The organism is Rodentibacter sp. Ppn85, assembly GCF_001999335.1.
In the GTDB taxonomy this organism is placed as follows: domain Bacteria; phylum Pseudomonadota; class Gammaproteobacteria; order Enterobacterales; family Pasteurellaceae; genus Rodentibacter.
In genome coordinates this window covers 1-57,671 of record NZ_MLHS01000023.1, presented here as the reverse complement: position 1 = coordinate 57,671, position 57,671 = coordinate 1, and the positions used below count along the sequence as shown (strand labels likewise).

Here is a 57,671-nt window from a genome sequence, read left to right as displayed (position 1 = left end):
TGGGATACGTCATCATAAACACTGTCGGGAAAAAAGACTATATCTTCCCTATCCATGTAGTAATAATGGAACTTGGTAAGCCTATATCTCCGCCTGAAAAATGGCAGGCAACGCGTAAGCAATGCTGTTGGTGGTGTAGGTAAAAGAAGTTAGAGAAAGCGAAGGTTGTACTGTAATGGTGCAAATAGGGTATGAAATATGACCTAACCCGAAAGGGTGCAGACTTCTAACCGGTCTTTCATCGCAAGATGTCTGACAAATTCCTTTAAAGTTTGACGGGATAAAAGCGAGCGTTGGTTTGCAGATTGAAAACCAATCAAATAAAACCAACGCACGCACTCTTTATCCTTAGTGATTCAAGAGTGTAAGTTTATTGGTAATCATAGCAACTCTTGAAGTGTCCAAACAGAAAGAGGAACTATTAATTTACCAAGAAAACTTATCTCTCAACGGAGGTAAGTATGAAAGAGCAAACTCATCATACTAAGAAATTAGTAAGCAGTCTAGCTCCAGCGACCTCACATATATCGCAATGGCATTATATCAATTGGTATAAAGCAAACCGATATGTGAAAGGAATGCAGGTGCGGATTGCGAAGGCAACACAGGAAAGCAATTGGCGTAAGGTTAAAAACTTACAACGAATGCTTACCCACTCGTTTTAAGCAAAAGCATTAGCAGTACGACGGGTGACGGAAAATACAGGCAAACGAACCGCTGGTATTGATAAACGGATTTGGGATACACCTGAATCCAAATGGATTGCTATACAAGATCTATCAAGTAAAGGGTATCAACCTAAACCATTAAGACGAGTTTTCATTCCAAAGTCAAATGGGAAGAAACGTCCATTAGGCATACCCACGATGAAAGATAGAGCAATGCAAATGTTGTATTTACTAGCATTGCAACCCATAGCAGAGACAACAGCAGACAATAATTCGTATGGATTTAGATTAAACCGTTCAACGGCAGATGCTATATCACATATACATAGTATATTTTCAACAAAAGGAAACCAATCTCGTCAAATGGCAGAATGGGTACTGGATGCAGATATACATGGTTGTTTTGATTTTATTAACCACGACTGGCTACTCAAGCATATTCCAATGAATAAGCGAATACTCAAGAAATGGTTAAAATCAGGTGTTGTTGAGTTCGGTCAACTAAAACCAACAACGGAGGGGACAACGCAAGGTGGTATTATCTCTCCAACGTTGGCAAATATGGCGTTAGATGGGTTAGAAAAAGAGCTAATCAAGCACTTTGGTGCAAAGAATAGTCTTAAAATAGCAAAACATCGGACATACCTCGTTAGGTATGCAGATGACTTTATTATTTCAGGTATATCAAAAGAATTACTGGAAGAACAAGTTATCCCTATGGTGAAAAACTTTCTTGCAGAAAGAGGACTTTCCTTATCGGAAAGTAAAACCAAGGTAGTGCATATCGAACACGGATTTGACTTTTTAGGCTGGACTGTTAAACGTTTTGATAAAAAATTGATTATTAAACCAAGTAAGAAAAATGCAAAAGCATTTTATGACAAGGTAAAACAATCAATTTCAAAAATGAAAATGGCGAAACAAGATGACCTAATAAAAGTATTAAATCCAATGATAAGAGGTTGGACAAACTATCATAAACACGTTGTGGCTAAAGTGATATTTAACCGAATGGATAGTTTAATTTGGAAAGCCTTATGGCGTTGGTGCAGACGAAGACATCCAAACAAAGGAAAAATTTGGATTAAAGAGAAATACTTTTATTCAAATGCAACTCGGAATTGGATTTTCGGCACAGTCACCAACAGCAATAAAGGAGAACAAATCCCAATAGATTTACTCTACTGTGGATATGTGAAAATTAAGCGACACAGAAAGATAAAATCACAATACAAACCATTTTTACCTGAATGGGAAATGTATGGAGAAAACCTTGCTCAAGCCAGAATGTATGATGAACAATCACACAGACAGCAATGGCAAGCTCTTTACAAAAAGCAGAAAGGAAAATGTGCATTGTGTAATACGTCAATAACGAAAGAAAGCGGCTGGCACGATCATCATATAATTTACAAAATGTATGGTGGAACAGATTCACTAAATAACAGATGTTTAGTACATCCTGAGTGTCACCAACAAATTCATCGCCTGAATTTGAACGTTGTGAAACCGACTGCATAGCAGTTAATAGAAAGGCTTGAGCTGTATGCAGAGAAATTTGCTTGTACAGTTCTTAGGGGGCTGAGTGGTAGTAATACAACTTGGCTACCCGATTCAAAATAGCTCACAGATTAACCGCTCTTCGGAGCGGTTTTTTTATCTTCAATTATATTGTGAATCTCCTCACAAATTGCACAAAAGTTCACTCAAAATCATCAAAAATATTAAAGATTTATCTGGCTTTTATTTTCATTTCCCCTTATATTAGCGCACAGCTGTTAGCTCAATTAGCATTAAACTAAATAAGGTTAATATGAATCTCGATCTTCATTTTATTCATCGCATTGAACAACAAGTAAAAAAACTGGGAAATACAACCGCCCTTCGTCATAAAGAAAATGGTATTTGGAAAGACATTACTTGGGTCGCACTCCAAAATCAGCTAAATCAACTTTCTCTCGCATTACTTGCTTGCGGTATCCAAATACAAGATAAAATTGCAATTTTTGCCCATAATATGCCACGTTGGACGATTGCCGACATTGCCGCATTACAAATTCGTGCTGTTACAGTACCTATTTATGCAACCAATACTGCCCAACAGGCAGAATTTGTACTAAACCACGGTGATGTCAAAATTTTATTCGTAGGCGATCAAGAACAATATGATCACGCCTTAGAAATTGCCCCGCACTGTCCCCAATTACAAAAAATTGTGGCGATGAAACCTACCATCAAACTCCAATCCGACACTCTCTCTTGTTTATGGGAACAATTTATTGAGCTTGGAACAACGGATCACCAAGTCGAATTAAATCAACGTTTGCATAATAAGCGGATGGACGACTTATTCACCATTATCTATACCTCAGGGACAACAGGCGAACCAAAGGGCGTTATGTTGGATTACTCAAATCTTGCCCATCAATTGGAAACGCATGATCTTACGCTTAATGTTACACAGCAAGATATTTCCCTCTCGTTCTTGCCTTTCTCTCATATTTTCGAGCGGGCATGGGCGGCTTATATTCTTCATCGCGGCGCAATACTTTGTTATTTGGAAGACACAAATCAAGTGCGGTCGGTTTTAGCCGAGATTCGTCCGACGCTAATGTGTGCAGTACCGCGTTTTTACGAAAAAATTTACGCTGCCGTATTGGATAAAGTACAAAAAGCACCTAAATTTCGTCAGCTTCTTTTTCACTGGGCAATCGCTATCGGACAAAAACATTTTACATTGATGACAGAAAAAAAACCGATTCCTTTTCTGCTAAAAAAACAATATGCACTCGCAGATAAACTTGTCTTATCCAAACTTCGCCGTCTATTAGGCGGAAGAATTAAAATGATGCCTTGCGGCGGTGCCAAATTAGAACCGGCTATCGGGCTGTTTTTTCATAGTATTGGTATTAACGTTAAGCTTGGTTACGGTATGACAGAAACCACTGCAACGGTTTCATGTTGGCAGGATAATCAATTCAATCCTAATTCTATCGGTACTTTAATGCCTAAAGCAGAAGTCAAAATCGGTGCAGATAACGAAATTCTGGTACGTGGCGGCATGGTAATGAAGGGTTACTACAAAAAACCGGAAGAAACCGCTCAAGCTTTCACAGAAGAAGGCTTTCTAAAAACCGGCGATGCAGGCAAATTTGATACGGAGGGCAACCTTTTTATTACCGATCGTATTAAAGAATTAATGAAAACCTCTAACGGTAAATACATCGCACCACAATATATTGAAAGTAAAATCGGCAAAGATAAATTCATCGAACAAATTGCTATCATTGCAGATGCCAAAAAATATGTTTCCGCCCTCATTGTGCCGTGTTTTGATAGTTTGGAGGAATACGCAAAACAACTGAATATCAAATATCATGATCGGATGGAATTGATTAAAAATTCTGAAATTTTGAAGATGTTTGAACAACGTATTAATGCGGTACAAAAAGAGTTGGCTCATTTTGAACAGGTCAAAAAATTCACCTTACTTTCTCAAGCCTTCAGTATCAAATTGGGGGAAATTACACCAACTTTGAAATTAAAACGTAAGGTCATTATGGAGCGTTATAGCAACCAAATTGAGGCGATGTATAAGCAAAATAATGAGACATAAACAAGAAAAGTGCGGTCAATTTTAACCGCACTTTTATGTAACTAAAAAAATCCCCTTGTGGGGATTTTTTATCTAGTCGGTTTTTAGCGGTTCAATTTTCCAGATATTTTTTGCATATTCCAAAATAGTCCGATCTGATGAGAAAAATCCCATATTAATGATATTTTGGATAGTACTGTCAATCCATTGGTCGCGATATTTGTATTTTTCATCCACCACTTTTTGTGCCTCCACATAACTGCGAAAATCGGCAAAAACTTGGTAGTAATCATAATATTGCAATCCCTGTAATAGGGGTAAATAGCGTTGCGGCTCCTCCGGTGAAAATACCCCTGCAATAATCTGATCAACCACCGTGCGTAATTCCACATCATTTTGATAATAGTCAAACGGATGATAACCATCACGACGGAGCTGCTCTACTTGTGCTACCTTATTACCAAAAATAAAAATATGATCTTCGCCGACATTATCCAAAATTTCCACATTGGCACCATCTAAGGTTCCGAGTGTTAATGCACCGTTGAGAGCGAATTTCATATTACTGGTTCCCGAAGCCTCCGTACCGGCAAGGGAAATCTGTTCGGAAATATCCGCTGCAGGAATAATAAGTTGTGCCAAACTCACGCTATAATTCGGAATAAACACCACTTTTAAACGCCCTTGTAAGCGCTCATCATTATTGATGATTTTTGCTACATCATTAATAAGATGAATCGTCTGTTTTGCCGCGTAGTAAGCCGAGGCTGCTTTACCCGCTAAGATAAATACGCGCGGTTGCCAATTTTTTTCAGGGTTAGCGATCATCGTATTGTAACGGGCGATGATATGTAACACATTCAATATTTGGCGTTTGTATTCGTGAATACGTTTTACTTGTACATCAAATAGAGCTTTAGGGTTCAATTCAATACCGAGTTCCCGTTTCACATAATCGGCAAGTTTAACTTTATTGGCATATTTAATATCTGCAATCGTTTCTTTAAAAGCCTTTTCATGCGCCACGGTTTCTAATTTTTTGATTTGGCTTAAATCACAACGCCATTCCTGACCGATATATTGATCAAATAATGCGGCTAATTGAGGGTTTGCCACAGCCAACCAACGGCGAGGCGTGATACCGTTCGTCACATTGGTAAAACGTTCCGGATAAATACGTGCAAAATCAGCAAAAGTAGATTTCACCATCAAATCGGAATGGATTGCCGCCACACCGTTAACTTTGTGTGAACCGACTACTGATAACCATCCCATGCGTACTTTTCGTTGATAACCTTCTTCAATAAGTGACACGCGACGAATAAACTCATTATCCGTTGTGATGTAAGTCCGCACGTACTCTAAGAAATGATCATTAATGTCAAAAATCATTTGTAAATGACGCGGCAAGACTTTTGCCATCATCTCAACAGGCCAAGTTTCTAGCGCTTCCGACATTAGTGTATGACAAGTATAAGAGAAAATACGGCGTGTCATATCCCATGCTTTTTCCCACTCAAAGCCTTCCTCATCTACTAACATCCGCATTAATTCCGGAATCGCTAAGGCAGGATGAGTATCGTTCAAGTGAATCGCTACTTTATCAGCTAAATTTTCAAGGCTATTGTGAACACGCTTATGACGTCGAATAATGTCTTGTAAGGATGCCGACACCAAAAAATATTCCTGACGTAAACGCAATTCCCGTCCGTTCCATGTGGAATCATCAGGATAAAGAACCCGTGATAAATTTCGGCTGGAAGCTCGGGCCTCTACCGCTGCCAAGTGTTCCCCACGATTAAATTCCGCAAGATTAAACATTTCACCGCCATGAGCCGACCACAAACGTAAAGTTGCCGCCGAGTCATTTTTATAACCTGGGATCATTTGATCATAAGCAAGTGCGGTTACTTTTTCCTGCGGATTCCATATACATTTTCCACCTTCAAAATAGATGTTACCGCCAAAAGCAACATGAAAACGCTTGGACAAACGTACAAACTCCCACGGAGCCCCTTTTTCCAACCAAGCGTCAGGACGCTCTACTTGCTGACCGTTTTCGATTTTTTGACGGAACATACCGTATTCATAACGAATCCCATATCCCATTCCCGGCAAACCAAGCGTAGCGATAGAATCCATAAAGCACGCAGCCAAACGCCCTAAGCCGCCATTTCCCAAACCCGGATCAACCTCTTTTGCAATAATTTCTTCTAAATCAACATTTAGCTCACTTAACGCTTCTTTCGTTAAATCATAGACTTCTTCTGCAATCAGTGCATTAGAGAGTGTTCGTCCGATTAAAAACTCCATTGAAAGATAATGAACACGCCGCGCACCTTCAGTACGAGCTTGACGCGCAGCAGTAATCCAACCTTCAGTAACAAGATCCCGTACCGCATATAAGGTTGCATTTAACCAATCCCGTTTACTTGCTTCCCGCGGCGACCGGCCGATAGAAAAAATTAATTTATAAACGATGGATTTTTTTAGTTCCGGAACATCCAATTTAGGACGATCATAAAGAAATGGAGAATCAAAATTATCCATTATCATGGTAATAAACCTCTATTAAAAAATGAGAAACAGGAGAGATAGCTAAACAATATAAAATTCCATCGTGAATCAAGTAGGCATTTTAACAAAACGCTAAATTCAAAAATAATACAGCCTATTCCAAACATCCCTTTGGATTAACTATCAAGTATCTAACCACAAAAAAACGTGTAAATTTTAGCCTTTATTAGTTAAAAAACAACCAAATTTTATATTTATTTGGATGTTTTTTAATCACCATTATAAGCGCTGATATAAGCCAACATATTCTTTGGCAACTTTACGCCAACTAAAATCTTGTTCCATTGCATTGTGTTGAATCATTGCCCATATACGAGGTTCTTGCCAGAGAGCAAAAGCTTCTTGTAAGCAACAACGAAGTTCCTCCGGATTCGCATGGTCGAAAACAAAGCCTGTTGCTGTATGCTTTTTGATGTTTTCCGATGTGCTGTTTACAACGGTATCGGCTAGTCCTCCTGTTTTTCTTACCAGCGGTAACGTCCCATATTGCAAGCCGTAAAGTTGGGTTAAGCCGCAAGGCTCAAAACGGCTTGGCACTAAAATCACATCTCCGCCAGCGATCATCAAATGGGAAAGCGCTTCGTCATATCCGATTTTTACTGCAATATTTTGAGGGTAAGCGGCAGAAAGCTGGCGAATAGCCTCTTCCAAATGGGCGGAACCTGAGCCGAGAATGGCGAGTTGCCCGCCTTGCTTAACAATGTCGTCCGCACTCTCAACTAACAAATCAACGCCTTTTTGCTCTGTTAAACGGGTAACCATAACAAAAAGTAACGCATCGCTTACCGGTAAATTGAAGTAAGACTGAAGCGCCGATTTATTTTTCTTTTTCCCCGCCATAGATTTTTGTTTGTAGTGATACCGGATATACTCATCACAGCTCGGATGCCAAATTTTTTCATCCACGCCATTTAAAATACCGACCAATCGACCCTGATCATGTAATCCGCTTAACAAACCTTGCAAACCATAAGCAAATTCTTCCGTAGTAATTTCTTGAGCATAAGTCGGACTAACGGCGGTCACCACATCAGAGTAATATAAACCGGCTTTTAGATAAGATATTTGACCAAATAATTCCAGACCATTTATGTGGAACATTCCTTCCGGCAGCCCAATTTCGTATAAGTGGCGGTAATGAAATAGTCCTTGATAAGCCAAATTATGAATAGTAAATACCGATTTTGCCGGTTTTCCTTTATTAAACAAATATGCTGCTGTAAGTCCGGCATGCCAGTCATGCGCATGTACAATTTCCGCACGCCACCATGAATCAAGCCCGGTGGACAATTCTGCCCCCACCCAACCTAATAAAGCAAAACGTTTATAGTTATCCGCATAGTCATTGTAATTTATATCGTGATAAGGATTGCCCTCACGATCATATAAATGTGGCGCATCAATTAAATAAATCCCTACCCCCTTGTGTTCGCCATAGCGTAATATCACATGCCCCGCGAAATTATCAAACTCGGCAACAATATGAGTTTCTCCAATCCCCCGATAAATGGCCGGATAGGCCGGCAATAAAATCCTTGTATCTATCCCTATTTGTTGTTGAGCAAAAGGCAACGCTCCGATAACATCGGCAAGTCCCCCTGTCTTTAATAGGGGATAGAGTTCCGAGCAAACATGTAATACTTTCATTAGATATCCTATTTTTCACTATAAACAACTCTCCCAACTTCTATTACTTAAACGAAATCAGGAGAAATTTAATTAACAAAGTGCGGTCGATTTCAACCGCACTTTTCAGTTTATTTTATTAGTCTAAATGCTCTTCCGAAGCAACTTCTTCTCCTTTCAATCTTTGTAGCATACTATGAGTAACTAAAATGACTTTGCCTGTAGAGCTTACTCGGAAATGTTTTCTATCTTCTTCGATATCAAAACCGATTCGCATACCGTCAGGAATTTTACAATGACGATCAACAATACAATTTTTCAAAGAACAATTTTTACCGATTTCCACTTCCGGTAAGATAACACAATGATCAATGCGGGAACCTTCTTCAATTTTGATACGATCAAAAAGCACGGAATAATTAATAGAAGCATCCGTAATCACACAACCGCCGCCAATTAAAGAATTATCAACCGGACGAATATTCGCATTTTTATAGAAAAATTTTGAAGGATATGCTTGTACCGGATTACCACGAATCGGCCAACTTTGATCATAAATATCCAATTGTGGGTTTTCCGATACTAAATCGATATTAGATTGCCAAAAACTATCCAATGTTCCTACATCGCGCCAATAGATTTCCCCTTCCGTATTACGTCCCATACAGGAACGGCTGAACGGGTGAGCATAAAGCGTTTCTTCCGTTAAACATCTCGGTAATATATCTTTGCCGAAATCATGGCTGGTTTGCGGCTTATGTACCTCACACTCAAGCATTTTATAAAGATAATCCGCATCAAAGACATAAATTCCCATTGAAGCAAGAGATATATCGGGCTTGCCAACCATCGCAGGCGGATCTTTCGGTTTTTCAACAAACGCCTTCACTTTTAAGTTTTCGTTTACCGCCATCACACCAAATTCATGAGCTTCCGAACGCGGGACTTCAATACAACCTACAGTACATTTTGCACCACTGGTTACATGGTCCATCAACATCACACTATAATCTTGCTTATAGATATGATCACCCGCCAAAATTAAAATATATTTCGGACAATAGTGATCACGAATAATCGCCATATTTTGATAAACCGCATCTGCCGTACCGCGATACCAAGTGGTATCATCAATTTGTTGACGGGCGGGAAGCATATCTACAAATTCGCCGCGTTCCTGTGGTAAAAACGACCAACCGGTTTGTAAATGGCGTAATAAGGAATGTGCCGCATATTGTGTCACAACACCAATACGATTTAAGCCGGAATTAATACAGTTTGACAGGGCAAAATCAATAATACGACGATTACCTCCAAAATAGAGTGCAGGCTTAGCTCGTTTATCGGTTAGTTCATGAAGACGTGACCCACGTCCACCGGCTAAAATAAGAACCAAAGTGTCTTTTACAAGGGCGTTTTTGTCAGGGCTTTTCATTATAAACTCCGTTTGTTTTTAGTTATCCACTCTATACAACAAACAAAATGCCATACTGCTTACCGTTACTTCCTGTGACTGGATAAATGTTAAGTTTGTTGTTTCCACAAAGGCTTTCCATTGGCTTACAGCACTATTAGGCAATATGAAAGTCTGAGATTCTGCTTTCGCATTAATTAAAAAGAGCCATTTTTCGTCCAATAAAATTTGTAACGCTTTAACTCCAAAGTTATGCCAATCCTCTTGCTGCATAGGTGTTCCCCATACATTCAACCAGCTGACATTATCATTTGACCACCAAACATCTTTTTGCAAACTCCGAATTTGTTTACGAAGTGCAATCGTTTGCTTCACAACTTCAAATAAATTCTTATTAAAGTTTTCCCATTTCAACCAAGCAATTTCGTTGTCTTGGCAGTAAGCATTATTATTACCGTACTGCGTATTACCAAACTCATCGCCTGCCAACAACATTGGCGTTCCGTTAGCGAGCAATAAAGTCATCAACAATGCCGTTTGAGCGCAAGTGCGGTCGTTTTCTATCGCATTTTTTTGTGATTCGCAAAGAGTAACGGTTTGCCCTTCTACGCCATGGTTATAACTGTAATTTTCGGTACGCCCGTCCCGATTTTCTTCGCCGTTCGCTTCATTGTGTTTTTCGTTATAACTGACTAAATCCCGCAACGTGAAACCGTCATGGGCAGTGATAAAATTAACTGAACAATGCGGTAAACGACCTTCTTTCTTAAACAAATCGCTCGATCCTGCAAAGCGCTCAGCAAATCCCCCGATTTCGCCGCTTTTCCACAACCAAAAACGACAAATATCATCACGGAAACGATCATTCCATTCGGCAAAATAATCGGGGAAATGACCCGCCTGATAACCGTAATGCCCGATGTCCCAAGGCTCTGCGATCAATTTAATATTGTGTAGGCTCGGTTCGTTGGCTATGTCGACAAAAAGTTGGGCCGAGAAATTAAAATCAGGTTTATCCCGCCCAAGCACAGTCGCCAAATCAAACCGAAAGCCGTCAATATGACATTCTTCCGCCCAATAACGTAGGCAATCCACCACCCATTTTCGCCCGACCTCAGAGGATAAATTAAGCATATTGCCGCATCCCGTCCAGTTAATGTAATGCCCGTTATCGTTGCGCCAATAGTAAGTTTGATCATCAATTCCACGCTGACAAAATGTGGGAAAATGTTGTTCCGATTCTGCGGAGTGATTGAATACAACGTCTAAAACCACTTCGATGCCTGCTTGATGAAAAGCTTTCACCATTGACTTAAATTCAGTCAGCGGCTGATCCGTTGCCGCATATTTAGGCTCAACAGCAAATATAGCAAGGGGATTATATCCCCAATAATTTTGCAAACCTCGGGCCTGTAAGTGCGGTTCATTTAGGTGAAAATTAACAGGTAATAATTCTATTGTCGTCACACCTAATTCTTTTAAATACGCAAGGTTAATCGGATGTGCCAAACCGGCGTAAGTCCCCCGTAACATTGTAGGGAGCTTCTCGTTTAATCGGCTAAAACCCTTAACATGCAATTCATATACGATGGCCTCCCCCCAAGGAATATGAGGTTTTCGGTCACCGTTCCAGTCAAAATCTTCTTCAAAAATGACCGCTCTTGGGGCAATATGGGCGTTGTCGCGATGATCACTGAGCAAAAACCATTGCCGTTTTTCCGAGCAACTTAAATCAGGCTTATGACTTACCGCTTTAGCGTAAGGATCGAGCATTAATTTTTGCGGGTTGGCATACGGACCGTGAATACGAAAACCGTATTGCGTGCCGTTTCGTACACCGCTAACCGCCAAATGCCAAACATTATCGGTACAAGCCATAGTGAAACGGGTTTCAATTTCACCATCAAATAAACAGAGTTCCACTTTACTCGCCACAGCCGAAAACAGGCTAAAATTAGTTAATTTCACGCCATTTTCGACTTTTCTCGAACAGCCAAACGGAGTGGGTTCACCTAAATCAAAAACCTCGAACATCGCCTTACCATCAATTCCTAAATAAGTTTTCGCCCAGCTAATCGGCGAAGATAAAAAATAAACTATCCCAAATATTTCAAATAAATCGTTGCTAACGGAGGAATGGAAACAGAGAACGAATTTTCCCTTCCGTGGCTTTCGATCGGTTCACTTTGAACACTGCCAAAATTACCCAAATTAGCCCCCTGATAATACATTGAATCGGTATTCAAAATTTCTTCATATTTACCTGCCATATTCACGCCTATACGATAATTATGGCGAGGAACGGGGGTAAAATTACTGATGACAATAATCCGCTCGCCATTACTGCTTCGGCGTTCAAAAGCGAAAACGGAATTTTCCGCGTCGTTCACCACCAACCAATCAAATCCTTCCGGAGAATTATCAAGTTCAAACAGCGGTGAGTTTTTTTGGTAAATATGATTCAGATCTTTGACTAATTTCAACACACCTTTATGCCAACCACCGCCAATATTTTCATTAAGTAAGAACCAATCCAGACTTTCTTCGTAATTCCATTCTCTCCCCTGTGCAAATTCATTTCCCATGAAGAGCAATTTTTTACCCGGATAGCCCCACATATACCCATAATAAGCACGTAAATTGGCAAATTTTTGCCATGTATCACCCGGCATTTTGTCAAGTAAAGAGCATTTTCCATGCACCACTTCATCATGCGAAAGCGGCAACACAAAATTTTCACTATATTGATACACCATCCCAAAGGTCATTTTATCGTGATGATATTGGCGATAAACCGGATCAAGTTTCATATAAGAAAGCGTGTCATTCATCCAGCCCATATTCCATTTGAAATTAAAGCCTAAACCGCCGTTTTCACTGGGGTGAGTTACACCTGTAAATGAAGTGGATTCTTCCGCAATAGAAATTGCTCCCTTCATTTCATTGTGAATTTTCCAGTTAGTATGTTTTAAAAATTCAATCGCCTCGAGGTTTTCACGCCTGCCGTATTGGTTGGGAATCCATTCTCCCTCGGTACGGCTATAATCTCGATAAATCATTGAGGCGACCGCATCAACACGAATACCATCCACCCCAAAACGCTCCAACCAATAAAGTGCATTACTTGAAAGGAAATTACGAACTTCATTACGACCGTAGTTATAAATCAGAGTATTCCAATCTTGATGGTAACCTTCGCGCGGATCTGCGTATTCATACAACGCCGTGCCGTCAAAAGCCACCAGTCCGTGAGTATCACTTGGGAAATGCCCCGGTACCCAATCTAAAATCACATTAATACCGGCTTCATGAGCCTGTTTCACCAAGCGGCGAAAACCTTCCGCCGTACCGAAACGGCTGGTTGGCGAATAAAGTCCGAGAGGTTGATAGCCCCAAGAACCGTCATAAGGAAATTCAGAAAGCGGTAAAAATTCAATATGGGTAAAGCCCATATCTTTCACATAGGGAATGAGTTCGTCAGCAATTTGGTCATAGTCCAACCAAAAATTATTTTCAATATTACGCCGCCATGATCCTAAATGTACTTCATAAATAGAAATCGGTTGATTTGCTTGATTTGCCTTAGCACGGGTATCCGTCATGTCGATCACATTCGGTAAAACACCGATTTGAGAAGCCGTATCAGGGCGGAGCTGTGAACTAAAAGCATAAGGATCGGCTTTCAAACGAAGATTGCCATAACAATCAATTAATTCAAATTTGTAAAGCTGCCCAAGACTGGCTTTTGGCAAAAACAGTTCCCATATACCGCTCCCTGGATGAAACCGCATCGGATGTCGGCGACCGTCCCAGTAGTTGAAATCGCCGACTAAGGAAACCCGTCTTGCATTCGGTGCCCATAATCGGAAATTCACCCCGCTCACCCCATCGCACGCTATAAAATGCGCCCCCAAAACTTCATAAGGTCGTAACATAGAACCTTCTGACAGTAACCATTGCTCTAAGTCATCAGTTATTGGAGGAAACCGATACGGATCTTCAATAATCTGAGCTTCATTTCCCCAAAAAACTTGTAATTGATAGGCAAAAAATTGCTCACGATTCAAAATCACGGCGGCAAAAAAACCGCGATCGTCTAGTTGTTCCAATTCAGCAACCGATTCACCGGAGTCACGATCTATCACTAGCACGCGATTGGCATCCGGTAACAAAGCTCGAACTTCAATACCGTTTTCCGTTTTATGCATTCCCAGTGTCGCAAAGGGATCGCCGTTGGTTGCCTCAAAGAAGCTATTAATTATGGTATGGGTAATCGCAGTTGTCATAGCTGCCTCCTTACACTTTGCGTGCTTCATTAAGCATCGCAAAGTAAGTTTTTAATGATTCATTGTTAAAAATAAATTCTAAGGATTGGGCGAATTTTTTACGCCAATTCGGATATTCATACAAAATGCCAGGTAAACTTGGAATGTATAAACAGAGGAACTTCAACCAACGGCAAGAAAAAGGCCCATAAGTACTTACCCGTTTCGGTAAGGCGGAAGCATTCTTTGGTGAAATCGGCAGCCGAATTAAATAGTGTTGGGATTTTGTTGAAGCGAGTAATTGATAATAACCAAAAGAAAGTGAAGGCAAAGAAAGCGCGGTAGAATTTTGAGTAATTTTTTGTGCTATTGAAACACCATTTTGATCAAGCCACTCAAAGGATATTATCGGTTCGGTAAGGGCGAGCTGTTCAACACTATAATTGATGGGTTCATTTTCAAAGCAAACCAAAACATCATCAAATTCAGCTATTCGGCATTCACTTTCAATCGGCTTAAGCAATTCAATAAAATGCGATAACCTTTCCGGTTTTGCATGAACGAGTCGCCCAGTAATATCATAATGTACGGGAGCAATCCCCAACTTTTGGGCGGGTTGTTGAAACAGTTCCAATTCCATACGACTAAACACACAACAAATAACAACTTAATTTCATTCTAGTCTTGCTTAAAATAAATACAACGACTTTTATTTAAATTAGTGATCTCTGTCAAAATTTACTTTTCTATCTCCTCGTTTTTCTTGAAAATTTTTCCCAAAATCACGTTTTAAACTACAGAAACATAAACTCTATATAGGATTTTTTATAAAAAAACTGCTAGAGTTTTTCTCCTTTCTGATTTAGAATCGTGCAATTTAATTTTTTATCACTCACATTAATCCATTCATTTGCAGCTAAGGGGTAAAATAATGAAACTTGTCGAAGTTAAACATCCGCTGGTAAAACACAAATTGGGTGTTATGCGCGAAGCAGAAATTGATACGAAAAAATTCCGTGAACTTGCAACAGAAATCGGCAGTTTATTAACCTATGAGGCCACGGCGGATTTAGAAACGGAAAAAGTCATTATCGATGGTTGGAACGGCCCCGTTGAAATTGATCGCATTAAAGGAAAAAAAGTAACCGTCGTACCGATTTTGCGTGCCGGTCTCGGAATGATGGACGGCGTATTGGAACACATTCCAAGCGCACGTATCAGCGTTGTGGGGATTTACCGTAATGAAGAAACCCTTGAGCCCGTACCTTATTTTCAAAAATTAGCGAGCGATTTGGAAGAACGCCTTGCTATTGTGGTCGATCCGATGTTGGCGACCGGCGGTTCAATGATTGCAACCCTTGATTTATTAAAAGCAAAAGGTTGTAAACACATTAAAGTATTGGTGCTTGTGGCAGCCCCTGAAGGAATTAAAGCATTAGAAACGGCACATCCCGATATTGAGCTCTATTGCGCTTCTGTCGATGATCACCTAAATGAACACGGCTATATTATCCCGGGATTAGGAGATGCGGGTGATAAAATTTTTGGAACGAAATAACACAATGTTCTAAAACATCAAGACGGCTTTCAAGCCGTCTTTTTTCGGGCGGCAAACAGCTATCAAAACTGACCACACTTTCCAGTTAATTCAAACAGAGAGTTGAAACTAAAATGACTAATCAAAATCAAACGCCTTCTGCTCCAGCAGAAGAAGTACAGAGCATAGCAAAGCAATCTTTTGTCGGCTTACAAATGCTCTTCGTTGCCTTTGGCGCACTTGTGCTTGTACCTCTCATCACCGGTTTAGATTCTAATACAGCCTTACTTACCGCCGGCATAGGTACACTATTATTTCAGCTTTGCACCGGCAAACGAGTCCCCATTTTTCTTGCCTCCTCTTTTGCTTTTATCGCCCCCATTCAATATGGCGTACAAACTTGGGGAATTCCAACCACGATGGGAGGCTTGGCTTGTGCCGGCTTGGTCTATTTTGCCCTTTCTTCACTGGTTAAAATTCGTGGCAGCCAAGCCTTGGAACGAATCTTCCCGCCGGTTGTAGTCGGGCCTGTAATCATCATTATTGGGATGGGGCTTGCCCCTGTTGCCGTCAATATGGCATTAGGCAAAGATAGTGCCTATGCTTATAACGATGCCGTGCTCGTTTCTATGCTCACCTTAATCGTTACTCTTTCTGTTGCGGTATTTGCAAAAGGATTAATGAAGTTAATCCCGATTATGTTTGGTATCACGGCAGGTTATATTCTTTGTCTTTTCCTCGGTTTAATCAATTTTCAACCGGTAATAGACGCACCTTGGTTTGAATTGCCTAAATTGACAAAACCGGAATTCAACCTTGAAGCCATTCTCTATATGCTGCCTATTGCTATTGCACCTGCGGTGGAACATGTGGGCGGCATTATGGCAATTAGCTCCGTAACGGGGAAAGATTTCCTAAAAAAACCGGGATTACACCGCACTTTATTAGGTGATGGCGTAGCAACCACCGCAGCGTCGTTGATTGGCGGTCCGCCAAATACAACTTATGCGGAAGTCACCGGTGCGGTCATGCTCACCCGTAACTTTAACCCTAATATTATGACTTGGGCGGCCGTGTGGGCAATTGCGATCTCTTTCTGCGGAAAAGTGGGCGCCTTCCTTTCCACTATTCCAACTATTGTTATGGGCGGCATTATGATGCTGATCTTTGGCTCTATCGCCGTAGTAGGGATGAGCACCTTAATCAAAGGTAAAGTCGATGTGACCGAACCTCGCAACCTTTGTATTATCTCCGTAGTAATGACCTTTGGTATCGGCAATATGTTTGTCAATGTCGGCGATATTGTTGCGTTGAAAGGCATTAGTTTATGTGCGATCGTTGCAATTGTGTTGAACTTGATTTTGCCAAAAGCAAAAAATAACGTAGAATAAAGCCCAAAAGAAAGGGCTAAAAAAATAGCCCTTTCTTTCCCCTTAAATCAGCAGCATTATATCATTTTGAATCAGCAATTACCTTTGCCCATTCATCAAATTGATGATTGTACATTTGAGAATTTTTATGCAGACAATAATTTGTTACTGCTTGATTCTCTGCGCAAAAATTCACAGCAGATTCAACAGCAATTTTTCTATATTTGGGGAGCAACGGGCTGTGGTAAAAGCCATTTACTTCGCGCCCTCAACAATCAATATTTAAATGAACAACGTATGGCAATTTATGTGCCGCTAAGCAAATCCCGTTATTTCTCGCCGGCAGTACTGGAAAATTTAGAACAACAAGAGTTAGTCTGTTTGGATGATCTTGATTCCGTTATGGGTGAGCCGGAGTGGGAAATCGCAATTTTTGATTTATTTAATCGAATCAAAGCAAGCGGTCAAACGCTTTTGCTCGTGAGTGCCGCACTCTCTCCTTCCGCATTAAACGTACAATTACCCGATTTAGCGTCACGTTTAAAATGGGGCGAAATTTATCATCTTTCAGCGCTAACGGATGAACAAAAACTTGAGGTGTTACAAAAAAACGCCCGTCAACGCGGTATTGAGTTACCTGCAGAAACAGCACAGTTTTTACTCAAACGTCTAGATCGCGACACACACACATTATTACAAGCCTTAGAAAGGCTCGACAAAGCCTCATTACAGGCTCAACGTAACCTTACTATTCCCTTTGTGAAGGAAACGTTGGGACTATAAAAACAAAAAGTGCGGTCAATTTAGCCGCACTTTTCTCTATCATTTTTTCGATTTCTTAATAAATTTCATCAAGCGCTTGCGTTTGCGTAATTGATTCGGCGTGAGTTTATTTTTACGTCCGGCAAACGGATTGTCTCCTTCTTGGAAAATCAAACGAATCGGCGATCCGATAATCTTCAAACTTTTACGATAATAGTTTGATAAATAACGTTTGTAGGAATCCGGCAATTTTTCCATTTGATTACCATGTACTACGATAATCGGCGGGTTATAACCACCCGGATGAGCATATTTTAATTTAATACGACGCCCCCCGATCATTGGCGGTTGATGTTCATCTGTCGCCATTTGCAAAATGCGGGTCAGCATTGAGGTCGTCATTTTTTGTGTAGCGCAAGCGTAGGCTTCTTTAATAGAATCAAACAAATTACCTACACCGCTGCCGTGTAAAGCGGAAATAAAATGCACACGGGCAAAATCAATAAAATCTAAACGACGGTCAAGTTCCGATTTCACACGATCTTTGATTTCTTGATCCAGTCCGTCCCATTTATTCACTACAATGACAAGAGAACGACCCGCATTCAAAATGAAACCAAGCAAAGACAAATCTTGGTCTGAAATGTTTTCACGCGCATCAATGGTAAGCAATACTACATTCGCATCTTGAATGGCTTGCAGAGTTTTTATAACAGAGAACTTTTCTACCGCAAGATGTACTTTTCCCCGTTTACGCACCCCTGCCGTATCAATCAACGTATAGTGCTGTCCGTCACGTTCCATTGGAATATAAATGCTATCCCGTGTAGTTCCCGGCATATCGTAAACTACCACCCGATCTTCACCTAAAATACGGTTGGTTAAAGTTGATTTGCCGACATTAGGACGACCGACAATGGCAATTTTGATATGTTTATCTTGCTCATCTTCGTTTTCTTCTTCCAACGCCTCATCAAGGAGAGAGGAGTCTTCTTCCGAATCAAAATCAAACTCTTGTTCCCACTCGTCTTGTTCTTCATCAGAAGTGCGGTCGGTTTCTTCTACGTTTTCCATTTGTTCGGCAAAAGGAGCGAGCACTTGTTCCATTAATTGAGTCACGCCACGCCCTTGCGATGCAGCAATTTGCTCGATATTCCCTAAGCCTAATTGGTAAAATTCCGCACAGTGAGAATCAGCATCAATGCCATCGGTTTTATTTGCGACCACAACCGTAATTTTATTCACCCGTTGGCGTAAATAATTTGCAATGCCAATATCTGCGGCGGTCAGCCCTGCACGGGCATCGACAAGAAAAAGCACAATATCCGCTTCTTCAATAGCAAGCAACGATTGCTCCGCCATTTTTTCTTCCACGCCTTCTTCCGTACCATCAATACCGCCGGTATCAATCACAATAAATTCATGTCCGGCAATATGTGCATGACCGTATTTACGATCACGGGTTAAACCGGGAAAATCCGCCACCAAGGCGTCACGAGTACGTGTTAGGCGGTTAAACAGCGTTGATTTTCCTACATTTGGACGCCCAACAAGGGCTACAACAGGAGTTGCCATAAAAAATCTCTTATCTTGTCAAAAATGGGGGCATTATAACGGAAGTTAGGGTGTTGGTAAAAAATCATTTGAAAACAAATAAAAAAAGCACCCATAGGTGCTATTTATTGTCAAAAAAATTGGCGGAATGGACGGGACTCGAACCCGCGACCCCCTGCGTGACAGGCAGGTATTCTAACCAGCTGAACTACCACTCCGCAACTTAATCTTTTTATTGTTCACTTTTGTAAACACATCAATAAGGAGTAAACGAAAATTGGCGGAATGGACGGGACTCGAACCCGCGACCCCCTGCGTGACAGGCAGGTATTCTAACCAGCTGAACTACCACTCCGCTAAGTGGAGCGTATAATAATGATCCGCCCTTATCTCGTCAATCTTTTTTTTCTAATTTCACACCTATTCGTTCATTTAATGCACGGATTCATCACTTTCACGTAAATCCCACAAGCATTTTCCATTACTCTTCTTATTGATCACTTTCAATAATTCTAAATGGGCTTGCAATTCTTCTTCGTTCGGTTGTAAGCATTTTAAATTATTAGAAAAAGTAACCGCACTTTCCATCAATTCGACAGTATTGTTTTCTATTGTAGCCGCCATAGGGATTTCCTCTTCCCTCTCCTCAAACAAGCTGGTTTGTCCGCCTGTCATAGAAAGATAAACGTCAGCTAAAATTTCTGCATCCAGTAATGCTCCGTGCAACGTTCGTTTACTATTATCAATACCTAATCGATCACACAACGTATCCAAACTATTACGCTTACCCGGATACATTTGACGTGCCATTTGCAAAGTATCCGTTACCACGCAAATATCCGTTGTTTTGACATCCAATCCTAATTTACGGAATTCATAATCCATAAACCCCACATCAAAGGGCGCATTGTGAATTAAAAGCTCCGCTCCCTTAATATAATCTAAAAAGTCTTGGGCGACAGCCTTAAATTCCGGTTTATCGGCAAGCATCTCATCGGTAATACCGTGAACTTTAATTGCCTCCGGATCGACTGGTCGATTCGGATTAATATAAATATGGAAATTATTTCCCGTATAACGACGATTCACCAATTCAACCGCACCAATTTCAATAATACCGTGTCCTTCATAGTGCGCCCCTAGCTGGTTCATCCCCGTTGTTTCCGTATCCAACACAATTTGGCGATTTGGATTAATCATTTGTTCAACCTATTTCTTTCCTTTAGAATGACCGGTATTTTACACAACAACGATTTTATTATGCAAAAACAGATTGAAATTTTTACTGACGGCTCGTGCCTCGGCAATCCGGGTACGGGGGGAATTGGCATTCTATTACGCTATAAAGAGCATGAAAAACAACTTTCCAAAGGTTATTTCAACACCACAAATAATCGCATGGAATTACGTGCGGTGATCGAAGCGCTCAATACATTAAAAGAACCTTGCCAAGTTACTCTTTACAGTGATAGCCAATATATGAAAAACGGTATCACTAAGTGGATAACCAATTGGAAGAAAAATAATTGGAAAACCAGCAACGGTAAGCCGGTAAAAAACCAAGATTTATGGTTGGCGCTTGATGATGCTATTCAACCTCACAAAATTGAATGGCAATGGGTAAAAGGCCATGTAGGCCACCGTGAAAATGAAATTTGTGATATGTTGGCAAAAAAAGGGGCAGAAAACCCTACTTTTGAAGATGGAGGCTACTCTCTAGAACAAAATGATGATTAAGTTTTTCTGTTTTACAATCAAAAATTGTTTAAATTTTATACTTATCTCATTTAAAAATGTGATCTTGATCTGATATTTAAAATTTTACAGCCGTTTTCCATTGACAGAAAAATTGCTTTTTGTAAAGATCCAAGCCGCCTATTTAGGCGATTGACATTTTAAATAATGAAAAGTTCAGTCTTGGTCATTAACATACCAATAAGGAATAACAATTATGAAAAAAACACTAGCAGCATTAATCCTCGGTGCATTTGCAGCTTCAGCAGCGAATGCCGCAGTAATTTATAATAACGAAGGTACTAAATTTGAAGTAGACGGTTCACTTCGTCTTATGTTAGAGAAGTCTAACCAAGGCGGTCATTGGAAAAAGAAAGATTCCAATGGAAATGTTACTTCTGAAGGTAAAAAATATTCTCATACCGGCTTAAGAAATGCGGGATCTCGCGTTGAATTTAAAGTGAAACATGATTTAAGTGATGGTTTCTATGCTTTGGGTCGTGCAGAGCTACGTTTTGATGGAAAAGATGAGCAAGGCGGGAAATCTGCTAAAGAGGATGGATTTGGTTCAGTTAGAGCTCACCGTGCCTATGTTGGTCTTGGTAAAAAAGAATTAGGTCAAGTAACCTTTGGTCGCCAAGTAACTATCGGCGATGATGTCGGTATTGCAGAAGACTACGACTATGGTATTTTACCAGATTATGTTCCAACATCTGGTCGCTCTGTAATCCGTTATGACTACAAAGGTATTGAGGGTTTACAACTAGGTGTAAGCTATCAATTTGCTGAAGACCGTACGAACAATGAAGTTAATAATGGCTCATTATCAAATGGTGTTCAAGCAGGTTTCTTATATGAGAACAATGGGTTAATCCTTGAAGGGGTTTATGGTCGCACTAACTATAAATCAGAGCTTAATTCAAATGCTAAACGCAACGTTGATGGTTTGATGTTAAGCGCTGGCTATGATTTCAAAAGTTTCTTAATATCAGTTGATGCAGGTTACCAAAAAGATAAAACTGATGGTAGTGAATCTACTAAATCTTTCTTCGTTTCTCCAGGTTTCCAAATTCCTGTAGTTGCTGATGTCAGTAAGGTATATGGTAACTACTTATACGAGCGCTCTAAGTCTGGTGATGATAAAACCAAAACTCATGGTTTCTTGTTAGGTGTTGATTATAAACTTCATAAACAAGTTATCACTTATATAGAAGGTAAGTATGTTCAATCTAAAGACTATACTAACGGCAATTATGACGAAGGCTCAAAAGTCAAAGACAAAGCTATCGGTGTAGGTCTGCGTGTTTTCTTCTAATAACTAAATTAGAAAATCTACCAGAAAAGGCGAATTGAAGATTCGCCTTTTTTGCTTTTAACCAACAAGTGCGGTCATTTTTTCAATTATTTTCGATACTATACAGCAGTAGCAAAAAACTAATATTTTAACGTGAGAGCAAAGACACACCGCCTGTGTCCAATATCAATAATTTTAACAAGTTATCGAACAGGGCATACGCAGTCACGCCTTTATATTTTATATAAATTTTTTATTTTGTGCTCTCGCTATATAATACCCACTATTTTTGGCTACACACCGCAATAAAATGCAATTTATGATCCGGATCATTGAAGGTTTTAAACATACGTTTAAATTGCTCACGGTTTTCTGTTTTCATCGCATTTTTAACGATCTTTAACGTGCCTAAAACACCCTCGTCATAAATCATTCCCTTTGGTGAAAGTAATGTCATTTTGCCTGAAAATGTATCCACATTACGGAATCCGATTTCTTGGAAAAGCCTTTTCCAACCTTCTTTAGTTAAAGGGGTTACCGTTACATTAATCGCCTTACGCATATTATCAAGAATAGTTTGATGATCTTCTTCCATCAACATCACATCATGAGTAAGCAAAAAACCACCGGGTTTTAACACTCGAAAATATTCTGTAATAGCTTTTTTCTTCGCCTCTATCGGTAACATCGTCAACATCGCCTCATTGATCACAATATCAAAAGTCTCATCTTCAAAAGGTAATTTCATTGCATTGGCACGTTGAACGTGAATTTTATCTTGTAAGTTATTGGCGGCGATATTGGCTTTTGCCTTTTCTAACGCCTCCTCATCCAGATCAACTCCCTCAATCTGACAACCGTATTGTTTCGCCAAACCAATAGCTGTTGTCCCCATATTACACGCCACTTCCAATACTCGTTTATCCTGCCTAAAATCGCCGTTACCAATCAACCAATCCGTTGCTTTTTTACCACCGGGACGTAAACGTGTTTTTCCTAAACGGGCCAAAAAATTATGTCCGACTTCTTCTTTCGCCATTTTAATCTCCTACTTTTAAACTAAGTTTTACATTATAGATAAAAATTGTTCTTATTAAAGCAATAAAGAAAAAAATCCATACCGCATTGCTACGATATGGATTTTTCTTATTTTTTTATTCAATCTATTTTTTATGATGACAAGTTAGGTTTCCATTCCCCATTCACCACCGTGCCAATCACCTCATAATTTGGTGTAAACACGGCAAGATTTGCCACTTTGCCTTTTTCTACCGAACCTAAACGATCATCCACGCCAATGGCTCGTGCCGGGTAGAGGTTACTCATCCGAATCGCCTCTGCAAGAGGAATTTCTACATATTCCACGGCATTTTTGATGGATTCCATCATCGTGATCGAAGCACCGGCAATAGTGCCGCTAACATCATAGCAACGACCTTCTTTTACATAAATGGTTTTACCTTCAAAGGTGAAACTTTCCAATTCAGGCCCTGCACCTGCCGCCGCAATAGAATCTGTCACAATGCACAATTTATCACCTTTGATTTTCTTGTCGATTCTGACGTTACCATAGTCAATATGCACACCATCTATAATAATACCGGTGTAAATATCGGAATCTAACACTGCACCGACAACCCCCATAGCCCGACCGGAACTGATTGGCGACATGGCATTATGCAGATGTGTTGCAAAAGTTGCCCCTTTACGGAATGCCGCTTTAGCAGTTTCATAAGTCGCATTAGAATGTCCAATAGAAACAACGATACCGTTTTTTACAAAATCGGGGATATATTGCGAGGTTGGATTTTCCGCCGCAATCGTGATCTTAGTAATTACATCGCCGTTCTCACACAGAAAATCTTTCATTTCAGGTGAGATTTCACGGATATATTCCGGACGGTGCACACCTTTTTTCTCCACGCTAATATAAGGCCCTTCAATGTGTAAACCGAGTGCTTGGTTTTTATGCTTGGTTAAATATTCCCGCATAATTTTAACCGCACTTCTAATGCCTTCGTCCGGTGCGGTAATAAAAGTTGGTAAGAAACTGGTACAGCCGGATTTTAAATTGGTGGCTTGCATAATCTCCAAAGTTTCCACCGTGGTTTGATCGTTAAACATCACTCCGCCACAGCCGTTGAGTTGCAGATCAATAAAACCGGCGGTTAAATTATTACCTTGTAAATCAATGGTTTTAATGCCTGCCTCAAGTTCATTTTGCGGAATAACGGCTTCAATCATGTCCCCGTTAATCACCACCACAAAATCGCGTAACACATCGTATTTTGTGTAAATCACAGCATTAATTAATGCATATCTCATTTCATCTTCCTAAAAAATAATAAAAAACGACCGCACTTTTATACGGCATTATAAGGTTATGATAACACGCTATGGATAGCTCGTTGTTCTAACTCATTGAAATATTTTACCGTTTTTACTTTTAATTCTTGCTGTGCCGATTCATCACATACCAAGATAAAATGACGGTGTAACTGCAACGCCGTCACTGTCCATAGATGGTTAACGCCCCCCTCCACTGCAGCTTGTACGGCAAGGGCTTTTTGATGTCCGGTAGCAAGAATCATCACTTCTTCCGCATCTAATAACGTGGCAACCCCAATAGTTAAGGCATATTTCGGCACTTTATTCACATCATTATCAAAGAAACGGGAATTAGCAATTAAGGTATCTTGCGTCAATGTCTTTATACGAGTACGGGAACTTAAGGATGATGCCGGTTCATTAAAGGCAATATGCCCGTCATTCCCTACTCCGCCCATAAATAAATTAATTTTTCCGTAAGATTTAATTTTCTCTTCATAACGGCGACATTCTTCATCATGATCTTCCGTGTTACCGTTCAAAATATTAATATTTTGCGGTTGAATATCTATATGATTAAAGAAGTTTTTATACATAAAGCTATGGTAACTTTCAGGATGATCTTGCGGCAAATCCACATATTCATCCATATTAAAGGTAACAACATACTTGAAACTCACTTCACCGGCTTGATAAAGTTTGATCAATTCCTGATAGGTTTTAAGCGGTGTACTACCGGTAGGTAAACCAAGTATAAACGGGCGTTCCGCTGTCGGTTTGAAATGGTTAATTCTATCCGCAATATGACGAGCAGCCCAACGACTCACCTGATCATTTGTTTGTAAAGGGATAAGACGCATAATAAAACTTCCTTTAGTTTGACCGCACTTATTCCATCATATCTCACGAAAAACTTTAGTATGAATATCTAGTTTCCCCTTTCATTTCTACAAATAGAAAGAAAGGCTCATTTAACAAGTGCGATCAATTTTTATGAATTTATAAATATTTCTGTTTTAATTCTTTTGCTTTTGCAAGCTGTTCCGGTGTGGCTTTTGCCGTCATCGGTTCACGACAATACCCCGCTTCGACCCCTTCTAACTTGAGCAATTCTTTGATGGTTAAATATAAACCGTTGGCTAAAATACCTTCAATCAAATCATTCGTTACATGCTGAACAGCTAGGGCTTCTTGAACTTTACCCGCTTTGGTTAATTCAAAAATTTGGCGGGCACGTACGCCATTCACATTGAATGTCGAACCAATTGCACCGTCTACGCCTAGGGAGGCTGCCGGCAACATCATTTCATCAAATCCCGCCCAAATTAGGTGATTTGGATACGCTTTTTTCAAACGTTCTAAAAGATAGAAATCGCCTGCGGTAAATTTTACACCAAGCACTTTCGGATTTTTATAGAGTTCGCCGAATTGCTCTATTCCCATATTTACACCGGTTAAAAACGGAATGGAATAGACGATCATATTATTGCCGGTTTTCTCAATGATGGTATCGTAATAATGTTTGATTTCAGGAAAACTGAATTTATAGTAGAAAGGCGTAACTGCCGATAAACAGTCATAGCCTAATTCGGTTGCGTATTGACCTAATTCAACGGCTTCCTGTAAATTGACACTACCTACTTGGGCGATAAGCGCTACTTGATCTTTTACTTCATCTTTTGCGATACGGAAAATTTCTTTTTTCTCTGCGGTAGAAAGCATAAAGTTTTCACCGGTAGAACCGCCCACATATAAACCGTCCACTTTCATTTTATCAATGTTATAACGAATAATTTGGCGCAATCCTTTTTCATTGATTGAACCGTCTTCGTTGAATGACACTAATAACGCACTGAAAATACCCTTTAAATCACGCATAATTTTCTCCTATTTTATACGTTGCTCGAGAATCACATCGAGTGTTTTTTGCTTTATCTCTATCGCTCTATCTTGCTCACTTTGCACTAATAAAGCGTAAACCAAATCTAATACAAAAAGCTGGGCGATTTTGGTACCAATGGAATCCCCCTGCAATTTACCCTGTTTATTACCGTTTACTAAAACAAAATCCGCATAGTTTGTAACCGGTGAACGTAAACTATGAGTGATTGCCACTGTTGTTGCGCCGTTTTGCTTAGCAATTTTTAACGCATGTGCGGTTTCTTGCGAATATCCTGAATGACTTAACCCAATAGCAACATCCTGCGGTTTTAATAATGCCGCCTGCATATACATAAAATGATTATTTCCGGTCGCATCTACTTGAAAACCGATACGCATTAATTTATTTTTTGCCTCTTCCGCCGTTATCCCCGATGAACCCACCCCAAATAAAAAAATACGATTCGCACGGCGTATCGCATTAACGGTTTCTTCTAACTGATTAAAATCAAGTAAATTAATGGTTTCATCTACCACATTGGTAATAGCAGTTTGTAATTTTTGTGCAATATGGCGCGAACTATCGGTAGGTTCAATATCGTTTTCCAGCAATGGATGGGAATGATTGTCTTTTGTTGCCAGCTCAATGGAAAGCTCTAGCTTAAAATCACTAAAACCTTTAAAGCCTACCGAGCGACAAAAACGGACGAAAGTGGCTTCTCCTACACCTAAACTCTCTGCAATTTCGGAAAGCGGATACCCCACAACAAGATCCGGAGAGGTTAAAACAGTATCGGCAATTTTTTTCTCTGTTTTCGTCAGGCTTTGATAAAGCGAGCTTATAGTATTTAAAATATTCCCATTTCTAGTCATGGCTTTTTCCTTGCAAGTGTGCGCATAAGAAATCTTTTACCCAATAGGCGGCGCCCACTAAACCGGCATCTTGCCCGAATCGGGCGGGAATAAGTTCACAATGATAAACTTTCGGCATTTCATTTAAAAACTGCCGTACCAAAGGCAAATAACCTTCCGCCAAGCCGACACTTCCGCCAATAGCAATTTTCTGCATATCCATAGCAATTTTTAAATCGGCGACTAAATGAGCGATGGCAATGGCTGAACGCGCGACAAGTGCGGTCGCTTTTTCATCATTTTTTCTAAAACGGTCAAATACTTCTTTTGGAGAACAAGGTTCATCCCACGTAGAAGCTACCGCTTCAATGGCTCGACCTGCAGCGATTGCCTCTACGCAGCCGCGACGACCACAACCGCACACCGGACCATTCGGATCAGCCAAGGTATGACCGATATGCCCTGAAATACCGTTCGGCTCCGTGAGTAATTGACGATTAACAATCAATCCGCCGCCCACTCCTGTCGAAACAGTAATAAAGGCAAAATTGGTTAATTTATCCCGCTCCTGTAATTGATATTCCGCATAAGCGGCAGCCTGTACGTCATTTAGCAATCCAATCGGTTTATCCGTATGGCGGGCAATACTTGCTTTAAGCGGAAATTCCGCTAACCCGCCTAGATTTTTAGGATTAAGTGCGGTCAAAATACCTTGATTTATAATGCCGGTAGAAGCAACCGCAACATAATCAAACTGTCCGGCATATTCCGTTAATAATTGTGCGATACTTTGATGTAATGCTTCTGTTGCATTATTTTGGGGTGTAGAAATTTGTCGGCGTTGAGCAACTTCGCCCTGTTGAACAATTGCAGCGGCAATTTTAGTTCCGCCAATATCTAAAGCTAAACAACGCATAGTGAATTCCTTCCTATCTTATTTTGCCGATTTCACTGCATCGACAAACCAACCGACAATATGTTCAAGACGGGTCAATGCGGAACCGACCGTCACAAAATCCGCACCGATTTCGATTGCGGTTTTAGCCAACTCGGGGGAATTATAACGCCCTTCCGCCATTACCCGACAGCCGGCGGCTTTTAAATCTTTCACTAATTGATAATCCGGTTCTTCCGGCACAGTTCCGTCGGTATAACCCGACATGGTACTCCCAATAATATCGAATCCTAATTTTTGGCAGTGTAATCCTTCTTCCAAATTGGAACAATCCGCCATAGCAAGACAACCTAATTCATGGATTTTTTTGACCGCACTTTCCAAATCAACCGGACGAGGACGATGAGTGCCATCCACCGCAATAATGTCCGCCCCCGCATTCGCCAGATCTTCAATATCATTCAAAAACGGAGTAATACGAACCGGACTATCAGGTAAATCACGCTTTACTATGCCGATAATCGGAACATTTACCGTCGGACGGGTTGCTTTTAAATTTTCCACACCTTCAATACGAAGACCGGCAGCGCCGCCTACTACTGAAGCTTGAGCCATTGCCGCAACAATTTCCGGTTTATCCATCGGACCGTCATCCACCGGCTGACAAGAAGCGATTAAACCATTTTGAATACGCTGAAAAATCTGTTCGTGTGTAAGTCTAGACATAGAAACCTCTCATTTCATATTCGGATGAACCAAGATCATTAAAATCTCAATTTCCGCCACTTTTCCTTATTATATAGAAATAAAACTTCATTTTAAATTTATTTTTGAAGTGTATTTTCTTAAATGTGATCAATGTCTCAATTTTGAAATAAAACTCCATAGACTATTTAAAAAGAGTTTTTTTACTCTTAGAATGAAAACCGAGTAATTTTTTTGGGTACTGTTTTACCAAAATTCTTATGCTAACACTACCAACTCTGATAGTTTCCACATTAGGAGCCACATTATGAAATTTACTAAACTTTTTCTTACAGCTGCCATTACTGCCGGTCTGTCTTCTGCCGTTTTCGCTGCAGATTATGATTTAAAATTCGGTATGAATGCCGGAACATCGTCTAATGAATATAAAGCTGCAGAAATGTTTGCTAAAGAAGTAAAAGAAAAATCAGGCGGCAAAATTGAAGTATCGCTCTATCCCAGCTCACAACTAGGTGATGATCGTGCCATGCTAAAACAGCTAAAAGACGGTTCTCTTGATTTCACTTTTGCGGAATCGGCACGTTTCCAATTGTTCTATCCTGAAGTTGCCGTACTTGCTCTCCCTTATGTGATCACTGACTACAATGTGGCACAAAAAGCCTTGTATGAAACTGCATTCGGTAAAGATTTAATTCAAAAAATGAATAAAGATCTAGGGATAACCCTGCTTTCTCAAGCTTATAACGGAACTCGTCAAACTACCTCAAATCGTGCAATTAACAGTATTGAAGACATGAAAGGTTTAAAACTCCGCGTACCTAATGCGGCAACCAACTTGGCATACGCAAAATATGTAGGAGCTTCCCCGACACCGATGGCATTTTCTGAGGTATATCTTGCACTTCAAACCAACTCGGTTGACGGTCAGGAAAATCCGTTAGCGACCGTACAAGCACAAAAATTCTATGAAGTACAAAAATTCTTAGCCATGACAAACCACATTTTGAACGATCAACTTTATTTAGTGAGCAATGAAACCTACCAAGATCTACCGGAAGATTTGCAGAAAGTAGTGAAAGAGGCGGCTGAAAATGCGGCGAAATATCACACCCAATTATTTGCCGACGGTGAAAAAGATTTGATTTCTTTCTTTGAAAAGCAAGGTGTCACAGTAACCAAACCTGATCTTGCACCATTCAAAGCCTCAATGAAACCTTTCTATGATGAGTTTGTAAAACAAACCGGTAGCAAAGGAGAAGAAGCTTTAAAAGAAATCCAAGCAATCAAATAATTAACTTTGAATGCACCTACCATCTGGTGCATTCAATTTGGTCCTTTTCTTTTCGTCTTCGTTCACGGAGTGAAGCATGAAAATTTTTAATAAATTAGAGGAATGGATTGGCGGCGCTCTATTTCTCATCATTTTCTGTATTCTTATCGCACAGATTATTTCCAGACAGGTATTTCAGTCCCCCCTTATTTGGAGTGAAGAACTTGCCAAACTGCTTTTTGTGTACGTAGGTATGCTCGGTATTAGCGTTGCTATCAGAAAACAAGATCATGTTTACATTGATTTCTTAACCAATTTAATGCCGGTTAAAGTTAGAAAGCTATCAAATACTTTCGTACAACTCATTATTTTTGCCTGTATCTTCTTTTTTATCCATTTTGGGATTCGAACTTTTACCAACGCTTCTTTCCCAATTGACGCTTTGGGCGGTATTTCAGAAAAGTGGATTTTTGCCGCTTTACCTGTCGTAGCTGCCTTAATGATGATTCGTTTTTTCCAAGCTCAGGCACAAAATTTTAAAGAAGATAGAAGTTATTTACCTGTCAGTTTTTTCATTGTAAGTGCGGTCATTTTATTAGCAATTTTATTTATTGCTCCCGACTGGTTTAAAGTATTACGTATTACAAACTACATAAAACTGGGTTCTAGTGCCGTCTATGTTGCCTTACTTGTATGGCTTGCCATTATGTTCTTAGGTGTACCTGTGGGTTGGTCACTTTTCATTGCTACCCTACTCTATTTCACAATGACTCGATGGAATATCGTTAATGCAGCATCGGATAAATTAGTATATAGCCTGAATAGTTTTCCATTACTTGCCGTACCGTTCTACATCTTAACCGGTATTTTGATGAATACAGGCGGAATTACGGAACGTATTTTCACCTTTGCAAAAGCCTTACTCGGTCACTACACCGGAGGAATGGGACATGTAAACATTGGTGCAAGTTTACTATTTTCAGGCATGTCCGGTTCAGCCCTTGCTGATGCAGGCGGTTTAGGACAGTTAGAAATTAAAGCAATGCGCGATGCTGGTTATGATGATGACATTTGCGGTGGAATTACCGCAGCCTCTTGCATTATCGGCCCTTTAGTACCGCCAAGTATTGCAATGATTATTTATGGTGTTATTGCTAACGAATCCATTGCCAAGCTCTTTATTGCCGGCTTTATACCCGGTGTATTAGTGACTATCGCTCTTATGGCAATGAACTATTACATTTCGAAAAAACGCGGCTATCCAAGAACACCAAAAAACAATCGTACAGAACTATGCAATTCATTCAAGCGTGCTTTCTGGGCAATTTTAACACCAATATTGATTATTGGAGGTATTTTCTCCGGTCTATTCAGCCCAACAGAATCTGCTGTAGTTGCAGCGGCTTACTCCGTCATTGTTGGTAAGTTCGTCTATAAAGAACTCACCTTAAAAATGCTCTTTAACAGCTGCGTGGAAGCTATGGCGATTACCGGTGTCGTCGCATTAATGATTATGACGGTTACCTTCTTCGGTGATATGATCGCCCGTGAACAAGTGGCAATGCGTATTGCCGATATCTTTGTTACCGTTGCAGATTCACCGTTAATGGTACTAGTGATGATTAACGCTTTGTTGCTCTTCCTCGGTATGTTTATTGACGCTTTAGCACTACAATTCTTAGTTCTGCCGATGCTGATTCCAATTGCAATGCAGTTTAATATCGATCTTGTCTTTTTTGGTGTGATGACGACACTGAACATGATGATCGGAATTTTAACACCGCCAATGGGAATGGCTCTCTTTGTCGTAGCACGTGTTGGTAATATGTCGGTATCCACTGTAACAAAAGGTGTACTGCCGTTCTTAATTCCAATTTTTGCTATGTTGGTTTTAATCACAGTCTTCCCACAAATTATTACCTTTATACCGAATCTCTTGATTCCATAGCCAAAGTGCGGTTAAAAATAATCACGTTTTTGACCGCACTTTAAATAATACTCTATTCAATGCCGTTTTATGAATAGCAAACCATAACATTACTCAAATGAGGTTTATTATGACATTAACAAAGACAGCATTATGCACTGCATTTTTCACCGCTCTAGCATTTTCCGCAAACATTCAAGCCTATCCTGATCTTCCCGTAGGCATTAAAAGCGGTGCGGGTGCTTTAATCGGCGATACCGTCTATGTGGGATTAGGTTCTGGCGGAGACAAATTCTACTCCCTCAACTTAAAAGATCCGACTGCACAATGGAAAGAGATAGCCGCTTTCCCGGGGGGCGAACGTAATCAGCCTGTTGCTGCAGCCGTAGATGGAAAACTCTATGTATTTGGCGGCTTACAAAAAAATGAAAAAGGCGAGCTACAACTTATCAATGATGCCTATCAATATAATCCGATAGACAATACTTGGGCGAAGCTGCCAACTCGTTCTCCACGCGGTTTAGTAGGATCATCCGGGGCCTCACAGGGTGGTAAAGTTTATATTATAGGCGGCTCCAACCTGTCTATCTTTAACGGTTTCTTTCAAGATACAATCGCTGCCGGTGAAGATAAAATGAAAAAGGATGAAATAACGGCTGCCTACTTCAACCAACGTCCGGAAGACTACTTCTTTACTACGGAACTCTTAAGTTACGAGCCTTCTACGAATAAATGGCGTAATGAAGGTAGAGTACCGTTCTCCGGCCGTGCGGGTGCGGCATTTACCATTCAAGGCAATGATTTAATAGTCGTAAATGGGGAAATTAAGCCCGGACTTCGTACCGCAGAAACTCACCAAGGTAAATTCACCGCCAAAGGGGTTCAATGGAAAAACCTACCGGATTTACCTGCTCCAAAAGGAAAAAGCCAAGACGGTTTAGCCGGCGCTATGGCGGGTTATAGCCATGGTCGTTATTTAGTGACCGGAGGGGCAAATTTCCCAGGCTCGGTAAAACAGTTTAAAGAAGGTATGCTGTACGCTCATAAAGGCTTAAGCAAAACATGGCATAAAGAAATTTATACCTTAAATAATGGGAAATGGCGTATTATTGGCGAGTTACCAATGAATATCGGCTATGGATTATCCGTTTCTTATGATAATAAAGTGCTATTAATTGGCGGCGAAACCGATGGCGGAAAAGCCTTAACCTCCGTGAAGACATTAAGCTACGACGGCAAAAAATTGACGGTAGAATAATTGTCAATAAAAAGAATGGCTTGTGAACATTCTATTTGTTCACAAGCATTTTAGTGAAACCTAAGGAGTATTTATGAGTATTCTCAGCTACGCACAGAAAATTGGTCAAGCCTTAATGGTTCCCGTAGCAGCATTACCAGCCGCGGCACTATTAATGGGAATCGGTTATTGGATCGATCCCGACGGGTGGGGAGCCAACAGTCAGTTAGCGGCATTATTAATCAAATCCGGCGCTGCGATTATTGATAATATGGGCTTATTATTCGCCGTAGGGGTTGCTTTCGGTTTATCAAAGGATAAGCACGGTTCAGCCGCACTTTCCGGTCTGGTCGGGTTCTATGTGGTAACTACCCTTCTTGCTCCGGCCGGGGTTGCACAGCTACAACATATTGCACCGGATCAAGTTCCGGCAGCATTTAATAAAATCAATAACCAATTTATTGGGATTTTAATCGGTGTGATTTCTGCAGAACTTTATAATCGTTTCTATCAAGTAGAATTACCAAAAGCGCTTTCCTTCTTTAGTGGAAAACGTCTCGTACCCATTGTAGTCGCTTTTGTCATGATCGCCATTTCTTTTGTACTCCTCTATGTTTGGCCGTATATTTTTAATGCGCTGGTCTCTTTTGGTGAATCAATTAAAGATTTAGGTGCAATTGGTGCCGGAATTTACGGCTTCTTTAACCGCTTACTGATTTCTGTGGGTTTACACCACGCATTAAATTCTGTTTTCTGGTTTGATGTGGCCGGTATTAACGATATTCCGAACTTCTTGGGCGGGGCAAAATCTCTTGCTGAAGGAACCGCAACCGTAGGGGTGACGGGAATGTATCAAGCAGGTTTCTTCCCTGTTATGATGTTTGGCTTACCCGGTGCGGCATTAGCCATTTATCACAGTGCGAAACCGAGTCAAAAAGCAAAAGTGGCCTCTATTATGCTTGCCGGTGCGTTTGCTTCGTTCTTTACAGGAATTACCGAACCGCTTGAATTTTCATTTATGTTCGTAGCTCCGATTCTTTATGTTCTCCATGCATTTTTAACAGGGATTTCGGTGTTTATTGCCGCAAGTATGCATTGGATCGCAGGTTTTGGTTTCAGTGCCGGTTTAGTTGATATGGTACTTTCCTCACGCAATCCGCTTGCCGTAGATTGGTATATGTTAATCATACAGGGCATTGTCTTCTTTGTGATTTACTACGTCATTTTCCGTGTGGCAATCAAAGCGTTTAACCTTAAAACCATTGGTCGTGAGGAACAAGAAGAATCTCTTGAGGAACCTCTAGTTGCAACAACATCTTCTCGCGAAGAAAGAGCGATTAAATTTATTGATGCTTTGGGTGGAAAAAACAACCTCAAGAATATTGATGCTTGTATTACCCGCTTACGACTAACATTAGTCGATCACAATAGTATTAATGAAGAGCAACTCAAATCATTAGGTTCAAAAGGTACTGTAAAAATTGGTAATGACGGTTTACAAGTTATCTTAGGACCGGAAGCGGAATTAGTTGCTGAGGCAATTAAACGCCAGATCCGTTAATCAAAGTCTTTTATTAACGCCTCATAGGGGCGTTAATAAATTCCGATTCTTAGAATCCGCATTTTACATCGTTGAAAGCTTTCACTGCTTATCTTCAAACTCGTATTTCTTTTGATACTTCATATACCTTCGTATCATTTCCGCATTGATACCTAGTGTGTCCACACCGTAGCGCTTGCTCAAAAGTGACTGCCTCATAACTTATATTTCTTTAAATACGGAAACTTATTAACAACCTTATAGCCGTTCTATCTTTTCAATGGTGTTTTTGAGTTAGCAATAAAAAAATCCGCCTTACGATAAGACGGATTTAAAATAAGCTCAAAATTAACCGCACTTTATTTTAGTTCGCTGCCTCTTAGTTCCGGAATAAGAAAAACGGTGGCAATCATATCAATGAGGTAAATAATCGCTAAGAATGCAATAGCAAGACTAAATGAGTAGGCTGAAACAATTGCGCCGACAACAACAGGCCCAAAACCACCGACAGCCCGTCCTAAGTTAAATAGGACATTTTGTGCGGTAGCACGCGCTTCCGTAGGGTAAGCTTCCGCCATTAATGCACCGTATCCCCCCATCATACCGTTCACAAACATCCCTAGAAACGCACCGGCGATAAGCATTACGGTAGGATCGGTAAATTGAGAATAGGCAATAATGCTGACAATCGCACCAAATTGGAATAATAAGAAACTTGGCTTGCGTCCGAATTTATCGGCAAGGCAACCAAAAACCCAGATACCTAACATCATTCCACATACCGTTACCGCCGTCCAAATGCCTGATTTTGTTAGGCTAAAACCAAGTTGTTTAGCTAAGAAGTTCGGCATCCAAATCATAATACCGTAGTAACCAAAATTTTGTACAGATGTCAGCACTACAACCCCTAAACTCACTTTAGCAGTCGCTTTATCTTTCACTAAAAGTTTAAAAGATTCCAATTTTGATGTTTTTTGTGCTGAAAGTGCGGTCTGTTTTTGGGTGAAAATTTCAGGTTCGTGCAATCGGGCTCGTAAATACCAAGCTACAAATGCAGGGAAAATACCAAGAATAAACATACCACGCCAGCCAATATGCGGTAGTAATGCCGGCGTTAATAACGCTGCGCCTAACACGCCAACTTGCCAACCCAAAGCGACATAAGAGGCCGCTCTCGCACGATGGCGTGCCGGCCAAGCCTCAATAGCAAGTGCCATACCTATGCCAAACTCACCGCCCAAACCAATACCAGCGACGGTACGGTAAATAAGCAAATCCCAGTAACCTTGAGCTAATGCACATAAACCGGTAAAAACGGCAAATAATACGATTGTCCAAGTCAGTACGCGTACACGTCCGTATTTATCACTTAATGCACCAAACACAATGCCGCCGAATACGGCACCGATTAACGTCCAAGTAACAAGTGATCCCGACTGAGCAGGCGTAAGATCAAGATCGGCGGAAATAGCGCTAAGCATAAAACCAAGAATAAGTAAATCGAAACCGTCCATTGCATAGCCGACGGCGGATCCAATAAGGGCTTTCCAGCCATATTGATTGACTTTAGTTGTCATATTGATGTCCTTTTACTACTCACAGGTAGTGTTTAAAGTGGAGTAAGGCTATGTAATGAGCTGCAAAACTTTGTCCGCGCTCAAAACTGGTGCGTAGTTTAAAGAATCTTTTTATTTTAGGCAAATAAAAAAGCACGAAAATCATATTCCGTGCCTTTAAAATAGTGACTAAATCAGCCGCGCTTTATTCAACTGTTACCGCTTTTGCAAGATTACGCGGCTGATCCACATCCGTCCCCTTAATTAAAGCAACGTGATAAGCCAATAATTGCATCGGTATCGTATAAAAAATCGGCGCAATAATTTCATTCACTTTTGGCATAGTGATAATTTTCATCCCCGCCGTTTCAGTAAAACCGGCATCTTTATCGGCAAAGACATACAACTGACCGCCACGAGCGCGCACTTCTTCAACATTCGATTTCACTTTTTCTAATAAATCATTAGTCGGTGCTACTACGATCACGGGCATATCCGCATCAATTAATGCTAACGGACCATGTTTTAATTCACCTGCGGCGTAGGCCTCCGCATGAATGTAAGAAATTTCTTTTAATTTCAAAGAGGCTTCCATCGCAATCGGATAATATTCGCCACGACCTAAGAACAACGAATGGTGTTTTTCAGCAAAATCTTCCGCAAGCAGTTCAATATCTTTGTCAAAAGCTAAACTTTTTTCAATATCGGCCGGAAGAGAATGCAATGCTTTAACAATTTCTTTCTCTTTTTCATCGGAAATATTACCGTTAAGTTTTCCAATTGCTGTCACTAACATTAGCATTGCGGCTAATTGGGTAGTAAAGGCTTTTGTTGATGCCACGCCAATTTCTACCCCAGCACGAGTCATAAAGGCAAGATCGGATTCACGCACCAGAGAAGAACCTGCGACGTTACAAATTGTCATCGCCGCCATGTAACCTTTCTCTTTTTCTAAACGAAGTGCAGCTAATGTATCGGCGGTTTCACCGGATTGAGAAAGGGTAAGCAACAGACTATTTGGACGGGTAACAAATTTGCGATAACGAAACTCAGAGGCGATTTCCACATCACAACTTACACCCGCAAGCGCCTCAAACCAATAACGTGCCACCATACCGGCATTGTAAGATGTACCACAGGCGACAATTTGGATATGTTGTACTTTCTCTAAAATATCTTTCGCGCCATTGCCAATAGACTCCACAATCACGTTATTGTGATTAATACGTCCTTCCATTGTGTTGATAAGAGCGGTCGGTTGTTCAAAAATTTCTTTCTGCATAAAATGGCGGAATTTGCCTTTCTCAGCGGCATCATTTTCAAGATTGGATTCATGCACTTCACGTTCAATCTTGTTACCCCGCACATCATAAATATCTACAGTACGGCGAGTGATTTCCGCAATATCCCCTTCTTCCAAGAAAATGAAACGACGGGTCACACTCAATAATGCCAGTTGATCTGATGCCAGAAAATTTTCACCAATCCCTAAACCAATTACTAACGGACTACCTGAACGGGCAGCCACCAAATGTTCTGGATGATTGCGATCTAGCACCACCATACCGTAAGCTCCGGTAAGCTGTTTCACCACTTTTTGTACCGCTTCAAGCAAAGAATCCGTGCTACGCATTTCCCATTCCACAAGATGTGCAATCACCTCGGTATCGGTTTGAGAAAGAAACACATAGCCCCTTGATTTTAGTAATTCACGCAATTCTTCGTGATTTTCAATAATACCATTATGTACCACTGCAAAATTGCCTGAAATATGAGGGTGGGCATTGGCTTCCGACGGTTCGCCATGGGTTGCCCAACGGGTATGGGCAATCCCCGTTCCGCCAATTAACGGCTTCGTCGCAACAGCTTCGTCCAACGCTTTAACTTTACCTAAACAACGTACACGTTGTAATTCATGCTGTTCATTGACCACAGCCACACCGGCAGAGTCATAACCGCGATACTCTAAACGATGCAATCCGTTAATTAAGATTTCTGCAACATCACGCTGCGCTACTGCGCCCACAATACCACACATAAGCTTTCCTTTATTTGTTGATTAATTTAAAAATAATTGCCATTTTGACCGCACTTTCACACACAGATGACTTCTACATCTCGTGCCAAAATTGCTTGTTTATCTTGTTCTGACAGTCCGTTATCGGTAATTAATACATCGATTTTCTGCCAAGCTAATTCTAAATTGGGCATTTTTCTGCCAATTTTTTGGGATTCCACCATCACGATCACTTCACGAGAAACCTCTGCCATCACCTGACTTAGTCCGACTAACTCATTAAATGTCGTTGTTCCCCGTTCTAAATCAATACCGTCCGCCCCAATAAATAGCTGGTCAAAATCATAGGATCGTAATACCTGCTCTGCTACTTTGCCTTGGAACGATTCGGAGCGTGTATCCCAAGTTCCCCCTGTCATCAGTAGCGTAGGTTCATTTTCCAAAGCTCTCAGCGCCGTTGCCACAGAAAGAGAATTTGTCATCACAATCAAGCCTTGCTTTCTATTGAGCTGCTTAATCAAAGCTGCCGTAGTGCTACCACTATCTACAATAATCCGATTATGATCGCGAATACGCTCCGCCGCTGCTTTGGCTATGACAACCTTTCGTTTCGAAAGTTCTTTATTTTCGCTTTCATCAATAATCTCTTTCGGCATTAAGATCGCACCGCCATATTTACGTAATAAAAAACCGCTACTCTCCAATGCGGTTAAATCTTTACGAATGGTGACTTCGGAGATGTCAAATAATCTAACTAACTGCTCCACACCTACTTCATCTTGTTGTCGTAAAAGCTGCATAATCTTATGGCGACGTTGTTGTGCACTACGGGGTTGATTATTTCGTTTCATTTAAAAATGTAAAATAACTTTCTAATAAAATTTCGGTTCAAAATACTATAGAAATAGAACTATTTTGTAAAGGAAATTTCAAGTAACAAAAAACCCTGCTCAAGGCAGGGTCTATAATAATTTATGCAATTAATTATTTGATTGCTTCTTTTAATGCTTTGCCGGACACAAATGCTGGCACTTTAGATGCAGCAATTTTAATTTCCGCACCGGTTTGCGGGTTACGGCCTGTACGTGCCGCACGTTGGTTTACTTTAAATGTACCGAAACCAATCAATTGTACCGGCTCACCTTTTTTAAGGCTTGCAGCGATTGCTTCTAAAGTTGCTTCCAATGCTGCTTTAGCTTGTTTTTTATTTAGCTCTGCAGCACTTGCGATTGCATCAATTAAATCTGTTTTGTTCATAGACTTTACCTTTCGTTAAATTTAATTTGTTTCTTTAATAAAGCGCGCTACCAAGCATTCAGCCCAGGCAACAACGGCTACGTAAAGCATAATCTAACTTTCAATGAAATAAAAGTAAGATTTTTTAAATTTGTGATAAATCTCACGTTATTGGTTAAATTCTATACCGATATTGGATATACCTTCAGTTCTAATCTCATTTTTTAGATCTAAAATCAGTGCAACATCTCGTTTTTCACATTCTTTTAACAAACGATAAATTTGCCACTGCACATCCAATTCGGCTTGAATATCTTCATTTTCTTTGAGCTCGGTTTCAGAAAAATGACGGCCGTTTTCCGTTTCCAATAATGCCGTAATCGTCCCCAAAGAAATACGGCTAATTTTAACCGCTCTTTCTAAGGTTTCTCCCGCAATAATAGCATGCAAAATCTCAGCCAAGGCTTCACAAGCATCAAGTGCGGGTACAACACCAAAATTGTCATAGTTATTCACATCGGGAATAATGGATTCCAATTTTTCCAATTGATTCTCAAAATTAATTTTACAATCTTTTACCGTTAAATATTCCCACACCAGATTGAGAATATTTTGGTAGATTTTGCCTTCTGTTTCCCGGTTATTCATTTGGCAGAATAATTTAAAATTCGGCATCATACGCTCGCATAATGCCGCCATAAAAGTTAAATGCTGCCAGCTTTCAAGGTTTTCCAGACGTTTATGGATAGGATTTCGCATCTTATTTTCTTATTTATGATAGATTTTGGAATATTGGTGAACCGCATCAACAAACACTTTTGGTGTATTTTCCGGCACATCTTGATGGATACCGTGTCCTAGATTAAACACATGGCCGCTGCCCTCTCCAAAATCAGCTAAAATTGACCGCACTTCTTGTTCAATTCGTTCTGCCGGCGCATAAAGCACACTTGGATCCATATTGCCTTGCAAAGCGACTTTATGTCCGACACGTGCTTTTGCCTCAGCCAGATTGACCGTCCAATCTAAGCCGATTGCATCACAACCGGTATTCGCTATCGCTTCAAGCCATAATCCGCCCCCCTTGGTAAAGAGGGTTACCGGCACAGCGCGCCCCTCATTTTCACGAATCAAACCATCAACAATTTTGTGCATATATTGAAGGGAAAAATCCAAATATTCACGATGCCCCAATACCCCGCCCCAAGTATCAAAAACCATCACGGATTGCACACCGGCTTTAATTTGTCCGTTAAGATAGAGGATCACGGCATCCGCAAGTTTATCCAGCAATAAATGTAATGTTTGCGGTTCTGCATACATCATTTTTTTAATCTTACTGAAAGTTTTACTGCTACCACCTTCCACCATGTAAGTGGCGAGTGTCCACGGACTACCGGAAAAACCGATAAGCGGGACTTCGCCGTTTAGTTCACGGCGAATAGTGCGTACCGCATTCATCACATATTGTAATTCTTTTTCCGGATCAGGAATCGGCAGATTTTCAACCGCACTTTTGCTTTCAATCGGTTTGGCAAATTTAGGGCCTTCGCCGACACCAAAACTTAAACCTAACCCCATGGCGTCCGGAATGGTTAAAATATCGGAAAATAAAATTGCTGCGTCTAGAGAATAACGGCGGAGGGGCTGTAAGGTTACCTCACACGCCAAATCCGCATTGCGGCAAAGAGACATAAAATCCCCTGCTTGTGCCCGTGTTGCTTTATATTCCGGTAAATAACGTCCGGCCTGACGCATCATCCAAATCGGCGTACAATCTACAGGTTGGCGTAATAAGGCTTTTAAATAACGATCATTTTTTAGGGCTGACATTTAGGTTTCCTTTCTGTTATCTGATGCTTTGCAAAGTTGGAGCGTAGCATCAATCAATTTACGTGCGATAGTACCTGTTGGCGGCAATTCTGGCAAGGGTTGCTGATAAGAAAACCATTGCGCATCATGAATTTCCGCTTCCTGTAAAGAAATTTCACCACTTTCATAGTCAGCCAAAAACCCTACCATTTGTGAATTCGGAAACGCCCAAGGTTGGCTACCGAAATAACGAATATTTTTAATCCGAATACCGGTTTCTTCAAAAACTTCACGCCGAACCGTCTGTTCAAAAGTTTCCCCCGCTTCGACAAAACCGGCAAGCGTTGTGTACATTCCTCCGCCGGGCTGATAATGGCGTTTATGATTGGCAAGTAAAATATGCGTGTCACGGCGTACGGCAACAATAATGGAAGGGCAAATAACGGGGTAAGTACGATAACCGCAATGCGTACACTGCATAGCAAGTTCGTCTTTCGTTTGACGATTGGAATGACCGCACTTACCACAAAATTGATGGGTTTTCAAAAAATGATTAATTTCCACACCGCGGTTTAACAAATAAAATCTTTCTTCGGGAAGAAAAAGCAAATCCCGCAAACTAGAATAGGCTCGTTGATCATCTTGTTGTTCTTCAATAAGCCATAAGGGCTGATTTTCCCATTCCCCAATTATCATGCCTTTTAAATTTTCAAAGCCGAATGATTCGGCCGTTCCGCAAGGTAATTTCCCCTTTACTAAATGTAAATCAGAACCCTGCGTGAGGAGCCAGTAGCCTGAGTCTGTTGATTGAATGTAGTGCATAAAATCCCCTCCAAAATGACCGCACTTTTTTAATTATTGTAGCAATTTCTAAGCCTACAAGTTTAGCCTTAATTCACTATAAAATTTCTTAAGGGGTAAATCCTTAAATAATAGAATTTATCCCCAGGATTTAAGCATACTTAAATCATTCTTAGTTTAAACGACCGAATTTACCGGTTTGCACATCGTTAAAAGCTTCAACAATTTGCTCGCGGGTATTCATCACAAACGGGCCGTAACCGACAATCGGCTCATTGAGCGGTTCACCGGTAAGAATTAACAATTTCGCGTCATTGTTAGATTCAATTAGTACATCCGCGCCGCCACGCTCGAAAGTGACTAACTCGCCACGGCGTGCAATTGCGTCTCCGCCAACTTGAATTGTTCCCTCTAATACAAGGATGACTACATTATGGCTTTCCGGCACACTAAAAGTATGTGTCGCATTTGCATTCATGGTAGTATCCCACATATTAATCGGGCTAAAGGTACTGGCAGAACCCGTTGTTCCTAACAATTCACCGGCAATCACTCGGACTTGACCTGCATCGTTAGGCAATTTTACTACCGGAATATCCGCCGATTTAATCGCTTGATATTTCGGTTCGGTCATTTTATCTTTCGCCGGTAAATTTACCCAAAGTTGTACCATTTCGAATAATCCGCCTTCTTTAGCAAATTTTTCCGAGTGCATTTCTTCGTGCATCACTCCGGAGCCGGCCGTCATCCATTGAACATCGCCCGTACCGATTGTACCGCCGCCACCGTGAGAATCGCGGTGAGAAACTTCGCCTTGATAAGTACGGTGAGGATGCTCTTCCATGCCACGTAAATTAAATTCAGAATTGTCACGACGACCGCCTGACGACCGCCTGACGACCGCCTGACGACCGCCTGACGACCGCCTGACGACCGCCTGACGACCGCCTAGGAAGAATTTTGGCGGGTTGTAATCCATTAAAAGAAACGGATCAAGATTTTTATCTTTATCGTTGTAACTAAACATTGACGCAACATGGAAACCATTACCTACCCAGTGTTTTTTCCGGTGCAGTAAAAATATTCGCTACTTTTTTCATATAAAACTCCTTCATTTCTTGTTAGAACTGATTGTTCTGTTGATGAAGCGCATTATATAATTTCAAAAAATCAAATAAACAATCCATCAGATAGAATATATTTTACTAAAAAGAAATAATGATCTTAATTATATGAATAAATTTCGGTAACTTTTTGACAAATCACCTCACTAGCCGAACATGCTTCCAATGCTCAATAAAACAAAAAAGTGCGGTTAAAATCCATTAAGATTTTTAACCGCACTTTTTTATATTCAAAAATTAGGCTGATTTTTTGTGATTTTCGTAAGCTGCTTTCACAAAACCTGCGAATAACGGGTGGCCATCACGCGGCGTGGAAGTAAATTCCGGATGGAATTGACACGCGACAAACCAAGGATGATTCGGCACTTCAATGATTTCCACTAATTTTTTGTCTGCGGATAAACCCGTCACTTTTAATCCGGCTTTTTCAATTTGCGGAAGTAATACGTTATTCACTTCATAACGATGACGATGACGTTCTTCAATCGTTTCGGCCCCATATAATTCACGAGCACGGCTGCCCTCTACCAAATGGCATTGTTGCGCCCCTAAACGCATTGTACCGCCAAGATCTGATTTGTCGGAACGTACTTCCGTATTGCCCTCGGCATCTTGCCATTCGGTGATTAATGCCACCACAGGCTGTTCACAATCACGATCGAATTCTGAAGAATTTGCTTTGGTTAGCCCCGCCACATTACGTGCGTATTCAATCAGTGCAATTTGCATCCCTAAACAAATACCAAGGTAAGGCACATTGTGCTCACGTGCATATTGCGCCGTGCGAATTTTCCCTTCTACACCACGGTAGCCAAAGCCGCCCGGAACCAAAATCCCATCAATACCTTTCAGTATTTCTACGCCTTTGGTTTCCACATCTTGCGAATCAATATATTTAATGTTCACCGATAAACGATTAGTCAAGCCCGCGTGTTTTAAGGCCTCATTCACAGATTTATAGGCATCCGGCAATTCCGTATATTTACCCACCATACCAATTGTTACTTCACCTACCGGATTAGCTTGTTTATAAAGTACTTGTTCCCATTCGGAAAGATCCGCTTCCGGGCAATTTAAACGAAAACGATCACAGACAAAACCATCCAAACCTTGCGATTTCAGTAACGCTGGAATTTGATAGATCGAATTCACATCTTTTAACGAAATCACCGCGCGCTCCGGTACATTACAAAATAACGCAATTTTCGCCCGTTCATTTGGTGGAATCATACGATCGGAGCGACAAATTAACACATCAGGCTGAATTCCAATAGACAGCAATTCTTTCACCGAATGTTGGGTTGGCTTGGTTTTTACCTCACCGGCTGTCGGGATATAAGGCACAAGGGTTAAATGCATAAATAAAGTATGCTCACGACCGACTTGTACTGCAAGCTGACGTAACGCCTCTAAGAAGGGTAAAGATTCAATATCACCAACAGTTCCGCCGACTTCCACAATCACTACATCATACCCTTGCGCCCCCGCAATCACCCGATCTTTAATTTCATTAGTAATGTGCGGGATAACTTGAATAGTCGCACCGAGATAATCGCCACGGCGTTCTTTACGTAAAACTTCCGAATAAATTTTACCGGTAGTGAAATTATTACGTTTCGTCATTTTGGTACGGATGAAACGCTCATAATGACCCAAGTCCAAATCGGTTTCCGCTCCGTCTTGTGTGACAAACACTTCACCGTGCTGAGTAGGACTCATCGTACCCGGATCCACATTAATATAGGGATCAAGTTTCATAATCGTAACGTTTAAACCACGCGCTTCTAAAATTGCCGCTAATGATGCCGCTGCAATACCTTTACCGAGCGATGAAACCACACCGCCTGTGACGAAAATATAATTTGTAGCCATAGGAAACCTAATTCTTTGTTGGGATAAAAATGATTATAGCTAATCATCTTGCTAGACATTTCACAAAAGTGCGGTCGGAAATTGAAGAAGATTAGCTATCAAAGACGGGACGATAGTTTACCTGATTTATTGATCTAACTCAACGGGAATACGGGAATTAAACACAAGGATTGCCTATTAAATTTGTAAAAAAATGACCGCACTTAAAAGTGCGGTCAAATTTACTATTATCTAAGAATTTTCCAAGCTCTAAATCCATAGATAGCAATCGCCGTAAAGCAGACAAGAGGTAGGATAAAGGAGAAGTTCACCGCCGGTAGCCCCATTACTTCATCTTGATCAATGATCATACCTTGTAGTGGCGGCATTAATGCTCCTCCCACGATTGCCATCACCAAACCTGCTGCACCTAAGGTAGATTCTTCTTTTAAACCATAGAGTGCGATACCGTAGATGGTTGGAAACATGAGCGACATAAAGCCGGAAGTTAAAATTAAACAGTACAAGCCCCACACACCGTCAATGAAAATAACACCGAGAATACTGAAAAAGCCGCCGATTGCAAAGAGCATTAACATAAATTCCGCTTTCAAATATTTCATTAAACTGGTGCTAATAAAGCGGCTACAGATGAAAATACCCATGGCAACAATATTGAAATTTTGCCCCTCCGCTTTAGTGAAACCTAAGCGTTCTGCATATTGCACGATGAAAGTCCAGCACATGATTTGCACGCCGACATAGAAAACTTGAGCAATCACGCCTTCACGATATTTGGCTTTTTTCACTAAACGGCTGACTGCTTCTTTAAATGAAATGTGGCTACCGTTTTCTTCCACTTTTACTGCCGGCATTTTGTAAAGACCGATAATAATTAACACAGCGACAACCACAAAACCTAATGCGATATAAGGATCACGAATTTCTGCCAAATCATGTGTGCGAATGCCTATTTTTTCCGTTTCGGATAGCGTGTGGAAAATAAGGTTACCCGCTGCATCACGCTTATCCGATTCAAGATTGGTTAAAACCATTTGGGAAGCAATAAACATACCAGTGATAGAACCTAGCGGATTAAAAGATTGTGCAAAGTTCAAACGGCGGGTTGCAGTTTGCGGATCACCCATAGCAAGAATATAAGGGTTGGCGGTAGTTTCTAAGAAGGCTAACCCAAAGGTTAAAATATATAAGGAGATAAGGAAGAAATTAAATATTTCAAACTTTGCAGCAGGCCAGAATAAGAATGCACCAACGGCATAGAGAATGAGCCCTAACATAATCCCTGCTTTATAACTGTACTTGCTGGCAAAAATAGCTGCGGGAATCGCCATCGTACCGTAACCACCATAAAACGCAAACTGCACCAAAGCGGCTTCGGAGGCCGGAATTTCCATCACAGTTTGAAATACGGCCACCATTGGGTTGGTAATATCATTCGCAAATCCCCATAATGCAAATAAGCTAGTAATTAAAATAAATGGTACAACAAATTTCTTTTCTAATACTTTGGCACTCATAGTGTATTCCTTATATTAATTAGTAGAAAGAAGCAAGAATTGCTATTCTTCAATGCGTAATCCATACGTATGAAATTTTCCTAATACCGCCTGCATTTGATCACGACTCAAAAGCGGAATATCCAAACCGGTTGCAAGCAATTTCAAATACCAAGAAGCCAATACTTCTACTTCTTGTGCCAGCCACAACGCCTTATCAAGATTTTCACCACAAGTAATTAAGCCATGATGAGCCAGCAAAATTGCCTTACTTTCTTTGATTCCCTCCGACACGTAGGAAGCAAGTTCATGCGTACCAAATGTTGCGTAAGGCACGCAAGGAATATGATCGGTTCCCCCTACCGCGACCATATAATGAATAGCCGGAATTGGTTTTTGGAGGATGGATAAACCGGCGCAATGAAGAGAATGATTATGTACGACCGCATTGGCTTCGGCACGGACTTGATAGACGGCTAAATGAAATTGCCATTCGCTGGAAGGCAACTTTCCGTCTTCGTGTTTACCGTTACCATCGACATAAACAATATTTTCCGGTGTCATTAAATGGTACGGCATACCTGTGGGGGTAATCAGCATACCTTCTTTGTAACGTACACTTACATTTCCTGCGGTACCTTGGTTTAAACCTAATTTGGTCATTTCAAGGCAGGTTTCGATAATTTTTTGTGAAAGTTCTTTTCTATTCATTTTTGAAGTACCTCTAACTTGTTATAAAACGGGCGTAACCCCTTTTTTGACAATAATGTTGCCGTATTTGGCTGTTTCTCCCGTAATGACGACGGCATAGGCTTGTTTTGCCCGATCATAGAAAGCAAAACGATCAATTCGGGTTAAATTAGGCACAATTCTGACCGCACTTCGAATCGCATTGAGATAGCGTTTTTCAACTTCGGGATCGAGAGTATCGCCTTGCACTGCTTGCATCATAGCCAATGGCGCATCAACATAAGTGTCAAATTCAAATAATGGCGAGATGCCTTCTAACAGCGTTGCGATAGAAATGCCGTCTGCACGAATCACGTTTTGATGTAACGAATGCGCTGGAAAATGCGCATCTGCAAGTACGAGTTCATCACCATGCCCCATTTCGGCAAGAATTTTGAGTAATTCAGGGGAAATTGCCGAATGAATACCTTTTAACATTAAATTGCTCCTATTCCTTTGCAAAATTAAACCGAGGATAAATACGTTTGCGTTGTGGTTGCATAATTTTTTGCGCGGCTTCCGGGCTGTCGTAATACCCAATTCCCGCAAAGGTAAACATCGCAGCGCCCAATACCGTGCTTTCTGCAACATCGACCACATCAATCGGTAAACCTAAAACATCGGCACGGATCTGATTCCAAAGCGGATTTTTGGAACCACCCCCGACACAGATCAAACTTTCGGCTTTGAAATGACTGATTTGTTGTAGCACGTCCAATCCCTGTTTTAGCTGATTTGCCATGTAGTAGAGTGCAGCACGATAAATTTCACCACGAGAGGTAAACATGGAAAGTCCAGCAATATTACCCTTGCCTGGTTGGCTAAAAATGCCCTGAAAATCAACCACACTTTTGGCGCCGTTTTCATCTGCCGCACTGCCTTCTTGAATCATGCAGGCATAATATTGGTCGGTGCCGTACACATCAGCGAACAATAATTTACCCAACCATTCCATAATGCCCGAACCAACCCATTGTACCGCCGGGTTAAAGCAATTCGGTTGAACGTCAAATTCCGTCGTTAATCCTTGTGAAATAAAATCAAATTGCGGTTTTGCATATTGCGTACGAACCATTAAAATTTCCCAAGTACCGGAACTCAACACAGGTTGATTTAATTCTGCTCCGGAACCGAATACGGCAAACTGAGTATCATGTCCGCAGGCAATCACCGGAATGCAATTTAACCCCCAACGGGCAGCAAGTGCAGTAGTGAGCTCTCCCACTTTTTCACCGGCATGACGCATTGGTGGAAAATGATTTGAGGTTAACCCAAGCAACTGCAAAACGCCTTCGTCCCAATCACCACTAGCAAGATTCGTCATCATAGAGGTGCCCGCCATGCTGTGATCGGTTGTCCATTCACCGGTTAAACGCTGGGTTATCATGGAAGAAATGAACACAAACTTATCCATTTTTTGGAAAATCTCCGGTTCATGTTCTTTCAACCAAAGCAATTTAAATAAGGTATTAAAACTGTATTGCCCGATACCATTGCGTTGATAGAGCGCTTCAATGTCAAGCAACTGTGATAGGGTTTCCATCACTGGAATTGTGCGAGGGCATTTCCAAGAAATAATCGGATAAAGCTGTTGTCCATCATGATCAAATGGCGCACCATCCACACCAAATGTGGTAACGGAAATTCCAACAATATCGTTTAGATCAATATGTTGTTGTTTTAGTTGGTTAACGGTGTGATTCACACAATCGGATAACTTTTGCCAGATTTCTTCAAAATCCCAAATATGATAATCAACAAATTTGACATCTGGTTGGGTATTGTTCGCAATATGATGGGATGCCAAAATTTCGCCTTTATCAGTCATCGCAATAGTACGTAAATTGGTCGCACCGCAATCAAAAATCAGTACGATAGGCATAAGCCCTCCCTAAAATTTAGAAAAAATGCGGCTGAAAAATAAGTGAATTTTTGACCGCACTTCAATGTGGTTTTTGATGGAATAGCGGCACGTGTTGAAAAGCACGTGCCAATCATCACTTATTTATAAAGTGGCCCGAAGTTTTTACAGGCGCGATAATCCTGACTTTCTTTATCTTGACCAAAACCATTCCAAGCACTTGGACGAAATATATTGCGTTCATCAACGTTATGCATACAAACCGGAATACGTAACATTGAAGCAAGCGTGATAAGATCCGAACCAATGTGTCCATAAGTTGCTACACAGTGGTTAGCGCCCCAATTTGCCATGACAGAATACACATCGGCGAATGCGCCCTTGCCTGTTAAACGAGGAACAAACCACGTCGTCGGCCAAGTTTCATTGGTGCGTTTGTTGAGGATATCGTGGACTTGCTCTGGTAAATCGATTGACCAACCTTCGGCAATTTGCAATACCGGCCCTAATCCTTTGATAAGGTTAATACGATGCATGGTGAACGGCATACCGCCTTTAGTTAAAAATTGAGAAGATAAACCACCGCCACGGAAATATTCATGTACGGCCGGACACCAACGGGTATTCTCTAAACAACGTTTTCCGTCTTCTTCGGTCACTTCCCAAGCCGGTTTAATGGTTGGTTTGCCGTTTTCATCCCGGTGTTGACCTGTGCCGTCAAGTGCTGCGGAACCGGAGTTAATTAAATGAATAAAGCCGCTTTCCGGTTTCCAACCGGTCACACGTTCGACGGATTCCGGACTCCAATAAGTACGCACATCAGCAAAAACTTGAGCCTGACCGGTCAGTTGATGTCCAAACAGCATACATACCGCATTCAAACTGTCATTTTCAGTCGCAAGAATATATGGCGGACGAACCCCATTCCAATCATAAGTAGAATTCAACATCGCTTCCATAAAATCACCGTTTGGCAAATGATCGGTCCAATGACGTTGGCCTTGGAAACCGGCTGCAATCGCGTTATGACCTAATGATTCTTCCGCATAATTTAATTTCGCTAATTTTGGATTTCCCACCATCAAATCGCGAGTAATGATGGTCATTTTCACCACATTTTCCCAAAGTTCGGCACGTTCTTCCTGCGTACGTTGGTGTTCCTGACTGTTAACATCGATACCTTCCTTGCAATATTGTTTTACCCAAGAAATCGCTAAGTCCACTTCCTCTTGATCATAGATTTTACGATCCAAACGACGTTTGATTTCTGTCATATCCACATATTCATTACGCATACCGAGGTATTCTTGGAAAAATTGCTGGTTCACAATGGATCCTGCAATTCCCATAGAAACAGAACCGATAGACAAATAAGATTTACCACGAATGGTTGCGACGGTGAGACCTGCACGAGCAAAACGTAAGAGTTTTTCTTTCACATCCTCCGGAATCTCTGTGTCATCCGCTTCCTGAACTTCTGTGCCATAAATTGAAAATGCCGGTAAACCTAATTGAGAATGACCTGCAAGTGCAGCAGCAAGATAAACCGCACCCGGACGTTCAGTACCATTAAATCCCCAAATGGCTTTCGGCATATGCAGATCCATATCGATAGTTTCGGAACCGTAGCACCAGCAAGGTGTTACAGTAATGGTTAATCCCACATTTTCACGTTTGAACTTATCTGCACAAGTCGCAGCTTCAGCAACGCCACCGATACAAGTATCGGCAATCACACATTTAACAAAAGAACCATCTGTATGGCGGATGTGGGTTTGCAACAACTCTGCAACGGATTGCGCCATACGCATGGTTTGCTCTTCTAACGATTCACGTACGCCCATACGACGACCGTCAATGGTTGGACGAATACCAATTTTAATGCGATTAGTTTGAGTGGAAGCTGTCATAATAGTGTCTCTCCTATCATTTTTAACATTCATATTGACTCGGATAAGCGGTTTATTTGCTTAACTTGAAATTATTTTTGAATAAAAAAATGAAAGAAAATAGAAGAAAAGTGAAGTTAATTTCAAATTTGTGAAAGGGATCACAATAATCGGGTATTTTTTCAGGGAAATAACGCCCGATTATTGCTTATTTTTTGAATAATCGGTAAATTCGGTCATTATTTATTATAAAACGGTCAAAACATCGTTTTTTTCACAATATGCTTGGAGTGTTTCCGATAAATCGGAATCAGTAAAAATAGTATTAATTTCGCTCAATTCGGTTAATTGTATCAGGCTCTTTTTCTCAAATTTAGAATGATCCGCTAAAAGATAAGTATGCTCTGATGCTTCCATCATTTTACGCTTTGAAGAAGCATTTAACTCATTGGACTCCCAAATGTTTCCTTGATTATCAATACCGGAACAAGAAAAAATAGAAAAGTTAATATGGAGACGTTGTAATAAATACTCTGACAATGGTCCGTAAAACGCTTCATATTTTGATGAATAGACCCCACCGGTAACAATGGTTTTGATATTGGGTTTATTAACCAATGCGTTGATATTAAGCATAGAATTCGTCACAACAGTACAAGGAATATCCGGCATTAAATGCGCAAAATACCAACTGGTAGAACTTGCATCCAATCCAACCACAGCATTTTCGTAAAGTAATTCAAGCGCATTTTTTGCAATATATCGTTTTGCTGCCGCATTAATATATCGCCGAGTCTGAAAAAAAGCCCCAAGATCAGTCGTTTTATTACTTATCGCTCCTCCATGAGTACGATAAAGCAATCCTTGCTTTTCAAGCCGATTAAGATCACGTCGGATGGTTTCAACAGATATTTCACACTTTTCAGCCAGTTCAATCACACTGGCTTTGCCTTGCTGGTTAATCCATTGCAGAATCATGTCATCTCTATTACGCATATTCACTCCAAATCGCTCAAAAATTGTCTCATTATAGAATTTTTTAGAAAAAATAAACAACTTATCATCTTTTCCTTTCTACGCTAAAATATTTGGACTTTTGATCACAAGAGAGAATTTATGACAAACAAAACATTAAGTGCGGTCATTTTGGCGGCAGGAAAAGGTACGCGTATGTACTCGGATTTACCAAAGGTATTGCATACAGTGGCAGGCAAGCCGATGGTGAAGCACGTGATTGATACGGCAAATTCCTTGGGGGCTGAAAACGTACATTTAATTTACGGACATGGCGGTGAATTAATGCGTGAACGCCTTGTCAATGAAAACGTCAATTGGGTATTGCAAACCGAACAACTTGGCACAGCACATGCGGTGCAACAGGCTGCACCGTTTTTTAAAGACGATGAAAATATTGTGGTGCTTTACGGCGATGCCCCTCTTATTACCAAAGAAACCCTCGAAAAACTGATCGCAGCAAAACCGGAAAACGGCATTGCCTTATTGACCGTACAGCTAGACAATCCGACCGGCTACGGGCGTATTATTCGTGAAAATGGTCGTGTAGTTGCCATTGTTGAAGAAAAAGATGCCAATGCTGAACAATTAAAAGTTCAGGAAGTCAATACCGGTGTAATAGTATCCGATGGGGCAAGCCTCAAAAAATGGCTTGCCCACGTGGGTAATAATAACGCACAAGGAGAATATTATTTAACGGATTTAATTGCCCTCGCAAACCAAGACGGTTACCAAGTTGTTGCCGTGCAAGCGATGGATAGGATGGAAGTGGAAGGAGCAAATAATCGTTTACAGTTAGCTGCACTTGAACGTTACTATCAACATAAACAAGCTGAACGCTTATTGTTAGAAGGCGTAATGTTATTTGATCCGACCCGTTTCGATTTACGTGGTTCGCTAGAACACGGCAAAGATGTTGAAATTGATGTGAATGTGATTATTGAAGGCAAAGTGCGGTTAGGAAATCGGGTAAAAATTGGTGCCGGTTGTCTATTGAAAAATGTGGTGATCGGTGATGATGTGGAGGTGAAGCCTTATTCCGTACTAGAAGATGCCAGCATTGGCGAAAAAGCGGTAATCGGTCCTTTCTCCCGTTTACGTCCCGGCACAAAACTTGCCTCTGAAGCTCACATCGGTAACTTTGTAGAAATCAAAAAATCTGTCGTTGGCAAAGGTTCAAAAGTGAACCATTTAACCTATGTAGGAGATAGTGAAATCGGCTTAAATTGTAATATTGGCGCTGGTGTTATCACCTGTAATTACGATGGGGCGAATAAATTTAAAACCATTATCGGTGATAATGTCTTCGTGGGTTCCGATACACAATTAGTGGCGCCTGTGACGGTTGAAGACGGCGCAACAATTGGTGCAGGTTCAACCATCACGCGTAATGTAGCAAAAGATGAGTTAGTGATTACACGTGTGCCGCAACGCCATATTCAGGGGTGGCAACGCCCGATTAAGAAAAAATAAGATCTGATGTCATAATAAAAAAGCAGAGTCAAACTCTGCTTTTTTACTGCAAACTAAATCGAATCGGAACAGATATATTACTTGCTAATCCATTTGGTTTAGGTCCAACCGGTCTTGCACTTTTCACTGCTTTTAATGCAGCTTTATCCAGGCTTTCATCGCCTGAGGATTTCACGACATTTTCACCACTTAATGAACCGTCATTACCAACATTAAAGGAGATATGAACCACTCCTTGTTTACGCATCATTTTAGCTCGTGTCGGATATTGTTTTCGACGCTCTATTTCACGATAAAGCGCGGCTTTATAAGCAGCAATTTCATTTGCATTTGAACCGTTTCCTACTACATTAGCATTGGTATTTACCATGCCGGTTGTTGTTGCTTTTGAATTTATCGCCGATGCAGAGTTTACATTACGATCGCCTACCGACAAATGTTGTGGTAATTTCTGTGCTTTTTCAGATTGCTTTACCTGTTTTTTTGGTTTTTCTTTGGACCGCTTTATTTTTTCCTGTTTATTCTCAGGTTGTTTTTTCTTTTCAGGTTCCGGTTTTTTTGTCGGATCCGCCACTATCTCTTCCCTTGGTGGTTCAGGTTCGCTCTTTTGAGGTTCCGGCTCCGATTCAGGTTCTTCAATGCGCATCCCCTGTACCATTTCCATTGAAATCGTCGTCGCTAGCTCACCGGCATGATTATTTGCACTATCATTAGATTCATGCCAATTCCATAATAGCGCACCAACTATAACGCTATGAACAAGAAGAGAAATAAGCAAAGCTAGGAATAAACGTTTAGCTTGTTGCATAACTTTTCCTATTTTCCGGCCGGTGTCGCATTACCGTTTTTATCCTTCATTGATACCAGCGCCACATTTTTAATCTCATTTTTGGCAAGTAAATCAGTAATAGTGACAAAATCCTGAAAACTTGCTTCCGCATCAATTTTCAACGTCACTTTTTGCCCCTTATCCCATTGGCTAATTTCTGCCTCTAAGGCTTCTTGTGAAATGGGTTTATCATTAAAGTAGAACTCTCCTTTCGCAGTAACCGTCAGTAATTTTGCCAAATCATCGGATTTAAAAGCTACGGTTGTACTTGCTTTTGGCACATTGACTTGAATTTTCCCCTGCGAAATAAAGGAGGCGGTAATCAACACAATGGCCAATAGCACCAACATAATATCAATGAAAGGAATAATGTTGATTTCATCAAATTTTTTCACGAGTATTCCTTATCTTTCTGTGAATTTAACACTTTCCATTTTAAACGGTTTACCTCAATTTTACGGTTTAAACCGCTATAAAAAACCATGGCCGGAATAGCCACTAAAATCCCAAGTGCAGTCGCCTTTAGAGCCAAAGAAAGATGCAACATAATTTCACCAGCATCCACATCACCTCCACCCTGACCGATTTGATAGAAAGTTAATAAAATACCGATAACCGTACCTAATAACCCGACATAAGGTGCATTCGCACCGACAGTAGAAATCGTAGTCATATTACGATTCAGATCGATATCCAGTGCATGAATATTAGAATACTTGCCTACATTAATTCTGCTTAGAAAAATAAAGCGTTCAATAACCATCGCAAGCATAATCACGCTCATAACAAATAAAAGTCCGATAATAATGTAGTCACTGTATTGTTGTAAAAACTCGAAAAGTTGAGGCATTTTTTATCCTTAAAGCATAAAAACAATTGAGAATTAGTTTCAATTAGATATCAAATTCTAACAAAAGGAAATGAGGTCGTAAATATTAATTGGGGAAAAAATCCGACGAATGGAATACTCAAGATATAAGTGCGGTCGATTTTGGCTAAATTTTATTATCCATTTTTAATTCCGCTAAATCTTGATTGACGCTTTGTTGTTGGCGTTGTACCGCGTCGAACCAATGCTTTTTACTGTTTTCGTTGCGTTTTTTCCATGCTTTTAATTCCGCCTCAATCTGTTTATCCGCCAGTTTTTGGTTAAACGGCATACGGAAAATACTGCCCACGTTAAACAGGAAAATTAACGGATTTAGCCACGGCAATTTATAGCAACGTCCGACATATTTCAGACTTGCAGGATTGTCTTCACGCACAAAATCCCGAATGGCACGCAAAAGATAACGGTTGTGTTCAAGGCTTGGATTCGGGTAGCAACCGTACATTAAAAAAGGCAGTTTACCGTCTTTCTCGGGTATGCCGATTTGTAAAGAATAACGCCCTGTTAGACTAAAAGGATAAAGCCCGTAAAGATTATAGACAATGCCGCTTAACGGATCGCCCTCTTCCGGTATAAACGCCAACCAATATTCTTTGCCTAAGTGTTGTTGATAAATCACTTTTTTCTTACGATTAATCCGAATGCCACGAGGGCGTGGAGGAAAAAGAATGCAAAGGAGCAATAACGGCCAGATAACGTGAAAAATAGGGCGAACCAAGCGTAAGCTATCCCGTTCAAGATATGGTTTTCTATATTCTTCATAGGGAAGTATCTTTTCATTTGGATATTTACTTATAAACATAGGATTATTACGACGTTTTATATGTCCTTCATACAAGGGTTGAATAAATCTATCAGGTTCAAAAGCCCATTCAAAATCATATTTAATTGCTTTAATTTGATTATCAAAGGGTCTGACGCCATGTTGAAGATCAATAAAGGTAATGACACCTAAAATCGCTAAAAAGATCAGACGAATCATCCCTCTGGGAAAGGCATCTAAAATTAAATGGCGAATTTCCAATTCATCGGGATTCACCCGACGAATGGAATAGCCCAAGGTGTAAATGCGGTAAAAATGAAGCCATTTTTCGAGAAGTTTCATTTGATTCCTTTAATATTCAAATCCTAAAGTGCGGTCAATTTTCGCTAGATTTTATTATCCATTTTTAACTCCGCTAAATCTTGATTGACGCTCTGTTGTTGGCGTTGTACCGCGTCGAACCAATGCTTTTTACTGTTTTCGTTGCGTTTTTTCCATGCTTTTAATTCCGCCTCAATCTGTTTATCTGCCAGTTTTTGGTTAAACGGCATACGGAAAATACTGCCCACGTTAAACAGGAAAATTAACGGATTTAGCCACGGCAATTTATAGCAACGTCCGACATATTTCAGACTTGCAGGATTGTCTTCACGCACAAAATCCCGAATGGCACGCAAAAGATAACGGTTGTGTTCAAGGCTTGGATTCGGGTAGCAACCGTACATTAAAAAAGGCAGTTTTCCGTCTTTCTCGGGTATGCCGATTTGTAAGGAATAACGCCCCGTTAGACTAAAAGGATAAAGCCCGTAAAGATTATAGACAATGCCGCTTAACGGATCGCCCTCTTCCGGTATAAACGCCAACCAATATTCTTTGCCTAAGTGTTGTTGATAAATCACTTTTTTCTTACGATTAATCCGAATGCCACGAGGGCGTGGAGGAAAAAGAATGCAAAGGAGCAATAACGGCCAGATAACGTGAAGAACTGGGCGAGCCAAGCGTAAGCTATCCTCTTCAAGATATGGCTTTCTAAATTCATCATAGGGAATCACTTTATCATTTGGAAACATTTTTTTAAAACTATCTCTATTTCTTATTTCAATATGCCTCTGATATGCTAAGAGGAGACTTTTATCTGGTTCAAAAGCCCACTCAAGGTCATATTTAATTGCCTTAATATGATTATCAAAGGGTCTGACACCATGTTGAAGATCGATAAAAGCAATGACGCCTAAAATCGCTAAAAAAATCAGACGAATTATCCCTCTTGGAAAGGCAT

46 protein-coding genes, 2 tRNA genes and 2 pseudogenes are annotated in these 57,671 nt (G+C 40.6%); 13 read left to right on the top strand and 37 right to left on the bottom strand.

Annotated features, from left to right (window positions below; translation table 11 throughout):
- Positions 1-461: 461 nt before the first annotated feature.
- From ltrA to BKL51_RS04970, 3 genes and pseudogenes are all read left to right on the top strand, one after another.
- A pseudogene (ltrA, locus tag BKL51_RS04975) lies at positions 462-1,709 on the top strand (group II intron reverse transcriptase/maturase); the annotation flags it as partial.
- A gap of 216 nt (positions 1,710-1,925) precedes the next feature.
- The gene (locus BKL51_RS12060; RefSeq protein ID WP_369801907.1) at positions 1,926-2,189 is read left to right on the top strand and encodes an HNH endonuclease; all 264 of its coding nucleotides are present in this window, start codon (positions 1,926-1,928) and stop codon (positions 2,187-2,189) included.
- A 292-nt stretch (positions 2,190-2,481) separates the two neighbouring features.
- Positions 2,482-4,284: a long-chain fatty acid--CoA ligase gene (locus BKL51_RS04970; RefSeq protein WP_077465634.1), complete on the top strand. Its 1,803-nt coding sequence runs from the start codon at positions 2,482-2,484 to the stop codon at positions 4,282-4,284.
- Between the two features lie 72 nt (positions 4,285-4,356).
- Here BKL51_RS04970 and BKL51_RS04965 read toward each other — a convergent pair whose 3' ends face one another.
- The 6 genes from BKL51_RS04965 to BKL51_RS04940 form a co-directional block, all read right to left on the bottom strand.
- Positions 4,357-6,819: a glycogen/starch/alpha-glucan phosphorylase gene (locus BKL51_RS04965; RefSeq protein ID WP_077465633.1), complete on the bottom strand. Its 2,463-nt coding sequence runs from the start codon at positions 6,817-6,819 to the stop codon at positions 4,357-4,359.
- Between the two features lie 240 nt (positions 6,820-7,059).
- Positions 7,060-8,487, bottom strand: coding sequence for a glycogen synthase GlgA (gene glgA, locus BKL51_RS04960; protein WP_077465632.1), 1,428 nt, complete (start codon positions 8,485-8,487; stop codon positions 7,060-7,062).
- A 118-nt stretch (positions 8,488-8,605) separates the two neighbouring features.
- Positions 8,606-9,901 carry a glucose-1-phosphate adenylyltransferase gene (gene glgC / locus BKL51_RS04955; protein WP_077465631.1) on the bottom strand — a complete coding sequence of 432 codons (1,296 nt, stop codon included), beginning with the start codon at positions 9,899-9,901 and terminating at the stop codon, positions 8,606-8,608.
- An 18-nt stretch (positions 9,902-9,919) separates the two neighbouring features.
- Positions 9,920-11,914, bottom strand: coding sequence for a glycogen debranching protein GlgX (gene glgX, locus BKL51_RS04950; RefSeq protein ID WP_077465630.1), 1,995 nt, complete (start codon positions 11,912-11,914; stop codon positions 9,920-9,922).
- Between the two features lie 62 nt (positions 11,915-11,976).
- A complete protein-coding gene (glgB, locus tag BKL51_RS04945) occupies positions 11,977-14,166 on the bottom strand; it encodes a 1,4-alpha-glucan branching protein GlgB (protein WP_077465629.1) in 2,190 nt (729 codons plus the stop codon).
- Positions 14,167-14,176: 10 nt separating this feature from the next.
- On the bottom strand, positions 14,177-14,785 hold the full coding sequence (locus BKL51_RS04940) for a hypothetical protein (RefSeq protein WP_077465628.1): 609 nt from the start codon (positions 14,783-14,785) through the stop codon (positions 14,177-14,179).
- 291 nt (positions 14,786-15,076) lie between these two features.
- Here BKL51_RS04940 and upp point away from each other — a divergent pair, with 291 nt between their 5' ends.
- From upp to hda, 3 genes are all read left to right on the top strand, one after another.
- The gene (upp, locus tag BKL51_RS04935) at positions 15,077-15,703 is read left to right on the top strand and encodes a uracil phosphoribosyltransferase (RefSeq protein WP_077465627.1); all 627 of its coding nucleotides are present in this window, start codon (positions 15,077-15,079) and stop codon (positions 15,701-15,703) included.
- Positions 15,704-15,816: 113 nt separating this feature from the next.
- Positions 15,817-17,073, top strand: coding sequence for an NCS2 family protein (locus BKL51_RS04930; RefSeq protein WP_077465626.1), 1,257 nt, complete (start codon positions 15,817-15,819; stop codon positions 17,071-17,073).
- A 66-nt stretch (positions 17,074-17,139) separates the two neighbouring features.
- Positions 17,140-17,835 carry a DnaA regulatory inactivator Hda gene (gene hda / locus BKL51_RS04925; RefSeq protein WP_077465625.1) on the top strand — a complete coding sequence of 232 codons (696 nt, stop codon included), beginning with the start codon at positions 17,140-17,142 and terminating at the stop codon, positions 17,833-17,835.
- 39 nt (positions 17,836-17,874) lie between these two features.
- Here hda and der read toward each other — a convergent pair whose 3' ends face one another.
- The 4 genes from der to dnaQ all read right to left on the bottom strand — a co-directional run bounded on the left by der (position 17,875) and on the right by dnaQ (position 20,568).
- Positions 17,875-19,389 (bottom strand): ribosome biogenesis GTPase Der, encoded by a 1,515-nt coding sequence (der, locus tag BKL51_RS04920; RefSeq protein WP_077465624.1) that lies wholly within the window; start codon positions 19,387-19,389, stop codon positions 17,875-17,877.
- 120 nt (positions 19,390-19,509) lie between these two features.
- Positions 19,510-19,586 (bottom strand) — tRNA-Asp (locus BKL51_RS04915).
- A 60-nt stretch (positions 19,587-19,646) separates the two neighbouring features.
- Positions 19,647-19,723: transfer RNA gene (locus BKL51_RS04910), tRNA-Asp, on the bottom strand.
- 77 nt (positions 19,724-19,800) lie between these two features.
- Positions 19,801-20,568, bottom strand: a complete 768-nt coding sequence (gene dnaQ, locus BKL51_RS04905; RefSeq protein WP_077465623.1) for a DNA polymerase III subunit epsilon — start codon at positions 20,566-20,568, stop codon at positions 19,801-19,803.
- Between the two features lie 60 nt (positions 20,569-20,628).
- Between dnaQ and rnhA the strand changes: the two genes are divergently transcribed.
- Both rnhA and BKL51_RS04895 read left to right on the top strand, forming a co-directional pair.
- Complete coding sequence (rnhA, locus tag BKL51_RS04900) at positions 20,629-21,105, top strand: ribonuclease HI (RefSeq protein WP_077465642.1); 477 nt, start codon at positions 20,629-20,631, stop codon at positions 21,103-21,105.
- Positions 21,106-21,319: 214 nt separating this feature from the next.
- A complete protein-coding gene (locus BKL51_RS04895; protein ID WP_077465622.1) occupies positions 21,320-22,417 on the top strand; it encodes a porin in 1,098 nt (365 codons plus the stop codon).
- A 262-nt stretch (positions 22,418-22,679) separates the two neighbouring features.
- On the opposite strand, the gene BKL51_RS04890 is transcribed toward BKL51_RS04895, so the two are convergent.
- The 7 genes from BKL51_RS04890 to BKL51_RS04860 all read right to left on the bottom strand — a co-directional run bounded on the left by BKL51_RS04890 (position 22,680) and on the right by BKL51_RS04860 (position 29,078).
- Positions 22,680-23,435 (bottom strand): class I SAM-dependent methyltransferase, encoded by a 756-nt coding sequence (locus tag BKL51_RS04890; RefSeq protein ID WP_077465621.1) that lies wholly within the window; start codon positions 23,433-23,435, stop codon positions 22,680-22,682.
- Positions 23,436-23,566: 131 nt separating this feature from the next.
- Entirely contained in the window at positions 23,567-24,721 is a 1,155-nt protein-coding gene (gene nagA, locus BKL51_RS04885; protein ID WP_077465620.1) for an N-acetylglucosamine-6-phosphate deacetylase, read from the bottom strand.
- A gap of 56 nt (positions 24,722-24,777) precedes the next feature.
- On the bottom strand, positions 24,778-25,584 hold the full coding sequence (gene nagB, locus BKL51_RS04880) for a glucosamine-6-phosphate deaminase (RefSeq protein WP_077465619.1): 807 nt from the start codon (positions 25,582-25,584) through the stop codon (positions 24,778-24,780).
- Positions 25,585-25,723: 139 nt separating this feature from the next.
- Entirely contained in the window at positions 25,724-26,602 is an 879-nt protein-coding gene (nanA, locus tag BKL51_RS04875; RefSeq protein ID WP_077465618.1) for an N-acetylneuraminate lyase, read from the bottom strand.
- Between the two features lie 9 nt (positions 26,603-26,611).
- Positions 26,612-27,478 carry a MurR/RpiR family transcriptional regulator gene (locus tag BKL51_RS04870; protein ID WP_077465617.1) on the bottom strand — a complete coding sequence of 289 codons (867 nt, stop codon included), beginning with the start codon at positions 27,476-27,478 and terminating at the stop codon, positions 26,612-26,614.
- Positions 27,471-28,373: an N-acetylmannosamine kinase gene (locus BKL51_RS04865; protein ID WP_077465616.1), complete on the bottom strand. Its 903-nt coding sequence runs from the start codon at positions 28,371-28,373 to the stop codon at positions 27,471-27,473. The genes BKL51_RS04870 and BKL51_RS04865 overlap by 8 nt, the downstream gene beginning before the upstream one ends.
- A gap of 18 nt (positions 28,374-28,391) precedes the next feature.
- A complete protein-coding gene (locus BKL51_RS04860) occupies positions 28,392-29,078 on the bottom strand; it encodes an N-acetylmannosamine-6-phosphate 2-epimerase (protein WP_077465615.1) in 687 nt (228 codons plus the stop codon).
- Positions 29,079-29,361: 283 nt separating this feature from the next.
- On the opposite strand from BKL51_RS04860, the gene BKL51_RS04855 reads away from it, so the two are divergent.
- The 4 genes from BKL51_RS04855 to nagE all read left to right on the top strand — a co-directional run bounded on the left by BKL51_RS04855 (position 29,362) and on the right by nagE (position 35,052).
- Entirely contained in the window at positions 29,362-30,348 is a 987-nt protein-coding gene (locus tag BKL51_RS04855; protein WP_143530534.1) for a sialic acid TRAP transporter substrate-binding protein SiaP, read from the top strand.
- A 76-nt stretch (positions 30,349-30,424) separates the two neighbouring features.
- Positions 30,425-32,275 (top strand): TRAP transporter large permease subunit, encoded by a 1,851-nt coding sequence (locus BKL51_RS04850; protein WP_077465613.1) that lies wholly within the window; start codon positions 30,425-30,427, stop codon positions 32,273-32,275.
- Positions 32,276-32,384: 109 nt separating this feature from the next.
- Entirely contained in the window at positions 32,385-33,512 is a 1,128-nt protein-coding gene (locus BKL51_RS04845; RefSeq protein WP_077465612.1) for an N-acetylneuraminate epimerase, read from the top strand.
- Between the two features lie 73 nt (positions 33,513-33,585).
- Complete coding sequence (gene nagE / locus BKL51_RS04840) at positions 33,586-35,052, top strand: N-acetylglucosamine-specific PTS transporter subunit IIBC (protein WP_077465611.1); 1,467 nt, start codon at positions 33,586-33,588, stop codon at positions 35,050-35,052.
- Between the two features lie 338 nt (positions 35,053-35,390).
- Here the strand turns inward: nagE and BKL51_RS04835 are convergent, their stop codons facing one another.
- The 15 genes and pseudogenes from BKL51_RS04835 to BKL51_RS04765 form a co-directional block, all read right to left on the bottom strand.
- On the bottom strand, positions 35,391-36,608 hold the full coding sequence (locus BKL51_RS04835; RefSeq protein WP_077465610.1) for an MFS transporter: 1,218 nt from the start codon (positions 36,606-36,608) through the stop codon (positions 35,391-35,393).
- Between the two features lie 184 nt (positions 36,609-36,792).
- Positions 36,793-38,625 (bottom strand): glutamine--fructose-6-phosphate transaminase (isomerizing), encoded by a 1,833-nt coding sequence (gene glmS, locus BKL51_RS04830; protein ID WP_077465609.1) that lies wholly within the window; start codon positions 38,623-38,625, stop codon positions 36,793-36,795.
- A gap of 56 nt (positions 38,626-38,681) precedes the next feature.
- Positions 38,682-39,455, bottom strand: coding sequence for a DeoR/GlpR family DNA-binding transcription regulator (locus BKL51_RS04825; protein WP_077465608.1), 774 nt, complete (start codon positions 39,453-39,455; stop codon positions 38,682-38,684).
- 133 nt (positions 39,456-39,588) lie between these two features.
- Positions 39,589-39,861: an HU family DNA-binding protein gene (locus BKL51_RS04820; RefSeq protein WP_059365801.1), complete on the bottom strand. Its 273-nt coding sequence runs from the start codon at positions 39,859-39,861 to the stop codon at positions 39,589-39,591.
- A 147-nt stretch (positions 39,862-40,008) separates the two neighbouring features.
- Positions 40,009-40,599 (bottom strand): YjaG family protein, encoded by a 591-nt coding sequence (locus BKL51_RS04815; protein ID WP_077465607.1) that lies wholly within the window; start codon positions 40,597-40,599, stop codon positions 40,009-40,011.
- A 9-nt stretch (positions 40,600-40,608) separates the two neighbouring features.
- Positions 40,609-41,673: a uroporphyrinogen decarboxylase gene (hemE, locus tag BKL51_RS04810; protein WP_077465606.1), complete on the bottom strand. Its 1,065-nt coding sequence runs from the start codon at positions 41,671-41,673 to the stop codon at positions 40,609-40,611.
- The gene (gene nudC / locus BKL51_RS04805; RefSeq protein WP_077465605.1) at positions 41,674-42,474 is read right to left on the bottom strand and encodes an NAD(+) diphosphatase; all 801 of its coding nucleotides are present in this window, start codon (positions 42,472-42,474) and stop codon (positions 41,674-41,676) included.
- 151 nt (positions 42,475-42,625) lie between these two features.
- A pseudogene (locus BKL51_RS04800) lies at positions 42,626-43,553 on the bottom strand (pirin family protein).
- A gap of 261 nt (positions 43,554-43,814) precedes the next feature.
- Positions 43,815-45,449, bottom strand: coding sequence for a glutamine hydrolyzing CTP synthase (gene pyrG / locus BKL51_RS04795; RefSeq protein WP_077465604.1), 1,635 nt, complete (start codon positions 45,447-45,449; stop codon positions 43,815-43,817).
- Positions 45,450-45,676: 227 nt separating this feature from the next.
- Positions 45,677-46,966 (bottom strand): L-fucose:H+ symporter permease, encoded by a 1,290-nt coding sequence (gene fucP, locus BKL51_RS04790; RefSeq protein ID WP_077465603.1) that lies wholly within the window; start codon positions 46,964-46,966, stop codon positions 45,677-45,679.
- Positions 46,967-47,008: 42 nt separating this feature from the next.
- Positions 47,009-47,656: an L-fuculose-phosphate aldolase gene (fucA, locus tag BKL51_RS04785; RefSeq protein WP_077465602.1), complete on the bottom strand. Its 648-nt coding sequence runs from the start codon at positions 47,654-47,656 to the stop codon at positions 47,009-47,011.
- A 21-nt stretch (positions 47,657-47,677) separates the two neighbouring features.
- Complete coding sequence (fucU, locus tag BKL51_RS04780; RefSeq protein ID WP_077465601.1) at positions 47,678-48,112, bottom strand: L-fucose mutarotase; 435 nt, start codon at positions 48,110-48,112, stop codon at positions 47,678-47,680.
- Positions 48,113-48,122: 10 nt separating this feature from the next.
- The gene (gene fucK / locus BKL51_RS04775) at positions 48,123-49,556 is read right to left on the bottom strand and encodes an L-fuculokinase (protein WP_077465600.1); all 1,434 of its coding nucleotides are present in this window, start codon (positions 49,554-49,556) and stop codon (positions 48,123-48,125) included.
- Positions 49,557-49,675: 119 nt separating this feature from the next.
- Positions 49,676-51,445, bottom strand: coding sequence for an L-fucose isomerase (fucI, locus tag BKL51_RS04770; protein ID WP_077465599.1), 1,770 nt, complete (start codon positions 51,443-51,445; stop codon positions 49,676-49,678).
- A gap of 225 nt (positions 51,446-51,670) precedes the next feature.
- Positions 51,671-52,420: a DeoR/GlpR family DNA-binding transcription regulator gene (locus tag BKL51_RS04765; RefSeq protein ID WP_077465598.1), complete on the bottom strand. Its 750-nt coding sequence runs from the start codon at positions 52,418-52,420 to the stop codon at positions 51,671-51,673.
- Between the two features lie 120 nt (positions 52,421-52,540).
- On the opposite strand from BKL51_RS04765, the gene glmU reads away from it, so the two are divergent.
- Entirely contained in the window at positions 52,541-53,911 is a 1,371-nt protein-coding gene (glmU, locus tag BKL51_RS04760) for a bifunctional UDP-N-acetylglucosamine diphosphorylase/glucosamine-1-phosphate N-acetyltransferase GlmU (protein ID WP_077465597.1), read from the top strand.
- 43 nt (positions 53,912-53,954) lie between these two features.
- Here the strand turns inward: glmU and BKL51_RS04755 are convergent, their stop codons facing one another.
- The 5 genes from BKL51_RS04755 to BKL51_RS11860 all read right to left on the bottom strand — a co-directional run.
- Positions 53,955-54,719, bottom strand: coding sequence for an energy transducer TonB (locus BKL51_RS04755; RefSeq protein WP_077465596.1), 765 nt, complete (start codon positions 54,717-54,719; stop codon positions 53,955-53,957).
- 8 nt (positions 54,720-54,727) lie between these two features.
- Entirely contained in the window at positions 54,728-55,135 is a 408-nt protein-coding gene (exbD, locus tag BKL51_RS04750) for a TonB system transport protein ExbD (protein ID WP_077465595.1), read from the bottom strand.
- Complete coding sequence (gene exbB / locus BKL51_RS04745) at positions 55,132-55,590, bottom strand: TonB-system energizer ExbB (protein WP_077465594.1); 459 nt, start codon at positions 55,588-55,590, stop codon at positions 55,132-55,134. Before exbB ends, exbD begins: the two co-directional genes overlap by 4 nt.
- A gap of 145 nt (positions 55,591-55,735) precedes the next feature.
- A complete protein-coding gene (locus BKL51_RS04740) occupies positions 55,736-56,734 on the bottom strand; it encodes a hypothetical protein (protein ID WP_077465593.1) in 999 nt (332 codons plus the stop codon).
- Between the two features lie 44 nt (positions 56,735-56,778).
- Positions 56,779-57,671: hypothetical protein (locus tag BKL51_RS11860; RefSeq protein WP_077465592.1), on the bottom strand; the 893-nt coding region annotated here is incomplete at its 5' end.

Excerpts from the sequence above, each read along its gene's own strand:
- BKL51_RS12060 (WP_369801907.1), top strand. The coding sequence starts at position 1,926 with ATGTATGGAGAAAACCTTGCTCAAGCCAGAATGTATGATGAACAATCA.
- BKL51_RS04860 (WP_077465615.1), bottom strand. The coding sequence starts at position 29,078 with ATGTCTAGACTTACACACGAACAGATTTTTCAGCGTATTCAAAATGGT.
- nanA (WP_077465618.1), bottom strand. The coding sequence starts at position 26,602 with ATGCGTGATTTAAAGGGTATTTTCAGTGCGTTATTAGTGTCATTCAAC.
- BKL51_RS04940 (WP_077465628.1), bottom strand. The coding sequence starts at position 14,785 with ATGGAATTGGAACTGTTTCAACAACCCGCCCAAAAGTTGGGGATTGCT.
- nagE (WP_077465611.1), top strand. The coding sequence starts at position 33,586 with ATGAGTATTCTCAGCTACGCACAGAAAATTGGTCAAGCCTTAATGGTT.
- BKL51_RS04930 (WP_077465626.1), top strand. The coding sequence starts at position 15,817 with ATGACTAATCAAAATCAAACGCCTTCTGCTCCAGCAGAAGAAGTACAG.
- nagB (WP_077465619.1), bottom strand. The coding sequence starts at position 25,584 with ATGCGTCTTATCCCTTTACAAACAAATGATCAGGTGAGTCGTTGGGCT.
- glmU (WP_077465597.1), top strand. The coding sequence starts at position 52,541 with ATGACAAACAAAACATTAAGTGCGGTCATTTTGGCGGCAGGAAAAGGT.
- BKL51_RS04820 (WP_059365801.1), bottom strand. The coding sequence starts at position 39,861 with ATGAACAAAACAGATTTAATTGATGCAATCGCAAGTGCTGCAGAGCTA.
- BKL51_RS04870 (WP_077465617.1), bottom strand. The coding sequence starts at position 27,478 with ATGACTAGAAATGGGAATATTTTAAATACTATAAGCTCGCTTTATCAA.
- fucK (WP_077465600.1), bottom strand. The coding sequence starts at position 49,556 with ATGCCTATCGTACTGATTTTTGATTGCGGTGCGACCAATTTACGTACT.
- BKL51_RS04895 (WP_077465622.1), top strand. The coding sequence starts at position 21,320 with ATGAAAAAAACACTAGCAGCATTAATCCTCGGTGCATTTGCAGCTTCA.
- dnaQ (WP_077465623.1), bottom strand. The coding sequence starts at position 20,568 with ATGATTAATCCAAATCGCCAAATTGTGTTGGATACGGAAACAACGGGG.
- BKL51_RS04815 (WP_077465607.1), bottom strand. The coding sequence starts at position 40,599 with ATGCGAAATCCTATCCATAAACGTCTGGAAAACCTTGAAAGCTGGCAG.
- glmS (WP_077465609.1), bottom strand. The coding sequence starts at position 38,625 with ATGTGTGGTATTGTGGGCGCAGTAGCGCAGCGTGATGTTGCAGAAATC.
- BKL51_RS04965 (WP_077465633.1), bottom strand. The coding sequence starts at position 6,819 with ATGATAATGGATAATTTTGATTCTCCATTTCTTTATGATCGTCCTAAA.
- fucI (WP_077465599.1), bottom strand. The coding sequence starts at position 51,445 with ATGACAGCTTCCACTCAAACTAATCGCATTAAAATTGGTATTCGTCCA.
- BKL51_RS04845 (WP_077465612.1), top strand. The coding sequence starts at position 32,385 with ATGACATTAACAAAGACAGCATTATGCACTGCATTTTTCACCGCTCTA.
- BKL51_RS04765 (WP_077465598.1), bottom strand. The coding sequence starts at position 52,420 with ATGCGTAATAGAGATGACATGATTCTGCAATGGATTAACCAGCAAGGC.
- nudC (WP_077465605.1), bottom strand. The coding sequence starts at position 42,474 with ATGCACTACATTCAATCAACAGACTCAGGCTACTGGCTCCTCACGCAG.
- BKL51_RS04755 (WP_077465596.1), bottom strand. The coding sequence starts at position 54,719 with ATGCAACAAGCTAAACGTTTATTCCTAGCTTTGCTTATTTCTCTTCTT.
- BKL51_RS04970 (WP_077465634.1), top strand. The coding sequence starts at position 2,482 with ATGAATCTCGATCTTCATTTTATTCATCGCATTGAACAACAAGTAAAA.
- BKL51_RS04850 (WP_077465613.1), top strand. The coding sequence starts at position 30,425 with ATGAAAATTTTTAATAAATTAGAGGAATGGATTGGCGGCGCTCTATTT.
- BKL51_RS04865 (WP_077465616.1), bottom strand. The coding sequence starts at position 28,373 with ATGCGTTGTTTAGCTTTAGATATTGGCGGAACTAAAATTGCCGCTGCA.
- pyrG (WP_077465604.1), bottom strand. The coding sequence starts at position 45,449 with ATGGCTACAAATTATATTTTCGTCACAGGCGGTGTGGTTTCATCGCTC.
- fucA (WP_077465602.1), bottom strand. The coding sequence starts at position 47,656 with ATGAATAGAAAAGAACTTTCACAAAAAATTATCGAAACCTGCCTTGAA.
- rnhA (WP_077465642.1), top strand. The coding sequence starts at position 20,629 with ATGCAAAAACAGATTGAAATTTTTACTGACGGCTCGTGCCTCGGCAAT.
- der (WP_077465624.1), bottom strand. The coding sequence starts at position 19,389 with ATGGCAACTCCTGTTGTAGCCCTTGTTGGGCGTCCAAATGTAGGAAAA.
- upp (WP_077465627.1), top strand. The coding sequence starts at position 15,077 with ATGAAACTTGTCGAAGTTAAACATCCGCTGGTAAAACACAAATTGGGT.
- BKL51_RS04890 (WP_077465621.1), bottom strand. The coding sequence starts at position 23,435 with ATGGCGAAAGAAGAAGTCGGACATAATTTTTTGGCCCGTTTAGGAAAA.
- exbB (WP_077465594.1), bottom strand. The coding sequence starts at position 55,590 with ATGCCTCAACTTTTCGAGTTTTTACAACAATACAGTGACTACATTATT.
- fucP (WP_077465603.1), bottom strand. The coding sequence starts at position 46,966 with ATGAGTGCCAAAGTATTAGAAAAGAAATTTGTTGTACCATTTATTTTA.
- glgC (WP_077465631.1), bottom strand. The coding sequence starts at position 9,901 with ATGAAAAGCCCTGACAAAAACGCCCTTGTAAAAGACACTTTGGTTCTT.
- nagA (WP_077465620.1), bottom strand. The coding sequence starts at position 24,721 with ATGAGATATGCATTAATTAATGCTGTGATTTACACAAAATACGATGTG.
- BKL51_RS04835 (WP_077465610.1), bottom strand. The coding sequence starts at position 36,608 with ATGACAACTAAAGTCAATCAATATGGCTGGAAAGCCCTTATTGGATCC.
- hemE (WP_077465606.1), bottom strand. The coding sequence starts at position 41,673 with ATGTCAGCCCTAAAAAATGATCGTTATTTAAAAGCCTTATTACGCCAA.
- fucU (WP_077465601.1), bottom strand. The coding sequence starts at position 48,112 with ATGTTAAAAGGTATTCATTCGGCAATTTCCCCTGAATTACTCAAAATT.
- glgB (WP_077465629.1), bottom strand. The coding sequence starts at position 14,166 with ATGACAACTGCGATTACCCATACCATAATTAATAGCTTCTTTGAGGCA.
- BKL51_RS04740 (WP_077465593.1), bottom strand. The coding sequence starts at position 56,734 with ATGAAACTTCTCGAAAAATGGCTTCATTTTTACCGCATTTACACCTTG.
- glgX (WP_077465630.1), bottom strand. The coding sequence starts at position 11,914 with ATGTTCGAGGTTTTTGATTTAGGTGAACCCACTCCGTTTGGCTGTTCG.
- BKL51_RS04825 (WP_077465608.1), bottom strand. The coding sequence starts at position 39,455 with ATGAAACGAAATAATCAACCCCGTAGTGCACAACAACGTCGCCATAAG.
- glgA (WP_077465632.1), bottom strand. The coding sequence starts at position 8,487 with ATGAAAGTATTACATGTTTGCTCGGAACTCTATCCCCTATTAAAGACA.